Source organism: Pseudomonas sp. RG1 (assembly GCF_025910115.1).
Taxonomy (GTDB): domain Bacteria; phylum Pseudomonadota; class Gammaproteobacteria; order Pseudomonadales; family Pseudomonadaceae; genus Aquipseudomonas; species Aquipseudomonas atacamensis.
Window position 1 is genome coordinate 1 of record NZ_JAPCIK010000017.1, and the last position, 55701, is coordinate 55701.

Here is a 55701-nt window from a genome sequence, read left to right on the forward strand (position 1 = left end):
ACGTTAATCGTCGGCAGCGTCAGATGTGTATAAGAGACAGCCCACGCAGAGCGTGGGAACGATCAGATCAAAAGATCGCAGCCTGCGGCAGCTCATACAAGGGTTGTGATTGGCTGGGAGATCAGCGCAGGCCCAGTTTGGCCGCTGCGCGTTCAGTAATCTCGGTGCGCAGCTTCAACGAAGGCGCCGCACGTAACCGCGCTTCATCGACAACTGCACTCGGTGCCACGTCCGGGCTGCCGGCATTGAACGGCGGTGCCGGGGCATATTCCAGTTGCAACTGCACCAGTTGCGCCGTATCGGCATCGACCAGTTCCGCCGCCAGCACCAAGGCGAAATCGATGCCAGCAGTGATCCCGCCGCCGGTAAACAGATTGCCGTCGCGTACCACCCGATCCTTCACCGCAACCGCGCCCAGGGTCGGCAGCAACTGGTGATACGCCCAATGCGTGGTCGCGCGCTTGCCCTGCAGCAGGCCAGCCGCGCCGAGCACCAGCGAGCCGGTGCACACCGAGGTCACATAACGTGCCTGCGCGGCTTGGCGTTTGATGAAATCCAGCGTCTGCTGATCTTCCATCAGCGGCCCGACGCCACTGCCGCCGGGCACGCAGATCACATCCAGATCCGGACAATCCTCGAAAGTAGTAGTCGGTTTCAGCAGCAGGCCGGTGCTGGACGTCACCGGCATCAGGTCCTTCCAGATCAGGTGCACCTGCACGCCGGGCAACGAGGCGAGCACGTCGTAAGGGCCGGTCAGGTCGAGTTGCTGAACCTGCGGGAATAACAGAAAACCGATCTGCAGCGGCATCGTTCTTGCTCCGTTGAAAGAAGTGGACGACTGCACTGTAGGCGCGTAGGTTCTGGCGCATACGCCAATCACCCCACGAATTACGCCAAATGCCTAAAGCCATTCACGTCCTCGCGTTCGCCAACATGCAGATTCTCGATGTTACCGGGCCGTTGCAGGTGTTCGCCTCGGCCAACGATCTGGCCCGCCAGCGTGGTTTGCCGACGCCCTATGCGCCGAGCGTGATCGCCAGCGGCGGCGGGGCGGTGATGTCGTCGGCGGGCCTAGCGGTGCTGGCCGAACCGTTGCCGCAAACGCCCAGCGACACCTTGATTATCGCCGGCGGCTGGGGCATTTATCCCGCCGCCGAAGACTCGCAACTGGTCGACTGGGTGCGCGAGCACGGCACTCATTGCCGGCGCGTGGCTTCGGTGTGCACCGGGGCCTTTCTGCTCGCCGCCAGCGGCTGGCTCGATGGCCGCCGCGTGGTCACCCACTGGACGCGCTGCGAGCAACTGGCCGCGCAACATCCGAATCTGCACGTGGAAGCCAATCCGATTTTCATCAACGACGGCCCGGTGTGGACCTCGGCCGGGGTCACGGCCGGCATCGATCTGGCGCTGGCCATGGTCGAAGAAGACCTCGGCCGCGACATCGCCCTCGACGTCGCCCGGCACCTGGTCGTCTTCCTGAAACGCCCGGGCGGGCAGTCGCAATTCAGCGTGACGCTGTCGCTGCAACAACAGGGCAACCGCTTCGATGAACTGCACGCCTGGATCGCCGAAAACCTGACCTGCGACCTCGGCGTCCCGACCCTCGCCGAACAGGCCGGCATGAGCGAGCGCAGTTTTATCCGCCACTACCGTGCCGACACCGGCCAGACCCCGGCGCGGGCGATCGAATTGATCCGCGTGGAAACCGCTCGACGACTGCTCAGCGATACCGGCCTGCCGGTGAAACGCATCGCCGCCAATTGCGGGTTTGGCAGCGAAGAGACGTTGCGGCGCAGTTTTCTCCGTGCCATTGGCGTGACACCGCAGGCTTATCGGGAGCGGTTTTCGGTCAGCGTTGCAGCAGATCCAGTATCGCCTTGAGGGTTTCCTGCGGCGCTTCTTCGGGAATGTTGTGGCCGACACCCGCCAGCACGCGCCGCTCATAGAAGCCGCTGAAATGTTCGGCATCTCCATCAATCAGCGAAGGCGGGCCGACGCCATCATCGGCGCCGCACAGCGAAATGCTCGGCACGCTGATCACCGGCTGTGTGGCCAGCGCTTCCTCCATCCACTCCAGGGCTGGATCGCCCGGGGCGTAGCCGAAGCGATGCCGATAGGAATGAATCACCACGTCGACGAAATCAGGATTATCAAAAGCGCCAGCGGTCAGCGGGTAGCGTTCATCCTTTCGCGCCCATGTCGGCGACCACAGCCGCCAAAGCAACTGACACAACTCCCGGCGATTCTGCTTAAGTCCCTCGACGCCACGCGGCGTGTGGAAGTAGTACTGATACCAGAGCCGATGCTCGTCTTCGGGGTCCAACGGCTGGTTCGCATGGGCGATGTCCTGCACGAGGTAGCCGTCGCCGCTGACCAGCCCGCGCACTCGCGCCGGAAACAACGCCGCGACAACACACGCCGCCCGACCGCCCCAGTCATACCCGCAAAGCATGGCCTGTTCGATACCCAGCGCATCCATCAGATCGAGCAAGTCCTGCGCCATCGCAGCTTGCTGGCCGGAGCGCAGGGTTTGCGCACTGTTGAACCGGGTCGGCCCGTAACCGCGCAAGTACGGCACGATGACGCGGTAGCCTCGCGCGGCCAGCGCCGGGGCGACTTCGTCGAAGGCGCGCGGGGAATAGGGGAAGCCGTGGAGCAGAATCACCGGGGCGCCGTTGTTCGGACCGTGCTGTTCGTAGGCAATGGTCAGGGTTGGGGTAAGAACGCTCTCGATCATGACGAACCACTCCGTTTGAATCGTATTCAGACACTCTGTATCTGCGAACGGACTGCGGGTCACCGCTGCGCAGGTTTCACCATGAATATGGGCCTGAGCCAGTTGTCTGGCATGCAGGCCCGTTGTGGAAACATACCTGTCGATCAGAGATCGGTCTGACAAGCGCTGGCGAAAAAGCCTCAGCGCCTACGGCTGCCAGGAACTCTTCTCGCCACTCAGCTTGCGGTCAAGAAAACTCGCCGCACTGATCAACGCCAGATGCGTCAGCGCTTGCGGTGTGTTGCCCAGGTGCCGCCCATGGCTGTCGAACTCTTCGGCGTACAGTCCAAGCGGGTTGGCATATCGCAGCAATTGCTCGAACTCCAGATGGGCTTTTTCCACCTGGCCGGCGCGGGCCAGGCATTCGACGTACCAGAACGAGCACGCGGCGAACGCGCCTTCGGTGCCGCTGAGGCCATCGATGTTGGCGTCTTCGTTGCGATAGCGATAGACCATGCCGTCGCGCACCAGGGTTTTTTCGATCGCTTCCAGAGTCGACAGCCAGCGCGGATCCTTGGCGCTGACTAAACGCACCAGCGGCATCAGCAGCATGGAGCCGTCCAGCGCGGTGCCGCCCTTGTACTGAACGAAATGCCCGCGTTCTTCGTTCCAGAAGTTGTCCCAGATGTCGGTGTAGATCGCTTGCCGGGTGTTATCCCAACGGGCGAACGGCGCCGGCAGCGAACGCTTGGAAGCCAGACGGATCGCCCGGTCCAGCGCCACCCAGCACATCAGCCGCGAGTGCAGGAAATGATGGGTTTCACCGCGCATTTCCCAGATGCCGACATCTTCGCTCTGCCACGTCTCGCAGACCTGATCGACCACCTCGCCAACGTGCCGCCAGCCTTCGTGGGAAATGGCGTCACCGTATTTGTTGACCAGATACACCGCATCCATTAGCTCGCCGAAGATATCCAGCTGGATCTGATCATAAGCGCCGTTGCCAATGCGCACCGGTTGCGCGCCGCCGTGACCGGACAGGTGCGTGAGTTCGGTTTCCGGCAATTCCTGCTGGCCGTCGATGGCATAGAGGATGTTGAGTTTCATCGGTTTGCCACAGCAATCGCTGACCCGTCCGCGCAGCCATTGCATGTAGTGGTTGGCTTCATCGACAAAGCCCAGGCGCATGAACGCGTAAACCGTGAACGAAGCGTCGCGGATCCACGTGTAGCGGTAATCCCAATTGCGCTCGCCTCCAGGCGTTTCAGGCAGGCCGAAAGTGGCAGCCGCGAGGATTGCACCGTGCCGGCGTGAGGTCAGCAGTTTCAGGGCGAGGGCGGAGCGATTGACGATTTCCCGCCAGCGCCCGCGATAGTTGGATTGGCCGATCCAGCCGCGCCAGTATTTGAGGGTGCGCTCCATGCACAATTCGGCGGCGCCTTCGGCAAAGCGTGGGTCGTCGCTGCCACCGAGCATGAATGCGGCGGTTTCATTGTGCTCGAGGGTGAATTGCGCGACGGCCGCTTGCGCGTCGATCTGCAGTGCCTGATCTGAAGCCAGGCGTATCGACGGCTGGCCAGCGGCGTGGAACGTCACATCCTTTGCGTCCATCTCTGCCCGGGTGTCGGCGCGACCATAGTCGTGGCGCACCGCGCAGCGCAGGTTGAACGTCGCCGAGCCGCTGACCACGCGCACCCGGCGCATCAGCAGGGGCAGGGCGTCGACATCGTCACCGATGGGCAGCAGATCGGTGATTTCTACCACCGCGTGTTCGCTCAGCCAACGGGTCTGCAAGACGTTGGTGTCGGGCAGATAAATCTGTTCCCGGCGCGCATCCGGCAAGTCCGGCGCGAGCTGGAAAATCCCTGCTTCAGGGGTGTCGAGCAGCGAGCAGAAAATCGTCGGGCTGTCGAACTCCGGCCAGCAGAAAAAATCCACGCTGCCCTTGTCGTTGACCAGTGCGGCGCTGCGCATGTCGCCGATGATGCCGTGGGCACCGATGGGACTTTGTTGTTCCACTTCAGGCTCAGCCATTGCCGCGAAACTCCGGATAGAGGCTCATCCCGCCATCGATGAACAGGGTGGTGCCGACGATGTAGTCAGACACATCGGAAGCGAGGAAAACCACTGCGTTGGCAACGTCCTCGACATCGCCAATGCGTCCGTAGGGAATCAGCTCAAGAAGTTTGTCGCCGGCCGCGCCTTCAGTGGCTTCTGTGTTGATGGCCGTGCTGATCGCACCGGGCGCGATGCTGTTGATACGGATGCGCTGGTGGCTGACTTCCTGAGCGAGGCTCTGCATCAACTGATCGACGCCGCCCTTGGACGCCGCGTAATTGACATGCCCGGCCCATGGAATGCGCTGGTGCACCGAGCTCATGTGAATGATCTTGCCCGCCGCGCGCGACACGCCTTCGCGTACGCCCTGACGCTGAAAAATCCGCAACGCCTCCCGCGCGCAGAGGAACTGCCCGGTGAGGTTGACGCCGATCACCGTGTTCCAGTCGTCGAGGGTCATGTCCACGGCGGCAGCGTCTTTTTGCAGGCCGGAATTGGCTACCAAAATATCCAGCGAGCCGAAGGCTTCGACGGTCTCGGCGAACAGCCGCTCGACATCTTCTTCTTTTGAAACATCCGCGCCGATGGCGAGGGCCTTACCGCCTTCGGCGTTAATTTGCGCGGCCAGTTCTTCCGCAGGTTCGGCGCTGCTGTTGTAGTTGATCACGACCGCGGCACCGGCCGCAGCGAGTGCTTTGGCGGCGGCATGGCCGATGCCGGAGCTGGCGCCCGTGACCAGCGCCACCTGATGAGCGAGGGAAATCTGCATGATGATTCACGCCTTGGTTCCAGAGACTTAAGTAGCTGACTGATGGCAGACGCTGAGAGTTCATTTGCTGGAAGCGGTGATTGCGCGGGCCCCTTCGCGAGCAAGCTCGCTCCCACAGGGGACTGCATTTCGAATGTGCGAGCGAAGGGCCTTCACAGACCGCTAACAATTGCGCGCTTCCACGGCATTCAAGGCTATGGCAACTTGGCCGCCCTTGATGAGGCTGCAATCGATGGCAAATCCCTACCGCGAATTGTTCACCGCCCCCGGTGCCCGTGCTTTTGTACTGGCCGGGATGCTGGCGCGCATGCCGATTTCGATGACCGGCATCGGCCTGATCACCATGCTTGCGCAGTTGAACGGCGGTTATGCGCTGGCGGGTGCGGTGGCGGCGACGTTTGCCTTGGCCACGGCGTTTTGCGCGCCACAGGTATCGCGGCTGGTGGACCGTTATGGGCAGGGGCGGGTGCTGCCAATCGCTGCGCTGACCGGTGGCGGCGGGTTATTGATGTTGCTGCTGTGCACGCGTTTGCAGGCGCCGGACTGGACGTTGTTCGTCTTCGCCGCGCTGGCCGGGTGCATGCCGAGCATGTCGGCGATGGTGCGGGCGCGCTGGACCGAGATCTATCGTGGCCAGCCGCAATTGCAGACGGCGTATGCGCTGGAGTCGGTGCTCGACGAAGTGTGTTTTATCGTCGGGCCGCCGCTGTCGGTGGGCTTGTCGGTCGCGGTGTTTCCCGAGGCCGGGCCGCTGGCGGCGCTGCTGGCCCTGGCCATCGGCGTGACGGCGTTTGTCGCCCAGCGCAGCACCGAACCACCGGTGCACGCGCAGGAGTCGCAGCATCAGGGCTCGATCATTCGCTCGACTGACGTGCAATGGCTGCTGGCGTTGATGCTGGCGATGGGCGTGATCGTCGGGGTCATCGATGTGGTCAGCGTCGCCTTCGCTCAACATCAGGGCCAGCCGGCAGCGGCGAGTATTGTTTTGTCGGTATACGCGATCGGCTCATGCCTGGCCGGCATCGCCTTCGGTGCGATGCGTTCGAAACTGCCGTTGCCGCGCCTGTTTCTCTACGGCGCCGTGGCGACGGCGGTGACCACGCTGCCGCTGCTTTTGGCGAGTAACATCCTTGGCTTGTCGATCGCGGTATTTATCGCCGGGCTGTTCTTTTCACCGACGTTGATTGTGGCGATGGCGTTGATCGAACGCATCGTGCCGCCGGCCAAACTGACTGAAGGCCTGACCTGGCTGGTGACCGGGCTGAGCATCGGCGTGGCGATCGGCGCCGCCGGTTCCGGCGCGCTGGTGGATGCGTTTGGCGCGCGTAGCGGCTTCTGGCTGGCGATTGCGGCGGGGGCGGTGGTGCTGGTTTCAGCGTTTCAAAGTTTCCGTCACTTGAAATGAAATTCCACTGTGGGAGCGAGCCTGCTCGCGAAGGCGGTGTGTCAGTAAATATCTTCATACCTGATACAACGCATTCGCGAGCAGGCTCGCTCCCACAGTTATTTTGCGGTGTTACCAGCCTCGTCCTGAGTTGACCCAGAAGTTGACTGACAGCGAAGTCGACACCGACTCCACCTGATGGAACCAGCCCTCTGGCAAAAACAGCAGATCCCCGGCCTCCAGCGTCACCCGCAAAAACGTCACCTCCCGCGCTGCCGGGAAACGTTCATAGTCCGGTGCGTCCGGGTTGAAGTCGCAGCCATCCAGGCCTCCCTTGGGCGCGGTCGACCAGGTGCCCAGCGCTTCGCGGTGATGCGGCGCGGCGAGGGTGAATTTTTTCTGGCCCCAAACCTGGGCGAAGAGGTTGTCGGTGTCATCGCGGTGCAACGGCGTCAGCGTGCCCTTGGGGCCGATCCAGATCCGTGGCGGGATGAACAGCGAGGTGTCGAAGTAGGGCGGGTATTGGATCTGTTGCAGCAATTGCGCCGGCAGAATGTTGTTGCCCATGTACGCCGGCGGCTCGCCGTCCGCGCCCTTGACCGCCGGGCTGTCCAGCGAGGCGATGAACTCGGCCATCGAGGTCGAGCGGAAATCACGCTCGGTGGAAAAGGTCTTCTTCACGTAATCGCCGTGGCGGGTGATGCCCTGCAGTTCAGCAAAATGCACCAGCGATTCCTCACGGCTCAGGCTGAACAATGGCCAGTCGTGCAGGGCATTGCTGATCACCAGCGGAATGCCGTTGGGCAGAAAACGGGTTTCGAATTCGTGCCGGCTCAACTCGGCGCGCGCACGGCGTTCGACGCTGGTCTGGCGAGGCAGCGCGGCAGTGAGCTTTTCGCTGAAGCGTGGCGGCGTCGGATAGCGCTTGTTCATGTCGACCTTTTCCACCGTGCCGCCACCCTGGCGAGCGTGGTCGATGATCTGCGGCAACATCGTCGCCAGGCCCATGTTGCCGCCGATCTTCAGGCGCCCGCTGGCGAACAGTTCCTCGACATTGACCACGCCGGCCATGATCCCGAGAAAATCTTTTTCAGCGACTTCGATGGTCACGTCCGGACGCGGGTGGCGCCCGACTGCCGTGCGCTGGCTGGTCTTGATGTCGTACCAGTACGCCTGTTGCCCACTGAAGATGAACTGGAAAACGCCCTCGATGCCGACCGCGCCGGCGTTGGCGAACAACTTGCCCAGAATGCTCTGCAGGTCCACGGTGATTCCTCGCGATTGTTGTTTTTTTCCTGAACAGGCAACGAGCGGCTGGCGGGGGAATTTAGCGACCGGGCGACTAATTTGTCCGGCCAGTGATCCGTCTTTCTTGCAGACACATTTTTCAAGGAAAGCGCGGTGACCAAGCTGACATTGCTGTGCCTGCCCTATTCGGGCGCCAGCGCCATGGTTTACAGCCGCTGGCGGCGTCAACTGCCGACGTGGCTGCAATTGCAACCGGTGGAACTGCCGGGACGTGGCGCGCGGTTCGATGAACCGCTGCAAACCGACATGCGCGCACTGGCGCGGCAACTGGCGCGCGAGCACAAGCCGGGGCTGCAAGGCCCTTATGCGTTGTTCGGGCATAGCCTGGGTGCGTTGCTCGCCTGCGAACTGGCCCATGCCTTTCGCGAGTCGGGTGTGCCGGAGCCGCTGGCGCTGTTCGCCTCCGGCACCGCCGCACCGTCCATGCGCAGCGATTACGACCGCGGCTTTGCCGAACCGCGCAGCGATGCAGAGCTCATCGAACAGTTGCGCACCTTTCAGGGCACCAGCGAAGAAATCCTCGCCAATGAGGAATTGATGAGCCTGACCCTGCCGGTGCTGCGCGCCGATTTCATGATGTGCGGGCGCTTTACGCCTGCCGAGCGGCCCTTGCTCAATTGCCCGGTGCACGTGCTCGGTGGCAAGGAAGACCGCGCCACCACCGAACAACTGATCGGCTGGAGCAAAGAGACCCTGGGCAGTTTCTCGGTGGACATGATGACCGGCGGGCATTTCTTCATTCATGAACATGAAGCGCGGGTCATTCGCACGATCAAGACCCATCTGGAAGTGCATCACCGACGCCTTGCGCAGGCCGTGCAACCGGCGTTCTGAGACGCGCCTCATCTATCATTTTCAGGAGGCCAGTCATGGCTGTTGCTCTGGGGTTTTCCGTGCGGCCGTTGCTGCCGCAGCGCGGACGTTTGCCGCTGTTGGTCGAGGCGGGCGATGCCGACACCGATCTGTTGGCGGTATTCGATGAATTGAAGGCCTTGGTCGACGAGCATCTGCTGCGCGACGGTGGCGTGCTGTTTCGCGGCTTCCGCCTCGATGGCGCCGAGCAGTTCCGCCAGTTCGCCGCGAATTTCGGCCATCCGCTGCTGAACTACGAGTTCGGCTCGACGCCGCGCACCAACGTCACTCAAGGCGTGTACACCTCCACCGAATACCCGGCGCACCAGAGCATTCCGTTGCACAACGAACAGGCCTATTCCCGCGACTGGCCGATGAAGATCTGGTTCTACAGCATGATCGCTGCCAGGTCCGGAGGCGAGACGCCGATTGCCGACAGCCGCGAAGTCTACCGGCGCATCCCCGTGGCGATCCGCGAGCGGTTCGTCAGCAAGGGCCTGATGTACGTGCGCAACTTTGGCAATGGCCTCGATGTCGCTTGGGAAGACGTGTTCAACACCGAAGACCGCGAAGTCGTCGAGGCCTACTGCAAGGCCCACGGCATTGTCTGCGAGTGGAAGGACGACGGTGAGCTGCGCACGCGGCAGACATGTCAGGCGGTGGCGGTGCACCCGGTGACCGGCGACCACGTCTGGTTCAATCAGGCGCACCTGTTTCACATCTCCAACCTGCCAGCGGACGTGCGCGAAAGCCTGCTCGACATTGTTGACGAAGAAGATCTGCCGCGTAATGTCTACTACGGCGACGGCTCGCCGATCGAAGACGAAGTGCTGGCGCAGATTCGTGCGGTGCTCGACGACTGTGCGATCAGTTTCCCCTGGCAGGAGGGCGATGTGCTGATGCTCGACAACATGCTCTCGGCTCACGCGCGCTCACCGTTCGAAGGGCCGCGCAAAGTTATCGTGGCGATGGCCGAGGGGCATTCGCAGGACGTGCGCTGACCTGTTCGCAACCCTTCAACTCAAATGCCGAATCCGGGCCTGTACCGGCTTCGGCATTTGTCTGTCTGGCCTTTGTACCGTCGGGCCGTGATTGCCGCAGGCGCGCTAAATCATTGCGCGGGCCATTCGTTCTTGTTGATACGACCGGGTCTCCAGGTCACGCCGCCGATCAGCAAGGACTCCACGCATGAATGCCGCAGACGCACAGAAACTAGCCCGCCGCTTTATCGAATTGCCCCAGGACAAACGCCGTCTGTTCCTCGCCGGCATGGCCCGCGAGGGCATCGATTTTGCGCAGCTTCCAATGACCGCCTGCGACGGCATCGCCGAGCGTGACGGCCTGTCTTACGCGCAGCAGCGCATGTGGTTTCTCTGGCAACTGGAGCCGACCAGCGCAGCCTATAACTTGCCGATGGCGGTGCGTCTGGATGGCGATCTGCAAGTCGAAGCATTGGAGCAAGCCTTCAGCCGTTTGGCGGCGCGCCACGAATGTTTGCGCACCACCTTCGGCCAGGATGGCGAGCGGGCCTTCCAGCGCGTGGCCGAACCAAAGCCACTGAAGTTACCCGTGACTGACCTGAGCGAATTGCCCCAAGCCCAGCGCTGGCCGCTGGCGCAGCAGCACATGATGGCCGAGGCGACCCAGGCTTTCGATTTGCAGAACGGCCCGCTGCTGAGTCTGCGGCTGTTGCGCCTTGCCGAAGAGCAACACGTGCTGCTGCTGACCCTGCATCACATCATCGCCGACGGCTGGTCGATGAACATTCTGATCGACGAATTCATGCGCACGTATGACGCGCTGGTGGCCGGGCGTGAACCGACGCTGGCGCCGTTGACCGTGCATTACCGCGACTACGCACTGTGGCAGCGCAGCTGGCTGGAGGCCGGTGAGCGCGAGCGGCAACTGGACTACTGGCGCACGCAACTGGGCGACGAACATCCCGTGCTGGAATTGCCCACCGACCGCGCTTATCCGGCGCAAGCCAGCCATCAAGGCGCACGTCTGGAAACGGTGATCGACGCGGCCCTGCGCGAAGAACTGAAAAACCTTGCCCAGCGTCAGGGCGTTACCTTGTTCGTGGTGCTGCTGGCGGCGTTCAAGACCCTGTTGCATCGCTACAGCGGCCAGACCGATATTCGTGTCGGCGGGCTGATCGCCAACCGCACCCGCAGTGAAACCGAAGGGTTGATCGGCTTCTTCGTCAACACCCAGATCCTGCGCAGCGTGGTCACCGCACAAACGCCCTTCACTGAGTTGCTGCAGAACCTGCGCCAGGCTGCACTGGGCGCTCAGGCCCATCAGGATCTGCCGTTCGACGCCTTGATCGAAGCCCTGCAACCGGCGCGCAGCCAAAGCCACAATCCGCTGTTTCAGGTGATGTTCAACCACCAGCCGCTGGTTACCGATTTGCATCAGGCGCAACTCGCTTCAGGCTTGCGCGTGGGCTATCTGAGCGAGGAACAACTGGCCGGCAGCGGCCGGCAACATGCGGCTAGCAGTGACCTGATGCTCGACACCCGCGAGGAGGGCGAACAATTGTTTGCCGCCTTCACGTACGCCACGGATATTTTTGATGCCTCAACCATCGCCGCGCTGGCCGGGCATTGGCGCAACATTCTCCAGTCGGTGTGCCGCGACCCGCAGCATTTGATCGGCGAAGTGGCGATGCTCGCCGACAGCGAACGCCACGGGTTGATCCAGGCCACCGCGCCAGCGCCTCGTTTCACTAGCGTGCAAAGCCTGTTCGAAGCGCAAGTCGCACGGACTGCGCAAGCGCCAGCGGTGCTGTTGGCCACAGCGCCTGCGCCGGCATTCAGCTACGACGAACTCAACGCTCGAAGCAATCGCTTGGCCCATCAGTTGCGCGCGCAGGGTGTCGGCCCGGACGTGCTGGTCGGCGTCGCGCTGGGACGTTCACTGGAACTGGCGGTGGCGCTGCTTGCCGTGCTCAAGGCCGGTGGTGCCTATGTGCCGCTGGATCCACAGACCCCAGCCGAACGCTTGCGCCATGTGCTCGCTGACAGTGGTTTGCAACTGTTGCTCAGTGATCAGCAAAGCCTTGCCAGCCTGCCGCCGCTCGACGGTATCGAGTGCCTGTGTCTGGAGCAATTGCCCGCCAGCGGGCAGAGCGACAATCTGTCGGTCACGGTCGAGGCCGACAACCTCGCGTACGTGATCTACACCTCGGGTTCCACCGGGCGGCCGAAAGGCGTGGCGATCAGTCATGGCGCGCTGAGCGAGTTCATCGCCCGCGCCATCGACTACAGCGATCTGCGCGAAGGCGACCGGGTCCTGCAATTCGCCACCAGCAGCTTCGACGGTTTCGTCGAGCAGTTTTTCCCGCCGCTGTGCCATGGCGCCAGCGTGGTCATGCGCGATGCGCCGTTGTGGGACAGCGCGACGCTGCATCAGGTGATCATCGATCAGGGCATCACTCTGGCCGACCTGCCGGCGGCTTATTGGTATTGGCTGGTGCAGGAATACGCGGCGAAACCGCCGGCCAGTTTCGGCGCACTGCGGCAGATTCACGTTGGCGGCGAAGCCATGGCGGTGGACGGTTTGCGCTTGTGGCAACAGGCCGGGCTCGGCCATGTGCGCCTGCTCAACACCTACGGCCCAACCGAGGCCACGGTGGTCTCGACGATTCATGACTGCACCGCGCTGACCGCGCAGGACGTGTCGTGGCGCGGCATGCCGATCGGCCACGCACTGGCAGCGCGGCGTCTTTACGTGCTCGACGATGATCTGAACCTGCTGCCGCAAGGTGCGGTGGGCGAGTTGTACATCGGTGGGCCGGGGCTGGCGCGCGGTTATCACCGTCAGCCGAGCCTCAGCGCTGAGCGGTTCATCGCCGACCCTTTCGCCGACGGTCAGCGCCTGTACCGCACCGGCGATCGTGCGCGGCTGCGCGGCGATGGCGCGCTGGAATATGTCGGTCGGGTCGATCATCAGGTGAAGATTCGCGGCTTCCGCATCGAACTGGGCGAGATCGAATCGCGCCTGCAGCAATGTCCGCGCGTTCGCGAGGCAGTGGTGCTGGCGGTGCCATTCGCCGGCGGTGCGCAACTGGTCGCCTACGTGGTGACAGAACCTGCGGTGCTTGCCAGCGCGGCAACGCAAACGGCGTTCCGTCAGCAGACCCGCGCGGCGCTGCAAGCCAGCCTGCCGGATTACATGGTGCCGGGGCATCTGCTGTTGCTGGCGGACCTGCCGCTCACGCCGAGCGGCAAGCTCGACCGCAAGGCCTTGCCGACGCCGGATCCGGCGCAGTTGCAGGGCGATTACCGCGCTCCGCAATCGCCGGCCGAGCAGTGTCTGGCGCAGGTCTGGGCCGAGGTGCTGCACGTGCCGCGTGTGGGCCTGGACGATCACTTTTTTGAACTGGGCGGCCATTCGTTGCTGGCCGCGCAGGTGATTGCCCGGGTCAAGGAGCAGATGGGCGTGGTGCTGCCGCTGCGCAGCCTGTTCGAAAAACCGCTGCTGGCGGATCTCGCCGAGGTGCTCGGGCAACTGGCCGAGGCGAGCGGCGACGACGACTGGTCCGACCTGGATCAGTTCATGAATGCTTTGCAAGGAGAAGAAGTATGAGCGGCACGATGGCGGAACGTATTGCAAAAAGGTTCGTCGGCCTGCCGCTGGAACAGCGTCGGCTGTTTCTCGCCAAGCTGCGCGAGGAGGGCAAGGATTTCAGCCTGTTGCCGCTGCCGGTCAGCCGCCACGACTGCGCGCAGATTCCCCTGTCGTTCGCCCAGCAGCGCCTGCTGTTCCTCTGGCAACTGGAACCGCACAGCGCCGCATACAACATGGCCGCTGGCTTGCGTCTGAAAGGCCGGCTGGATGAGTCGGCCCTGAGCCGCTCGTTCGATCATCTGCTGGCGCGCCATGAAGTGTTGCGCACGGTGTTTCACACCGACGGCGATCAAGCGCATCAGCTGATTCTCGAGCAGCAAAGTATTGCGCTGGAACGCTTCGATCTGACCGGCACCGCCGCGCAAGAGCGCGAAGAACTGCTCGCGCAACACGTGCACGACGTCACCGCGCAACCGTTCGATCTGCGCCACGGCCCGCTGTTGCGCGCCAGCCTGTTTGCTTTGGCTGACGATGAGTTCGTGCTGGTGGTGAGCATGCATCACATCGTCTCCGATGGCTGGTCGATGGACGTCATGGTCAAGGAATTCGTCCAGTGCTATCAGGCGTTCAGCCTGCAGCGCGAGCCGCAATTGCCGGCGCTGCCGTTGCAGTACGCCGACTATGCGATCTGGCAGCGGCGCTGGCTGGAGGCCGGCGAGGGTGAACGCCAGCTCGACTACTGGCGTCAGCAATTGGGCGACGAACATCCGCTGCTGGAAGTGGCGCCGGACTTTGCCCGACCGCTGACGCAAAGCTTTGCAGGACAGACCCTGAGCTTTGATTTCGGCACCGACCTTTCGCAGCAGCTCAACGTCTTCGCGCGCAGCCAGGGCACCAGCCTGTTCATGCTGGTGCTGGCGGGGTTCTCGCTGTTCCTTTCGCGTCTGGCTGGCGAGCGCGACATTCGTGTCGGCGTGCCGAATGCCAACCGTGGCCGCGCCGAAGTCGAGGGACTGATCGGTTTCTTCGTCAACACCCAGGTGCTGCGTTGCCAGGTCGATGAGCGCGGCAGTTTCGCCGATTTGCTCGCGCAGGTGCGTGAAGCGGCGTTCGGCGCGCAGGCACATCAGGAGTTGCCGTTCGAGCAACTCGTCGACGAATTGGTCGCCGAACGCACCCTGGGCCACAACCCGCTGTTCCAGGCCAAGTTCAACCAGAACGTCGGCATGCAGAAACAACGCTCGATGGCCTTGCCCGGCCTGACCGTCAGCGAATACCCGCTGGCCAAGGACGGCACGCACTTCGATCTGGCCTTGGATATCACCGACGACGGCGCGCTGATCCACGGCCAGATGACCTACGCCAGCGATCTCTATCGGGCGGAAACGGTCGCCGGTTTTGTGCCGATGTTGCTGGATCTGTTTACCCAGTTGCTCGACTCGCCGCAGGCGCCATTGCACATGGTTGCCACACCACGGCCTGCTGCGCTTGCCAGCCAACGCGAACCGGCGTTGACGGTGTTGCAACATTGGGCGCGTGAAGTGGCGCGGCAGCCGCAGGCGCTGGCCGCTCGGGATCTCAAGCAAACGGTGACTTTCAAGGCGCTGGATCAGGAGGCCAATCGTCTCGCCCATTATTTGCGTGCGCAGGGCGTCAGTGTCGGCGCACCGGTGGCGGTGCTGCTGGAACGTTCGCTGGACTGGCTGACTTGCCTGTTGGCGATTCTCAAGGCTGGCGGGGTGTACATGCCGCTCGACGTCAAGGCGCCAAGCGCGCGCCTGCAACAGATGCTCGGCGCTGCGCAGGCGCGGGCGATGATCGGTGCTGAAGGCGACGCACGGCTCAGCGAAGTGGCGGGTGAGGGCTGTCAGGGTCTGGAGTTTGCACCGGGGCAATGGCAGTCACTGCCGACGTCCGCGCCTGAACTGACGCTGTATGCGCAGTCGCCGGCCTACGTGATTCACACCTCCGGTTCCACCGGGCAACCGAAGGGCGTGCTGGTCAGCCACGGCGCACTGGGCAGTTATGTGCGCGGCGTACTCGAACGTCTGGCGCCGGCGCCGGAGGCGAGCATGGCGCTGGTCTCGACCATCGCCGCCGACCTTGGCTTCACCGTGCTGTTCGGTGCGTTGTGCTCGGGCCGACTGCTGCATGTGCTGCCGGAAGAACTCGGCTTCGACCCGGATCGCTTTGCCGAATACATGGCCCGCCATCGCGTCGGCGTGCTGAAAATCGTCCCCGGACATCTCGCCGCGCTGTTGCAGGCGGCCAAGCCTGCCGACGTGCTGCCGGAACACGCGCTGATCGTCGGCGGCGAAGCCTGTTCGCCGGCGCTGGTCGAGCGCGTGCAGCAACTGAAACCGGGCTGTCGTCTGATCAACCACTATGGCCCGAGCGAAACCACCGTGGGCGTGCTGACCCACGAGGAAGAACTCGCCGCCCAGGCGCGCAGTGTTCCGATCGGCACAGCGCTGGTCGGAGCCCATGTCTATGTGCTCGACGATGTGCTCAACCCGGTAGCTGATCAGGTTGCCGGTGAGTTGTACATCGGCGGCGACAGCGTTGCCCTGGGCTACCTGAATCAGCCGGGGCTCACCGCTGAGCGTTTCCTGCCTGATCCGTTTGGGAACCCCGGCGCGCGGGTGTACCGCAGTGGCGACCGGGTCCGGCGCAATCGCGAGCAGGCGCTGGAATTCATCGGTCGTGCCGACGATCAGGTCAAAGTGCGCGGCTACCGTGTGGAGCCTGCGGAAGTCGCGCGGCTGTTGCTCAGCCTCGATGGCGTCAGCGAAGCCGCCGTGCTCGCGCTGCCACTGGATGACGACCCGGCGCGCCTGCAACTCCTGGCATGGTGCGTGCCGGCGGTGGGCGCGAAGGTGCAGGCGCAGGAACTGCGCGAGCAGTTGCAGGCGCGGCTGCCGGATTACCTGGTGCCGGCGCAGTTGCTGTTGCTGGAAAAGCTGCCGCTGACCGCCAACGGCAAGCTCGACAAGCGTGCCTTGCCAGTGCCCGGCGTGGTCAGCCAGCAGTTCGTCGCGCCGGTCGGTGAGATCGAGGAGAAGCTGGCGGCGATCTGGGTCGACGTGCTCAAGCTTGAAAGGGTCGGCAGCAGCGATAACTTCTTTGAACTGGGCGGCGACTCGATCCTCAGCTTGCAGATCATCGCCCGGGCCAAGCGCCAGGGCATCAAGCTGAGCCCCAAGCAGCTATTCGAAAAACAGACCATCGGCCAATTGGCTGCTGTGGCCAAACTGATCGAAGCCAAACCGGCTGCCATCGCAGCACCAGTGGCACGCGGGCCGTTACCGTTGCTGCCAATCCAGGTGCGTTTCTTCGACACGCCGATTGCCCAGCGCCAGCACTGGAACCAGTCAGTGATGCTGCAACCGACCCTGGCGCTGGACGCCGTGCATTTGCGCAAGGCGCTAGCGACGTTAGTCGATCAGCACGAGGCGCTGGCCCTGAGCTTTGTAAAAGTGGGCGATAGCTGGCAGGCGTTGCCGCAGACTCAGCGCGATGCCGAGCTGCTCTGGATACGCGAGCTGGACGGCCTCGACGCCTTGCCCGCATTGGCCGACGAGGCACAGCGCAGTCTCGATCTGCACCGCGGGCATTTGCTGCGCGCGGTGTTGGTCAACCTGCCGAATGCCGAGCAGCGTTTGTTGCTGGTCATCCATCACTTGGTGGTCGACGGCGTGTCGTGGCGCATTCTGCTCGAAGACTTGCAGCTGGCTTACCAGGCATTGGCGGCGGGGACGGCGCCCATGTTGCCAAGCCAGAGCACTTCGCTGCATGACTGGGCCGGGCAATTGCACCGTTATGCTCAGAGTGAAACGCTGGCGGCCGAAAGCGCTTACTGGCAGCAGACTCTGGCGGCGGATAACTCGGCATGGCCACGAGATTTCGCCGAGGACAGCCAGACCCGCGCCCAGGCCGCCCGCGCCAGTACGCGCCTGAGCCAGACACTGACCGACAAACTGCTGAAAGTCGCCCCGGCGGCTTACCGCACGCAGATCAACGACCTGTTGCTCACGGCTTTGGCGCGGGTGTTGTGTGACTGGAGCGAGCAGCCTTCAGTGTTGATCCAGCTCGAAGGCCATGGCCGCGAAGACCTGTTCGACGACATCGACCTGAGCCGCACGGTCGGCTGGTTCAGCAGCCTGTTCCCGGTGCGCCTGACTCCGCAGGCCAATCCCGCTGCGTCGCTGTGCGCGATCAAGGAGCAACTGCGCGCGGTGCCGGGCAAAGGCATCGGTTATGGCGTGCTGCGTTACCTCACGCGTGCTGCCGAGTTGCAGACGCTGGCGCAACCACGGGTGACCTTCAATTACCTCGGTCAGTTCGACGGCGCGTTCAGCGCCGAGCAAGGCGCGTTGTTCGTGCCAAGCGCTGACAGCACCGGCGCCAATCAGGATGGGCAAGCGCCGCTGGGCAATTGGCTGAGCGTCGACGGACAGGTTCTCGGCGGTGAGCTGGAACTGACCTGGACCTTCGGCAGCGGCATGTACCGCGCCGAGACCATCGAGGCGTTGGCCGAGGCTTATCGCCGCGAACTGCAACGCCTGATCGAACATTGCTGCGCGAGTGGCGCAGGTGGCGTGACACCCTCGGACTTCAACCTCGCCCATCTCACGCAAGCGCAGCTGTCGGCGCTGCCGATGGCGCCGCGTGACATCGTCGATCTGTACCCGCTGTCGCCGATGCAGCAAGGCATTCTGTTCCACAGCCGCAACGAGCCGGACAGCCCGGCCTACACCAATCAGCTGCGCGTCGACGTCGAGCAGCTCGACGCCGAGCGCTTCCGCCAGGCCTGGCAGCAGACCCTCGAAGCCCACGATATTCTGCGTACGGCGTTCGTCTGGCCGCAGGATGCCGTCGCGCCAGTGCAAGTGGTGCGCAGCCGCGTGCAGATGCCGTGGCAGGTGCAGGACTGGCGCGGTCGCGCTGGCCTGGAATCCGCGCTTGATCATCTCGCCACTGAAGATCTGCATAACGGCTTCGATCTGCTCGATGCACCGCTGTTGCGCGTGACGTTGGTGCGCACAGATGAGCACACTCATCACCTGATCTACACCTGCCATCACATCCTCATGGACGGCTGGAGCACTTCGCAGTTGTTCGGCGAAGTGCTGCAACGCTACGCCGGCATCACGCCGAGCGCAGGGCAGGGGCGTTATCGCGATTACATCGAATGGCTCGGCCAGCGCGATCAGCAGGCCAGTCGGCAATTCTGGAGCACGGCGCTGGCGGATCTTGAACAGCCGACGCGACTGGCCAGCGCCATACCGGTCAGGCACGCCGCCAGCGGCTATGCCGATCACCAGCATGTGTTCAGCGAACCGCTGACCGCCGAACTGAACCGCTTCGCCCGCGAGCAGAAAGTCACGCTCAACACGCTGGTGCAAGCGGCGTGGCTGCTGCTGTTGCAGCGTTATACAGGCCAGGATCACGTGGCGTTTGGCGCGACGGTCGCCGGACGGCCAACCGATTTGCCGGGTGTCGAGCAGCAGATCGGTCTGTTCATCAACACCTTGCCGGTGGTGGCAGCGCCGTCGGCCGAGATCGCTGTGAATCAATGGCTGCAACAGGTGCAGGCGCTCAACCTGGCCTTGCGCGAGCACGAACACACGCCGCTGTATGACATTCAGCGCTGGGCCGGTACGGGCGCCGGGGCGTTGTTCGACAGCATTCTGGTGTTCGAAAACTATCCGATGGCTGAAGCACTGGCGCAGGGCCCTGAGACGGGCCTGAAGTTCTCGGCAATCCGCCGGCAGGAGCAGACCAACTATCCGCTGACGCTGGTGGCGGTCACCGGCCGCGAGCTGAGTCTGGGCGTGAGTTTCGATCAGGCCAGCTTCGACGCTCAAGCGATCAGCGCGTTGAGTGCGCAGTTGCAAGGCCTGCTCGAGCAGTTCCTCGCCGACGCCACGCAGCCGCTGGGCGCGCTGCAACTGCTCGCCGAGCCACAACGGCAACAAGCGATCGAGTGGGGCAAGGCGCCGGTTACCACGCCGGATCAACGCACGGTGCTGGCGCACATCGCCGCGCAGGTGCAGCGACAGCCACAGGCGAACGCGGTGCTGTTCGCTGAGCAGTCCATCGCTTACCAAGACCTCGATACCCGGGCCAATCGTCTGGCGCACAAGCTGCAAGGCATGGGCGTCGGGCCGGAAGTGCGCGTCGGCGTGTGCATGCGCCGCACGCCGCAGATGCTGGTCGGCTTGCTGGCGATCCTCAAGGCCGGTGGCGCCTACGTGCCGCTGGACGCGGATTACCCGCAGGAGCGCTTGCTGCACATGCTCGACGACAGCCGCGCGGCGGTGCTGCTCACTGAGCCAGCGGCCTTGGCGATGCTGCCCGAAGCCTTGAGTGCGCAGGTGCTGCTGGTGGACGAGAACGTCGCCAGCGAATGCCCGGATGCTGCGCCACTGGTTAACCTCGCAGCCGAAAATCTGGCGTACGTGATCTATACCTCCGGCTCCACCGGCAAACCGAAAGGCGTAGCGATCAGCCACGGCAATCTATCGGCGCTGATTCAATGGTCGGCTGGGGTCTATCGCGAAGAACAATTGCGCGGCGTGCTGGCCTCGACCTCGATCTGCTTCGATCTCTCGGTGTGGGAAATCTTCGTCACGCTGGCCTGCGGAGGCTGCCTGGTGCTGGCCGACAACGCCCTGGCGCTGGCGGATTTGCCGGCGCGCGATGAGGTAACGCTGATCAATACCGTGCCGTCGGCGATCGCCGCGTTGCAACGGGCCGGGCAGATTCCGTCGTCGGTCGGCACCATCAATCTGGCCGGCGAACCGCTCAAGCAGGGTCTGGTCGACAGCCTCTACGCCAGCACTCAGGTGCAGCAGGTCTACGATCTTTACGGGCCGTCGGAGGACACCACTTATTCGACCTTCACCCTGCGCACGCCAAAGGGCCGGGCGAATATTGGCCGGCCGCTGGACAACACCGTGGCGTACCTGCTCGACAGTCAGTTGCAGGCGCTGCCCGAGGGCGTGGCGGCCGAGCTGTACCTCGCTGGTGCCGGGGTGACGCGCGGCTATCTGCGCCGCGCCGCGCTGACCGCCGAACGCTTTGTGCCGAATCCTTACGCGAGCAACGGCGAGCGCCTGTACCGCACCGGCGATCTGGTGCGCCAGGGCGACGATGGCAACATCGAGTACATCGGTCGCGCCGACCATCAGGTGAAGATTCGCGGCTTCCGCATCGAACTCAGCGAGATCGAAGCACGCCTGCTGGAACTCGACGATATCCGTGAGGCGGTGGTACTGGCGCAGGACGGCGCCGCAGGCAAACACCTGTATGCCTACCTCGTCGCCGCGCCGGACAGCGAGCGGTCGACGCTGGCCGAGCGGGTGCGCAATGCCTTGGCCATTCGCTTGCCGGCGCACATGGTGCCGGGGCATCTGCACCTGATCGACGCGATCCCGCTGACGCCCAACGGCAAGCTCGATCGCAAGACGCTGATGGTGTTGGGCGAGAGCCCGACGCAGGAGCAATACCAGGCACCGCAAAGCGACTTGCAGTGGGAGGTCGCGACGATCTGGCAGGAAGTGCTGGAAGTCGAGCAGGTAGGGCTGGCGGACAACTTCTTCCAACTCGGCGGCCATTCGTTGCTGGCGACATTGGTGGTGACCCGGGTGCAGGAGCGTCTCGGCGACAAGGTGCCGCTCAAGGCGCTGTTCGAGACCGACACGCTCAAGGATTTCTGCGCGCGGATCGAAGCCCTGCGCGTCGAAATGTCGCCCGTTCAGGATGAATTGGCTAAATCACTGGAGGCCCTCAAACGTCTATCCCTCGATGATCTGGAAAAACTGATTTCTTGAGAGGGAAAAACGCGTGCAAGAGTTAATCGAGTCGGTAGGACAACTTTCGGCTAAGCAAAGAAAGGCTCTGGCGGTTCTGCTCAAGCAGAAAGGCGTCAACCTCTTTGACATTGCCCCGGTTTTCAAGCGCACGGCTGAAGAGCCGTTGCTGCTGTCCTACGCTCAGCAGCGCCAGTGGTTCCTCTGGCAGTGGGCACCGCACAGCGCGGCCTACAACATTCCGACGGCCCTGCGCTTGCAAGGGCCGCTGGATGTGCCGGCACTGGAACGCAGCATTGCGGCGCTGATCGAACGCCACGAAACCTTGCGCACGGTGTTCTCTCAAGACAGCGCGCAACCCTTGCAAGTGGTCCTGCCCGCAGGACCTTTTACCCTCGATACTCACAACCTGAGCGCTGATCTGGCGAATGACCCGGAGCACTCGATCGAGGCTTTCGTGCAGACCCAGAGCCAGAAGACTTTCGACCTGCAGCACGGGCCGTTGCTGCGTGCCGCGCTGCTACAGGTCAACCCGGATGAGCATGTGCTGGTGCTGACCCTGCATCACATCGTTTCCGATGGCTGGTCGCTGCAAGTGATGATCGAGGAACTGGTGCAGCTCTATGCCGGTTTCAACCTCGGTCACGACGCCGGTCTGCCGGCCCTGCCGATTCAATACGCCGATTACGCCTTGTGGCAGCGCCAGTGGATGGAGGCCGGTGAGCAGGAGCGCCAACTGGCCTACTGGCAGGAAAAGCTCGGCGGCGAACAACCGGTGCTGGAACTGCCGCTGGATCGCCCGCGCGCGGTCGATCAAAGCTTTGCCGGCGCCAGCCATAACCTGATTCTTGATCCGGCGCTGAGCCATGCCCTCAAGGCCTTTGCCCGGCAGGAAAACGTCACCCTGTTCGTGTTGCTGCTGGCTTCGTTTCAGGCCTTGCTGCATCGCTACAGCGGGCAAAGCGACATCCGTGTCGGCGTGCCGGTGGCCAACCGTGGCCGGGTGGAAATCGAGCGCCTGATCGGCTTCTTCGTCAACACCCAGGTGCTCAAGGCGGACATCGACGCAGAGCTGCCGTTTATCGAACTGCTGCGTCAGGTCAAACAGACGGCGCAGGAGGCGCAGGCGCATCAGGACTTGCCCTTCGAGCAACTGGTCGAAGCGCTGGAGCCGGGCCGCAGCCTCAGCCACAGCCCGCTGTTCCAGGTGATGTTCAACCACCAGGCCGAGCGCCGCGCAAGCGTCGCCACACGCCTCAACGGCCTGAACATCGAACCGCTGGAATGGCAGAGCCAGACCGCGCAATTCGACCTGACCCTCAACACCACCGAACAGGCCCACGGCATCGAAGCGGTGCTCAAGTACGCCACTGACCTGTTCGACGCCGCGACCATCGAGCGCCTGGCGCAACACTGGACCGCGCTGTTGCAAGCGATCGTCGCCGAGCCGAGCCAGCGCATCGGCCAATTGTCGATGATCGACGCCGGCCAGCAGCAACAGCTGTTGGCGCAATGGAATCCGTCGCTGATTGAACAACCTCTGACGCCGTGCATCCAGCAAGCCATCGAGGCTCAGGCCGAGCAGCATGCCGATGCGGTGGCCGTGACCTTCGCAGGACAACGCCTGACCTACGCCGAACTCAATCACCGCGCCAACCAGTGGGCGCATACGCTGCTCGAGCACGGCGTCGGCCCGGATGTGCGCGTCGGCGTGGCGGTGGAGCGTTCGCTGGAGATGATTGTCGCCATTCTCGCGGTGCTGAAAGCCGGCGGCGCCTATGTGCCGCTGGACCCGAGCTACCCGGATGACCGCTTGAGCTACATGATCGACGACAGCGGCATTGACTTGCTGTTGACCCAGGGGCATTTGCTCGGGCAATTGCCGCTGCCGCCGGGGCTGATCTGCCTCGATCTGAATCAGGCGCCGGAGCACGGCATCGCAAGCAACCCGCCATGCCTGACCTCGCCGGACAATCTGGCCTACGTCATCTACACCTCCGGTTCCACCGGCAAACCCAAGGGCGCCTTGCTGCCGCACGGCAACGTGATGCGCCTGTTCAGCGCCACCGAGCACTGGTTCGATTTTGGCCCGCAGGACAGCTGGACGCTGTTCCATTCCTACGCGTTCGACTTTTCGGTGTGGGAGATTTTCGGCGCACTGTTGTACGGCGGCAAACTGGTGGTGGTGCCGCACGATGTCAGCCGTTCGCCGGAGGATTTCTACACGCTGCTGTGCGATGAAAACGTCACGGTGTTGAACCAGACGCCGTCGGCATTCAAGCCGTTGATGCAGGTTGCCTGTGAATCTGCGCGCAGCAATGCCCTGCGTTACGTGGTGTTCGGCGGCGAGGCGCTGGAAGTACAGAATCTGCGTCCGTGGTTCGAGCGTTTTGGCGACCGCACGCCGACGCTGATCAACATGTACGGCATCACCGAAACCACCGTGCACGTGACCTACCGGCCGTTGTCGCTGGCGGATCTGCAGAGCAATCACAGCAGCCCGATCGGCGCGCCGATTGTCGACCTGTCGTGGTACTTGCTCGACAGCTCGCTCAACCTGGTGCCGCAAGGCTGCATCGGTGAGTTGTACATCGCTGGCGCCGGTCTGGCCCGTGGTTATCTGAATCAGGCCGGCATGAGCGCCACCCGCTTCGTGCCCGACCCGTTCAACCGCAAGGCCGGCCAGCGTCTGTACCGTACCGGCGACCTCGCACGGCTGCGCGGCGACGGAGTGATCGAGTACATCGGCCGTATCGACCACCAAGTGAAGATCCGTGGTTTCCGCATCGAGCTCGGTGAAATCGAAGCGCAACTGCTCAAGCATATACAGGTGCGCGAAGCGGTGGTGCTGGCGGTGGACGGCCTCAGCGGCCAGCAACTGGCGACTTGGGTCGTGCCGGTTGAGACATTGAACGCGGACGAGCAGGGCGCGCTTCGCGATTCGATCAAGGCGCACCTGCGCGAAACCCTGCCGGATTATATGGTCCCGGTCAGTTGGGCGTTCCTCGACCGACTGCCGCTGACCGCCAACGGCAAGCTCGATCGCAAACAACTGCCGCAGCCGGACGTTGCGCAGGTGCAAGAGGCCTACGCCGCGCCGCGCAGCGAACTGGAACAGCGTCTGGCGGAGATTTGGCAGGACGTGCTCAAGGTCGAACGGGTCGGGCTTCACGACAATTTCTTCGAGCTGGGCGGCGACTCGATCATCTCGATTCAGGTGGTCAGCCGCGCGCGGCAGGCCGGCATTCGCTTTACGCCCAAGGACATTTTTCAGCATCAGACCGTGCAGCGTCTGGCCACCGTTGCGCAGCAGAGCGACGCGGTGCAGACGGAGCAGGGCGAAGTGCTTGGCGACGCGCCGCTGACGCCGATCCAGCAGTATTTCTTCCACAGTGACATCCCGGCGCGGCATCACTGGAACCAGTCGATCCTGCTGACCCCGGCGAAAACCCTGCAAGCCGGGGCGCTGCAACAGGCCCTGGCGCAGGTGCAAAAGCAGCATGACGCCTTGCGTCTGCGTTATCGCCAAACCGAGCAGGGCTGGCAGCAAAGCCACGGCGCGGCGGATCAGCCACAAGACTTGTTGCGCAGCTTTACGCTGGACGACAGCGCGGCATTGCCAGCGCTGTGCCTGGACCTGCAACGCAGCCTCGACCTGCACAACGGCCCGCTGATCCGCGCGGCGCTGATCGATTTGCCGGACGCCAGTCAGCGTCTGCTGCTGGTGATTCATCACTTGGTGGTCGATGGCGTGTCGTGGCGAATCCTGCTCGAAGACCTGCAAAGCGCCTATCAGCAGATCAGCAGCGGACAGCGCGTGCATCTGCCGGCCAAGACCAGCGCGTTCAAGGACTGGGGCTTGCGCCTGCAAGAGCATGCGCGCAGCGCGGCGCTGGGCAGCGAACTGAGCTACTGGCGCGAACAGTTGCGCGACGCGCCGCTCGGTTTGCCGCTGGATAATCCGCAGGGCCAATTGAACAACCGCTTCGAACGCAGCGTGGACACGCGGCTGGACGCCGAACGCACTCGCCAGCTGCTGCAACAGGCTCCGGCGGTCTACCGCACTCAAGTCAACGACCTGCTGCTGACCGCACTGGCGCGGGTGCTCTGCGAGTGGACCGCTAGCGACAGTGCGCTGGTGCAGCTCGAAGGCCATGGCCGCGAAGACCTCTTCGATGACATCGACCTGAGCCGCACCGTGGGCTGGTTCACCAGCATGTTCCCGGTACGCCTGACACCAAACGCCAGCATAGAAAGCTCGATCAAAGGCATCAAGGAGCAACTGCGCGCGATTCCCAACAAGGGCATCGGCTATGGCTTGCTGCGTTATCTCGGCACCGCCGACGCACAAGCGGCGCTGAGTGAACTGGCGCAACCGCAGGTGACGTTCAACTACCTCGGCCAGTTCGATAACAACTTCGACGAAGACGCCTTGTGGCGGCCGGCCACCGAAGACAAGGGCGCCGGTCAGGACGCAAACGCGCCGATGGCCAATTGGCTGACCATCGATGGCCGGGTTTATCAGGGCCAGTTGAGCCTGACCTGGACCTACAGCAGCGACGTTTTCGAAGAAGCGACCATCGCCGCTCTGGCCCGCGCCTACGAAGTGGCACTGAGCGAATTGATCGACCACTGCCTTAGTCATGCGGGCGGCCTCACGCCGTCCGACGTGCCGCTGGCCGGTTTGTCTCAGGCGCATCTGGACAGCCTGCCGATCGCCGCCCAACGCATCGAGGACATCTATCCGCTGGCGCCGATGCAGCAGGGCATTCTGTTCCACAGCCTGTACGATGCGGACGCCAGCGCCTACGTCTATCAGATGCTACTGGACATCGACGGCCTCGACGTTGCGCGGTTCCAGCAAGCCTGGCAGCGGGTGGTTGATCGCCATGAAGTGCTGCGCGCCGGTTTCATCTGGGGCCGCGACGGCCTCGACGCGCCATTGCAGGTGATCAACCGCCAACTGACCCTGGAAATGCCGGAAATCGATGTGCGCGATGCCGCTGATCTGCCGGCGGTGCTTGAGGCGCGGGCGCAGGCCGACCGCGAGCGCGGCTTCGATCTGCAGAATCCGCCGCTGTTGCGCCTGTGCCTGCTGCGCACTGCTGACGATCGGCATCGGCTGATTTTCACCTGTCACCACATTCTCATGGACGGCTGGAGCAACTCGCGGATGTTCGGCGAAGTGCTGCAGGATTACGCCGGCCAGCCGGTGCCGAGCGCGCAGGGTCGCTATCGCGATTTTCTGGTCTGGCTGCAGGGCCAGGACAAGGCTGGGGCGCAGGAATTCTGGCGCGGGCAACTGGCCGAACTCGACGAGCCGACCCGACTGGCCTCGGCCTGCCACGGACGCACCGTGCCCGGGCCGGGCAAACAGATGCATCGGCTGCATTTCGATGAAGCGTTGACCCAGCGTCTGAACAGCTTCTCCCGTCAGCAACAGGTGACCCTCAACAGCCTGGTGCAGGCCGCGTGGCTGCTGGTGTTGCAGCGCTACACCGGCCAGGCCACGGTGGCGTTTGGCGCTACGATTTCCGGGCGGCCGGTGGATTTGCCGGGCATCGAAGAACAGTTAGGGCTGTTCATCAACACTCTGCCGGTGATCGCCAGCCCGCAGGCCAGCCTCAGCGTCGGTGACTGGGTGCGCAGCGTGCAGGACAAGAACCTGTTGCTGCGCGACTACGAACAGACGCCGTTGCAGGACATTCAGCGTCTGGCCGCATTGAGTGGCGAAGCGTTGTTCGACACTTTGCTGGTGTTCGAGAACTACCCGGTATCCGAAGCGCTGGAGGCCAATCCGGGCGGGCTGCGTTTTTCCGGTCTGGAGCATCGTGAACAGACCAACTACGGCCTGACCCTGATTGCCGGCGCCAGCGAAGTGCTCAACCTCGATTTCAACTACCTCACCGAGCACTTTGCCGAGCGCAACGTGGTTGGTCTGGCGGCGCATTTGCGTGAAGTGCTGGAGCAATTTATCGCAGCGCCGCAAAGGGCACTCGGCGAGATCGGTCTGCTGCCGCTGGCCGAACGGCAGACGCTGGCGCAGTGGAACGACAATCACGCGGCTTATCCGGCCGAGCGGTTGATCTCGCAGAGCTTTGAAGCACGGGTGGCGGCGCATCCGCAGGCACTGGCGTTGAGTCATGCCGGCGTGGCGTTGAATTACGGCGAACTGAACCGGCGGGCAAACCAGTTGGCCCGGCATCTGGTGACGCTGGGTGTCTCCGCCGAAGTGCGCGTCGGCGTGGCGCTGCCGCGTTCGGCGGAACTGGTGATCGCCCTGATGGCGGTGCTCAAGGCCGGCGGCACCTACGTGCCGCTGGACCCGGACTACCCGGCCGACCGCGTGGCCTACATGCTCGACGACAGTCAGGCGAAAGTCCTGCTGACCCAGCAAGCCTTGCTGGCGCAACTGCCGTCCAGCGAAGCCCACGTGGTGCTGGTCGAGGCCGGCGGCGAGGCGTTTGCATCGCAGGCACCGGACAACCTGCCGGCGCGCGCCGACTCGGCCAATCTTGCCTACGTGATCTACACCTCCGGTTCCACCGGCAAACCGAAAGGCGTGGCCATCGCCCATCGCAACGTACAGGCGCTGATTCACTGGTCCGCCGAGGTCTACAGCGAGGACGATCTGCAAGGCGTGCTGGCCTCGACGTCGGTGTGCTTCGACCTGTCGGTGTGGGAGATTTTCGTCACCCTGGCGCGCGGCGGGTCCATGGTCATGGCGCGCAATGCCCTGGAGCTGGCGGACTTGCCCGAGCGTGATCAGGTGCGCCTGATCAACACTGTGCCGTCGGCGATTGCCGCGTTGCAACGCATCGGCCAGATCCCGCCGGGCGTGCGCATCATCAATCTGGCCGGCGAGCCGCTCAAGCAGGCGCTGGTCGACACCTTGTACCGCGAGACTTCGGTCGTCCACGTTTACGACCTGTACGGGCCTTCCGAAGACACCACGTATTCGACCTGGACCCGTCGCGAACTCGGTGGCCAGGCCAATATCGGCCGGCCACTGCGCAACACCACCGCGTACCTGCTCGATGAGCAATTGCAGCAAGCGCCGGTCGGCATCGCAGCGGAGCTGTATCTGGCCGGTGAAGGCATCACCCGTGGCTATCTGTTGCGCCCGGGCCTGACCGCCGAACGTTTCGTGCCCAACCCGTTGGCGAGCAACGGCGAGCGCATGTACCGCACCGGCGACCTGACGCGTTTCATGGAAGACGGCCGTATCGAATACGTCGGCCGCATCGACCATCAGGTCAAGGTGCGTGGCTTCCGTATTGAACTGGGCGAAATCGAAGCGCGTCTGCTGGCCCAGGCCAGCGTACGCGAAGGCGTAGTGCTGGCGGTGGACGGCGTTGGCGGCCAGCAACTGGTGGCTTATGTGGTACCGGCCGAGGCTGATCAAAGCCCCGCGCAACTGGACGTGCTGAGTGCTGAGTTGCAAGCCGCGCTCAAGGCGCATCTGCCGGACTACATGGTGCCGGCGCAGTGGCTGTTCCTCGAACAATTGCCCCTGACACCCAACGGCAAACTTGATCGCAAGGCTTTGCCGGCACCGGATGCCAGCCAGGCACAACGCGATTACGTCGCGCCGTCGACGCCGCTGGAGCAGCAGCTGGCCGAGGTCTGGCAGGACATTCTGAAGATCGAGCAGGTCGGCGTGACCGACAATTTCTTCGCCCTCGGCGGTGATTCGATCATCTCGATTCAACTGGTCAGCCGCGCGCGGCAGCAGGGCATTTGTTTCACGCCCAAAGACCTGTTTCAGCAGCAGACCGTGCAGAAACTGGCCGCAGTGGTTTCGCATGCAGACGCGCAATCCGCCAGCGCTGCCGACTACCCGTTGGCGCAATTGGATCAGGCGCAACTCGATGCCTTGCCGGTGCCGGCGGAACTGATCGAAGACGTCTATCCGCTGTCGCCGATGCAGGAAGGCATGCTCTTCCACACCCTGTCGGATAACGGCAGCAGCCTTTACGTGCAACAGGTCAGCCTGCCGATCAAGGGCCTCGACGTTGAGCGTTTCCGCCGGGCCTGGGAATTCATCATTGTGCGTCAGGCGATCCTGCGCACCAGTTTCCATTGGCAGGACGGCCTGGCCAAACCGCTGCAGGTCGTCCATCGCCAGGCGCCGCTGCAGATGCAAGTGCTCGATTGGCGTGGGCAGGATTGCAGCGAGGCGGCGATTGCCGAGTTCGCCAGCGCTGATCGCGCGCTGGGCTTCGACTTGGCCGAAGCGCGATTGCAGCGGGTGACCCTGCTGCAGCTGGGCGACGAGCAGTACCAGATGATCTGGACCAGCCATCACATTCTGATGGATGGCTGGAGCAGTTCGCGGTTGTTCGGTGAGGTCTTGCAGTACTACTCCACGGGCGAGGTGACTGGCGAAAATGGCCGCTATCGCGACTTCATTGCCTGGTTGCAGGCGCAGGATCAGGATGCCCAGGAGCTGTTCTGGAAGGCGCGTCTGGCGGTGGTCAACGAACCGACCGCGCTGAGTCAGGCGATGCACCCGCGTCATAGTGCCGACGTTACTGGTCACGATGCGCTCTATTCAAATTGGGACAAGGCGCAAACCGCACGCCTGCTGGAGTTCTGCCGCGACCTGCGCATCACCCCCAACACACTGATCCAGGGCGCGTGGCTGCTGCTGTTGCAACGCTACACCGGTCAGCAGACGGTGACCTTCGGCGCCACCGTATCGGGGCGCCCGGAAAGTCTGCCGAACGTCGGCAACATGCTCGGCCTGTTCATCAACACCTTGCCGATCATTCAGACCCCACAGGCCGATCAGCGTCTGGCCGACTGGCTGGGTGAAGTGCAGGCCTACAACCTCGACATTCGCGATTACTCCCAGGCACCGCTGGCCGATGTGCAGCGCTGGTCGAACCTCGGTGGTCAGGCGCTGTTCGACAGCATCGTGGTGTTCGAGAACTTCCCGATCGACGAGCGCTTGCAGGAAGAAACCGACACCGAGCTGACCTTCGGCAAATCCATTGGCCACGGCGTGACCAACGTGCCGATGGACCTTGCGGTGATGCTCGGCGACGAGTTGTCGATCGAGTACCTGTACCTGCGCAGCCACTTCAGCGCCGAGGCGGTAGATGGCATTCGCCTGACCCTGGAAAACACCCTCGCGGCGATGATGGCCGCGCCGTATGAGCGGCTGGGCAACTTGCAGCGTCTGTCCGCCGAACAATGGCAAGCGGCGCAGGCCTGGAGCGCCGAGCCGGCGCACCGCCATGAACCGCGCCTGTTGCCGGAGCTGATCAGTCGTCATGCGCAACAGCAACCGGATGCGATCGCAGTGCAATGCGCCGGCGAAAGCCTGACCTACGCAGAGCTGGAGCGGCAGGCCAATCGACTCGCGCAGTGCCTGATTGCCCATGGCGCCGGGCCGCAAGTGGTGATCGGCGTGGCGTTGCCACGCTCGCTGGAAATGCTGGTGAGTTTCCTCGCCGTGCTCAAGAGCGGTGCGGCGTACGTGCCGCTGGACATCGATTACCCGCCGGAGCGCTTGGCGTACATGATCGAAGATTCGCGCATGGCCCTGCTGCTGACGCAAACCAGCCTGCGCGCGACGTTGCCTGCACCACAAGGCGTGCGGCGTCTGGAAATCGATCAACTCGATCGCAGTCTTTACAGCGATGCCGCCCCGGTCTGCGATGTTCACGAGCAGGGCCTGGCCTATCTGGTTTACACCTCCGGCTCCACCGGACGGCCGAAAGGCGTGGCCGTGACGCAGGGACCGCTGAGCATGCATTGCCAGGCCATCGCCGAGCTGTACGAAATGGACGCGAGCAGTTGCGAGTTGCACTTCATGTCGTTCGCTTTCGACGGCGCTCACGAACGCTGGCTGAGTACCTTGTACAGCGGCGGTCGTCTGGTGATTCGCGACGGTTGTCTGTGGACGCCGGAGCAGACCTATCAGGCCCTGCACGATTACGGCGTGACCATCGCCTGCTTCCCGCCGGCCTATCTCAAACAACTCGCCGAGTACGCCGCCGCCAGTGGCATCGCACCACCGCCAGTGCGCATCTACTGCTTCGGTGGCGATGCGGTGCCGGAGCAGACCTTCGAACAGGTCAAAGCCGCGTTGCGTCCGCAGTTCTTCACCAACGGCTACGGCCCGACCGAAACCGTGGTCACGCCGATGCTCTGGAAAGTCGCCATCAGCCAGCACTGCGAAGCGGCCTATGCACCGATCGGCCGCGCGGTCGGTGCGCGGTCGCTGTACGTGCTCGACGACGATCTGAATCCCCTGCCGCCGGGCTTTGCCGGTGAGCTGTACATCGGCGGTTACGGTGTCGCTCGCGGTTATTACGGGCGCCCCGACCTGACCGGCGAACGCTTCGTGCCCAACCCGTTTGCGCCCGGCGAGCGCCTGTACCGCAGCGGCGATCTGGTGCGCCGCCGCGCGGACGGCGTGGTCGATTACGTCGGGCGCATCGACCATCAGGTCAAGGTGCGTGGCTTCCGCATCGAGCTGGGCGAAGTCGAGGCCAGCCTGCGTCAGTTGCCGGCGGTCAGCGATGCGCTGGTGATTGCCCGCGACAATGCCTCCGGCAAGCAACTGATCGGTTATGTGGTCACCGCCACGGGTGATGATATCGGCGATGAACTCAAGGCCGGGCTGCGTGCTTCGCTGCCGGAATACATGGTGCCGGCGCAGATCGTCTGCCTCAGCGCGTTCCCGGTTACGCCCAACGGCAAACTCGATCGCAAGGCCCTGCCGGAGCCGGAGTTCAAAAGCGACGAATATGTTGCCCCGCGCACCGAGCAGGAACGCCTGCTGGCGGAAATCTGGGCGCAGGTGTTGCAGGTCGAGCAGGTGGGTATCAGCGATAACTTCTTTGAACTGGGCGGCGATTCGATCCTCAGCCTGCAAGTGATCTCGCGGGTGAGAAACCACCCGACGCTGCAGATGGAGCTGAAGCTGCGTGATCTGATGCGTTATCAGACCATCGCCGGCATTCTCGAGCAGCAAGTGGCGAAGGAGGGCGCCGGGCAAGCGCTGCCGGACCTGACTCAGGTTGCCGCAGAGGGCGCGTTCAATTTGCTGCCGATCCAGGAGTGGTTCTTCGCCGAAGGCATGGCCGAGGCGCATCACTACAACCAGTCGTTGCTGCTCAGCGCACGTCAACCGCTGGATCTTGATGCACTGGAACAGGCACTGGGCTTGATCGAACAACATCACGATTCGCTGCGCCTGCGTTTTTCCAACGACGGCGGGCGCTGGTTGCAGCGCTATAGCAGCAGCGCGTCCGACGAGGCTGTGCTGTGGCGCCGCGAAGCGCAAAGCAGCGAAGAGGTCGAAGCCTTGGCCAACCTCGCGCAGCGCAGCCTCAAACTCGATGACGGGCCGGTCTGGCGGGTCATGCATGTGGCGTTGCCGGATGGTCAGGCGCGGTTGCTGGTGGTGATTCATCACCTGGTGGTCGACACCGTGTCGTGGCGGATTCTGCTCGACGATCTGAAAGTCGCTTATGAGGCGTGCGTGCAGGGGCTGGCGCCGCAACTGCCGATTCGCACCAGCAGTTATCGTTCGTTTGCCGAGGCATTGCAGGCGCAGGCGCCGGTGATTGCCGAGCAGGAATTGAGCTATTGGCTGGAGCAACTGGATCAGCCCGGCGTTGATCTGCCGTGCGACAACCCGCGCGGCAAGAATCTTGTGCGGCAACAGGCGCAGGCACGGCTCAAACTGTCCCGCGAGCACACCGAACAACTGCTCAAACAGGCCCCGGCGGTGTACGGCACGCAGATCAACGACTTGCTGCTGTCAGCGCTCAGCCGCGCGCTGTGCCGCTGGAGTCAGCAACCGTCGGCGCTGATTCTGCTTGAAGGGCACGGTCGCGAAGACCTCTTCGAATCGATCGACCTGAGCCGCAGCCTCGGCTGGTTCACCAGCATGTTCCCGGTGCGTTTGCGTCCGGACGGCGACGACATCGGCCAGTCGATCATCGATGTGCAGGCGCAACTGGCGGGCGTACCGCAGAAGGGCATCGGCTACGGCGTGTTGCGTCATCTGGCCGGGTCGGAAATCTCCGCGCAACTGGCTGCATTGCCGCAGGCACGGGTGACGTTCAACTACCTCGGGCAGTTCGACCAGAGCTTCGATGAACAGGCGTTGCTGGTGCCGGCACTGGAAGAGACCGGCGACAACTACAGCCTCAAGGCAAACCTGGGCAACTGGCTGGAAATCGTCGGCCAGGTCTATGACGGCCAACTGGCCTTGCGCTGCATCTACAGCAGTCAGCGTTACCGCGCCGGCACCATGGATGCGCTGATGAGCGATTACCAGCGCGAGCTTGAAGCGTTGATCGAACATTGCATGGCGCGGGTGGGTTGATCACCCGGCCTTTTGCGCGGGCGCTGCCCAGGCGCGCCCGTCCTATTGCGGATACAAGGATTTTCAACGATGTCGTTACACCCTGATCTGGAAGCTTTTCTCGACCTCGCTCAAGACAGCCAGGACGCCGGCCTGCCGGCCATGCACCAACTGACCCCGAGCGAGGCCCGCGCCACCTTCGAACAGACCACCGCGCAACTGCGCTGGCCGGCGCCGCAGGATCTTGAAGTCACCAAGATCGAAACACAGGCCCGTGACGGTGCGGCGCTGGCGTTACGTTTGTATCGGCCCAACGGTATTGAATCGCCGCTGCCGGTGCTGGTGTATTTCCACGGTGGCGGATTTGTCGTTGGCAGTCTGGATTCCCACGACGGTGTCTGCCGCGAGTTTTGCCAGCGCACGCCGTGTGCGGTGCTTTCGGTCGGTTATCGACTGGCGCCGGAGCATCGCTTTCCGACGGCGCTAGAGGATGGCGAGGACGCTTTGGCCTGGCTGGCCGAACAGGCTGCGAGCCTCGGCCTGGATGGTTCGCGCGTTGCGTTTGGCGGTGATAGCGCGGGTGCCACGTTGGCGACGGTGCTGGCGATTCAGGCTGTGCGGCAGCCGCACACGGTGGCTATCGCGCCGAAGGCGCAGTTGTTGTGTTATCCGGTGACGGATGCTTCGCGGGTGCATGATTCGCGGCTGTTGTTTGGTGAGGGGTACCTGCTCGAGAACGACACGCTGGAGTGGTTTTATCAGCACTATGCGCGAGGGCCGGAGGATTATCTGGATTGGCGCTTTTCGCCGTTGCTGGCGGAGGATCTGCGCGGGGTTGCGCCGGCTATTGTGCTGCTTGCCGGGTTTGATCCGTTGCTGGATGAAGGGCAGGCTTATGTCGATAGGCTGCGTGGGCAGGGGGTTGAGGTCGAGGTCGAGGTATGTGCCGGGTTGACTCATGATTTGTTGCGGTTGGGGGCGGTGGTGCCTGGGGTTCTGGAGGTTTATTTGCGGGTGGGTGGGGCGCTTGCGCGGGCTCTGGTTTAGTGTGCATATCCGTTTCCGCGGGTGTTGCTGATTACGGTTCCGCCCTTACGGCGGGTCACCTTTTTCAAACGCCGGAGTGCCGGCCCAGCAAAAAGGTAACCCAAAAGGCTTGCTCCTACGTTCGGCCCTCGCAGGCTCGGGTTCCTTCGCTGCGGGACTGATCCGGGCGCAGCGGCTCCGGTTTGCTTCGCTGCACCTCCTTCCGCTGTGTCTGGCTGCGCCAGACGGTCGCTGCGCTCCCACCCCCGGATCAATCCCTCCACTCAGCCTTCCGACGTCGCCGGTGGATCAAGATCAAAAGCACTCGAGCTAACGCTCATTGTTGAGTGGTGAAAAGCGTGTGGTCTGCTTTGGATCTGTGTTGGATTCGCCCCTCATCGGAACGCCGCCCGCCCAGCCCTCTCCCGAGGGAGAGGGAGCCGATTTGCGGGCTTTTCAGAATCTGCATTCGACTCGATATCGCAAGTCGGCGTATTTCGCCTGAACACCTCGGTCAGTCCCCTCTCCCTCCGGGAGAGGGCTAGGGTGAGGGGCTTTTGCTCTGGCTCTTGATCTTTTGCCCCTTCGGCAGGCTGCGCCCGGATCGGTCCCGTAACGAAGGTACTCCGAGCTTTAGCGAGCGGGCCGTACGCCGGGGCAAAGCCTTTTGGGTTACCTTTTCGCCGGGCCGGCACTCCGGCGTTTGGAAAAGGTGACTCGCTGTAAGAGCGAAACCGCCGGTGGCAGCCCCGCAGCAACGGATATGCCCCCAATCCCAAAAACCAAAAAGCCCCGCCAAAGCGGGGCTTCTAAACAACATCAGACCAATCAGAAATCAGCCTTCACCGACATCACAAAATTGCGCGGATCCCCGTAGAAGTTACCGAACCCCTCGGTACCAATGGTCGCGTAATAACGCTTGTCGAACAGGTTATTGCCGTTCAACGCCACCGACCAGGTGTCATCGATCCGATAACCGATGCGACCGTTCCAGACCGCATAACCCGCGCCATCGACATTGTCCCCGCCCAGGGGCGAAACGCGGTAGGTACCTGTCTGCGCATTGACACCCGCACCAATGGTCACACGATCCAGCGGCCCGCTCAGGGCGTAATCACCCCAGACGCGCAACAGGTGACGCGGCACGTAGGAGTTGTAGACCGCGCCATCCTGAGTGGCGTCGGCATCTTCCAGCACTTTGGTCTGGGTGTAGGTATAACCGGCCAGCAATTGCAGGCGGTCGATCACTTCACCGCTGACTTCAGCTTCAAAGCCCTGGGCGCGGACCTTGCCTGAGTTGATCTGGCAGGAGCTGTCTTCGCAGCGCAGGTCATCCTGGGCCGCGTCTTTCTGGATGGTGCGGAACAGGTTGAACGTGGTGTTCAAGCGACCGTCGTACCATTCACCCTTGATCCCCAATTCGTAGCTCTGGCCAATCAGCGGCTTGAGCGTGCTGCCGTCGATGGTTTTGTACGAGCCTTGCGGGGTGAAGATGTCGGTGTAGCTGGCATAGGCGGTCAGGTTGTCGTTGAGGTCGTAGAGCAGGCCGGCGAACGGCGTGACCTGGCCGGTTTCGGTGGACTGGGTGTTGACCTCGGTGCCTTCGCCGCGGAAGTACTGCACCGAATCGGTATCGGATTTGTACCAGCTGACCCGGCTGCCGAGTACCAGGGTCATCGGGTCGGCGAGTTTCAGGCGGGCGATCGAGTAAGCGCCGTATTGCTTGATGTGCATGTCCACCGGGCCGCCACGGGAGGCGTTGGCCAGGTAGTAGCTTTCATCCGGCTGCGGGATGTTGTGGTTCGGGTTGAACACGTTCTGGCGCTGTGGCAATGCCGCCACCGCATAGAAGTCGTCCTTGTGCGAACGGCTGGCGTTGGCGCCGACGATCAGTTCGTGCTGCTGGCCGAAGGCGTCGAATTTGCCGTCGACGTAAGCATCGAAACCGTAGTCGCGCTGATCGTAGTCATAGGTACTGCCGAGCATCAGCGTATTGGTGGCTGTGGCGCCCAACGGCACTGTGCCGCTCGGGAAGGAATATTCCATGTCCTGGGTGTTGCGCGAGTAGACACCGGCGACTTTCAGCGACCAGTCATCGTTGAACTGGTGTTTGACGTCGGCGAAGTAGGTGGCGCGTTTGCTGCGCTGGTTGTTCCACGAGGTGTTCAGGCAGGTGGAGCGTTTCAGGTGCAGGTCGGAGCCGTCGGCGTAGCGCGGCAGGCCGCCCCAGCACGGGGTGGCGTCGACGTCTTCATAGGCCATGCCCAGACCGAGGGTGGTGTCGGGGCTGAGGTCGAAGTCCAGGGCGCCGTAGTAGATCTGGTCGCGGCGTTCAGCCACATCGTAGAAATACTGACGGGTCTGCTGGGTCACCACGGCGCGGCCACGCACGGTGCCGGCGTCGTTCAGCGGGCCGCCGGTGTCGACCTGGCCGCGATAGTTGTCCCAGGTCCCGGCCGACAGCGACAGCTGTGTGTGCGGGGTGTCCTGGCCGCGCTTGCGCACGAAGTTGACGCCGCCGGCGGTGCCGCCCGCGCCCTTCATCATGCCGGCCGCACCGCGGAGGATTTCCACGCGGTCATAGATGGCCATGTCGCTGTTGAAGCTGTCCGCCTGCACGTAGCTGCTGCCGATGTCCAGCGGCACGCCGTCGTACTGGTACTGGCCGGTCATGCGGAAACCGCGCGAGTAGAAATATTTGCCGCCCATTGGCGAGTCGTAGACGGTGATGCCCGGGGTCTTCTCCATCACCTGTTCGATGGTGTTGAGGTTCTGGTCGTCGAGCATCTTGCGGGTCATCACCGTGACCGACTGCGGCGTTTCCTTGAGCGAGTGCACGCCCTTGCCGATGGTCACGCCGCCAGTGGTGTAGGAGTTGCTGCCTTCGGTGGTGGCGCCGAGGCGGTTGGCGTTGACGTTGGTCGGCGCCAGTTCCATCGCGCTGCCGCCGGTGGCCGGGCCGAGCACGGTGACGGTGTTGCCGTCACGCTGATAGCGGATGCCGGTGCCGCTGAGCATGGCCTTGAGCGACTCGTCATCCTGATAGCGGCCGTTGAGGGCGCTGGAGCGCAGGCCTTGCAGGCTTTCCGGGCTGTAGACGATTTGCAGGCTGGTCTGCTGACCGAGGGTTTGCAGGGCCTGGGCCAGCGGTTGGGCCGGGATGTTCAGGGTCCATTCCTGGGCCTGGACATACGGTGCTGTCGCGAGGGTCAGTGCCAGACCCAGGCCGCTACCGGCCAGGCGTGTGCGGGTCGCGCCGTGCATCAGCAGGGCTCGAGTCAGAGGGCGAAGCATGAAACGGGATGCGGACATGAGGTTAAGACCTTGGCAGGTATAGTTGTTAATGGTTCTTATTCATCTCATTAAGACGAGGAAGCCGCGGCAAACCGGAAAAGTTTTTTCTCCGGCCCGGTCGCGGCTGCCTCGATCAAGCGGTTTGCAGTTCGCTTCTGACCTTGCCGGCCTCCATGCGCACCAGTTGATCGGCGACGTCGAAGTAACGGTCGTCGTGGGAAATCACGATGATGGTCTTGCCCAGACGCTTGAGGTCGGGCAGCAGCTCGGTATAGAAGATCCGCCGGAAGGTCGGGTCCTGATCCGCCGCCCATTCATCGAACACCAGCACCGGGCGCTCTTCGAGCCAGGCGTTGACCAGTGCCAGGCGTTTGCGCTGGCCGGTGGACAGGTCGGTGGTGCTGAACGCGCCGTCGCGCACGCTGACCTTGTGCGCGATCTCCAGACGTTCGAGGTAGCGGGTGGCATCCTGCGGCACTTCACGATCGCCCTGGATCAAGTCATCGAACAGGTAGTAGTCGGCGAAGATCGTCGTGAAGTTCTGCCGGTAATCGTCGCGGTTGACCGCAGTGATCGGCTTGTCGTTAACGCGAATTTCGCCCTCGGTCGGCGCGTACAGGCCCAGGAGCAATTTGATCAGCGTGGTTTTACCGCAGCCGTTCTCACCGACGATAAACACAATGTCGCCCTGTTCGATGCGCAGGTTCACCGGGCCGAGGCGGAACGGTTCGCTGCCTTCGACGGGCGGGAAGGCGTAGCGCACGTTGCACAGTTCCAGGCTGTTGACGGCGGCTGGCTTGCTGCCCTGATCCTGCAGCAACAGGTGCGGCTCCGGTGAGGAGAACTGTTCGCTGAGTTCGGCAATGCGGCGGAAGGCAATCTGCGCGCGGCTGATGATCGGCAGGGTGCTGATCAAGTGTTCCAGCGGCCCCTTCATGTACAGCAGCACCAGAACGAAACCGCTCATCACCGCTTTGTCGGCACTCGGCCACAGCGATTGCAGGGCCAGGGCCATGCCGATGACCACGAAGAACAGCATCGAGCCAAACGACTTGGCGATGACGAAGGTGTTGATCGATCTGATCTGGGTGTCGCAGATTTTCTCGGCGGTTTTCTGAATGCCGGCGACGAACATGCGCTGACGGCGCGGGCGGTGAATGCGCAGTTCCTTGGCGCCTTCGGCGATCGCGTTGTAATGCTTTTGCAGTTCGTCTTCGGAGTCGCGGGCGGCGTAGAAGCCGCGCATGCCTTTGGCCCGGGCGATGGCCTGGATGGTGGTGCCGATGGCGATGGCCACCAGCATCATCAGAAACATCGGCCACGACAGCATGGCCAGGTAGCCGAGGCAGCCAAGGGTCACGGTCATCGAAATCGCCAGCGGCGCGAAGGCGAAGGCGAAGTCGCTGATGGTGTCGACGTCGTGGGTCAGCACCGGAATCAGGCGATGGCTGCGATAGCGTTCGATCTGATCGATCGGCGCCGACAGGACTTTCTCCCCCAGCTCTTTGCGCAGTTTGGCGATGATGTGCTGGCCGACGTAGTTGGTGCCGATGTCCGACAGGATCGTGGTCAGCAGGGCCAGGGCACAGAGGCCGGCGAAGATCATCACCACGGTGCGGGTCAGGCCGTCATCGGAATGCAGGGCGTTGTTGATGGTCGCCAGCAGCACGGTGACGCTCAGGCCGCCGAGCATGCCGAGCACGATGGACGCCGAAACGATCAGGCGGAAGGGCTTGAGCAGGGCGAACAATTCGTTGATCGCCCCACGCGTAGGCTTGGTCATGGAGGATTCCTGCTTCGATGCGGAGGGAGTGCCGGTACTTAAGGAAAACGAATGGTCGCGGAGTTTCTTTAACCGAGCGCAGGCGTGGCTGCGCTCGTCGAGGGCAGTGTCAGAGGTCGCGTACTACGCGAAAGCCCAGCCAGTCGCCCTTGCTGGTCGGCCAGCTGCTGTTGCGGTTGCCCGAGCGCGAGAAGATCGGCGCTTCGCCCCAGTCGTTGCCGCGCATGACCTGGCGTTCGCAGTTTTCCTGGGTCCATGGGCGACCGTCGGCGGGTACGCCGGAGTAGTCCGGGTGGTAGCAATCGGCGGTCCATTCGTAGACGTTGCCGTGGGCGTCGAACACGCCAAACGCATTGGCCGGGAAGGTGCCGGCCGGCGAGGTGAAGTTGTAGCCATCGGCCGCGCCGTAAGTGTTGGCGTGCCTGGAAATCTGGTAATCCTTGCCCTCATCGAACGGGAACGGGAAAGGCCCGGTGCTGCCGCCACGGGCGGCGTATTCGCGGATCGATTCGCTTTGCAGGCGATAGGCGTGGCCGGTCTTTTTCGACAGCCAGTCGATGTAGCCCTGGGCTTCGGCGACGTTCATGCACACGGCCGGGTCGCGGGGCGTCTGTTTGAATTCCGGCTTGCCGGCGGTGCAACGGCGCCCCGGGCGATCATCGAAGTCGTAGGGCTTGTTGCCGGTCTCGCGCACATAGGCGTCCCATTCGCCCACCAGCACCTGCGAGCGGCTGATAGCGAATGGTTTGCTGAACGTCACGGTGTGCAGCGGGCCTTCGTCGGGTTGGCGGCCGACTTCATCATCCGGCGTGCCCATGGTGTAGCTGCCGGTCGGCAGCACGACCATTTCCGGGCAGTCCTTGCAGTCCTTGAACACTTTGCCCGCAGCAGGCGCGGTCGCCGCCAGCGCGCTGCCGGGCAACAGCGCAGCGCAGAGGGCGCTTAGCGCCAGTGCGGGCAGGGCTTTGGAGAGGAGTGACGCGTGAGGCTTTTTCATGGGTCGTCTCTTTAAAAGGAAAACGGCAGTCGAGGGTCAGGCACGCAGCTTTTTGCCGAGGATGTCCATGAAGCGATCCACTTCGGCTTCGCTGTTGAGCAAGCCCGGGGCGGTGCGAATCACCGGCCCGACGTCGCGACTGACCGCGTCGCAGATCACCCGGTTTTGCATCAGCCAGGCCGCCACTTCATCGCTGTCCTGGCCCCTGATCCGGAAGAAGGTGAAACCGGCGGAGAACTGCGAGTCGAGCGGGGTCACCAACTCGATGTTGCGGTGCTCCTGCAAGCGTTGCTTGAGGTAACTGTTGAGCTGATGAATGCGCGTCTGCACCTCGGCTTTGCCCAGTTGCAGGTGCAACTTGAAGGCTTCGTCCAGCGCCCAGCGATGCTCGAAGGCGTGGTAGCCGCCCGGGGTCATGATGGTCGAGAAAGCCGTGGCCTCGGAGAAGGTCGGCACGCTGGGGCTGACGTATTTCAGTTCTTCGGTACGGCTGCAGACGATGCCGGTGCCGCGCGGGCCGAACATCCACTTGTGCGTGCCGGCGATGAAAAAGTCGCAGTTCATCTGCGGGAAACTCAGGTCGTCGACGCCAAAACCGTGCACGCCATCAACCACGTAGATCAGCCGATCCTTGTCCTCGCGCTGACGGTTGTGCTCATCGACCAGCCGCGAGATCTCGCTGATCGGCAGCTTCACGCCGCTGCCCGAATGCACCCAGGTCATGCCCAGCACACGGGTCTCGGGGCGGATATTGCGATTGATCGTGTCGAGCACCTGATCCAGAGAAATGCTCTGCGGGGTTTCGAACAGCTTGAGTTTGCGCACGCGCGTGCCGTCACGCCGGCTGCGGAAATCGAGGATGTTGCGCGTCGAATAATGCTCGTGAACCGTGGTGAGAATTTCCTGATCCGCGCGCACCTGCACGCTGCCGTAGATCATCGCCAGGCCTTCGGTGGTGCTGCCGGTCAGGGCGATCTGCGCCGGTTTGGCTTGCAGATACTGGCCGGCCCAGTGGCGCACGTTTTCTTCGCGTTTCTCGGTGACGCCCAGATCCCAATCCATCGCCAGACCCGGATTCAGATCCAGCGCTGCGCGATGGCGTTCGATCGCTTCGCGCACCGGTTTCGGATGTGAGGTGACGAGGAAATTGGCGAAGTGAATCGCCTGAGGATCCTGATCGAACATTTGACGCAACTGCGCCCATTTGTCCCGCGAGGCATTCGGCACGGCAGCGACGGCCGCCGGTGCAGTCAGGCTGGCGCCCAGGGGCAGGGCGGCGGCGAGCAGGCCGGCCTGTTTCAGAAAAGTGCGACGATCGGTCATGGTCGCGCCACCTCCTGGCGTGACGCCAGCGCCGGTTTCGCGGCTTTTTGCACCTGATCCCAGACGCGCATGAAGTTGCCGCCCCAGAGCTTGGCGATGTCCGCTTCGGAGTAGCCGCGCTGCAGCAGTTCGGCGGTGACGTTGCGGATTTCGCCGACGTTTTCCCAGCCCTTGATGCCGCCGCCATCGTTGAAGTCAGAAGCAATGCCGACGTGGTCGATACCGATCTTGCGCACCGTGTAATCGATGGCGTCGCCGAAGTCCTTGAGGGTGGCTTTCGGTTCTTCTTCGAGGATCGCGTAGAGGCCGCTGGCGTACTGGCCGAGCTTCTGCTCCGACCAAGCGGTGATGATCGGATCGCCCGGCATCAGCGCCATGGCCAGATTAGGCAGTGGCGGCAGATCGAAGCGCGCACGCAGCGCATTGAGTTTGTCCTGTGTGCCTTCGGTCAACGGTTTCAGGTACTGCGAGAAGGCGACGACCTGCACCACGCCGCCACTGTTCTTGATCAATTGCAGCTCTTTGTCGCTGAGGTTGCGCGGGATATCCACCGCCGCCCGGGGCGCCGAGTGCGAGGCCACCAGCGGTGTGCGGCTCAGTTCGGCGACTTGCTCGAGTGCCTTGGTGGACATCTGCGAAACATCGATGATCACGCCCAGATCGTTCAAGCGCTGCACCGCTTGTTTACCGATGTCCGACAGACCATCGAGGGCGTCGGGCGAGTCATTGAAAAACGGCAGCGGCCGCGACGAGTCGGCCCAGCTGTTGTTGCCGATGTAACTGAAGCCGAACATGCGCATGCCGCGCCCGGCCCACAGGTCGAGCTTGCTCAGATCGTTGCCCAGCGGGTAGGCGTTGAGCATGCTGATGAAAATCGCAAATTTGCCTTCGCCGTGCAGGCGGCGGAAATCATCCGGTGTGTAGGCGATGCCGGCCTGATTGGGAAAGTCGCGGACAATCCCGGAAATGATCTTGTAGCGCACTTCCTGCTGGTTGCGCGCCTCTTCGACAAAACCCTCGGTCGGACGGTGCGGGGCGTTCGGGCCGTTCCACATTTCCGGCCAGCCGAACACCGTCAACGCCGCGCCAGACAAGCGCCCACGATTGGCCTTGACCAGGTCGAACTGGCCCGAGCCATCCTTGTCGGCTTCGTGATCGTGGCTGCCGAAACTCAGCGGCACGGTGATGTGGCTGTCGAACGACAGCAGGCGATCCTGCAACTCGGTCGCCTGTTTCATCACCTTCACCGGGTAGCCGGGGTTGTTCAGGTAATCCCAGGCCAGAAATCCTGCGCCGGCACTGATCGCCAGGGCCAGCGGCAGGCCGATGAATAGAGCCTTTTTCCAACGCGGTTTTGTCATTGCCATCTCATTCAGGTTCGCCGTCGAGGTGCAGGCGCAGGGGCCTTTGCTATCTGGGAAGAACGAGTGGCTGCACGGCTAATTTAGGTGTGCGTTACAAATGCCCGGCAGCGGCGCGGGTGATGTTTGCCGGCAGCGTAAATTTCCGCGCCGAGCAAACGTTCTAGCTTGGATAAAGCCTGCTTCATGGCTGACACAGGTAGGGCAATGACGATCTCTCGACGCTGGTTCATGGCGGGCATGGCACTCACGGGCGCCGCGCTGCCTGCCGCTTTTTATGCACATCGTGAACTGACTCGCGAGGAGTTTCCGATCACCCCGGGCGAGGCCACGGTCGATCTGGCGGACACCGCCGGGCAACAGCTGGCGGACAATTTGCGTGGGGTCTGGGACATTCGCTTTACCGGTGCGGCGGCAGGGCTTGATGGTCTGCCGGCGCAAGGCCTGGAGCTGTTTCTAGACATTGCCCATCGTGGGCGCGGCTTGCGTGGTTATCTCGACACCGGCGCGAATCTGCGTGCCGAAGGGCCTGTGCGTTATCAAGTCATTGGCGATCTGGCACCGGGCAACGGCGCCGAGATGTATTGGCGCCTGCTGCGCACCGATGCGCCACTTGCGCCGCCGGTGTATGAATTCAAAGTCAAACTGGATGAAGTCTGGGCGGCGTTCGGCAATGCCGGCAGCGCCACGTTCACCGGGCAAGTGCTGCGTCTGGACCGGCCGTTGGCGTTGCCCGAGCAGGACAATCAGTTCATCGCTATCAAGCGGCGTTTTCCCGAGGCCCGTGAACGCACCGGGCTTAATCCGCAACTGTTGGCCTGGCTGGTGGCGCCCGAGCATCGGTTGTTCCACCAGCTCTGGCACGCCACCCGCGACAAGTGGCACAAGCTCTCGGAGAAAAAACGCGAGGCCTTGCGCGGCATCGGCTGGCAGCCCGGGCCACGTGACAAGGAGCGCGACGCCCGTGGGCCGAGCAAGGATCGCAATGGCTCGGGCGTGGACTTTTTCTTTATGCATCGGCACATGCTAGGCATCGCCCGTTCGATGCAGGATTTGCCTTCCTGGCCGGCGTTCCCGCAGCCGCAGCCTGAGCTGGAACGTGACCGCCAGGGCTTCGCCCGCTATTTCGACAATCACGACGGCAATTCGCTGCCGCCGACCTGGCTGGCCGAGGGCGATGACGAGTACACCAAATGGGTCAGCGACATCAAAGCGGCGGAGACCTTCCAGAGCAATTTCCTGGTTTGGGAATCCCAGTACCGTGACCCGCGATACTTATCGAAATTGACCCTTGGCCAGTTCGGTTCGGAAGTCGAACTGGGCCTGCACGACTGGCTGCACATGCGCTGGGCCTCGGTGGCGCGTGATCCGTCCAACGACATTCCGGTGCCGATGGCGCGCGATCAGGCGGACTTCGCCGCGCGCTGGTATGCGCCGGAAAACGACTTCCTCGGCGATCCGTTTTCCTCCCATGTGAACCCGGTGTTCTGGCGCTTTCATGGCTGGATCGATGATCGCCTGGAAGACTGGTTCCGCGCCCATGAACGTTTTCATCCGGGCGAAGTGAGCCGTCTGGAAGTCAACGGCGTGCCATGGTTTGCACCGGGGCGTTGGGTGGAAGTCGCCGACCCCTGGCTCGGCCCCGACACCCACGGCTGCAGCACCGTGCCCGGCCTGCAAGTCGGACGCTCAGTGGAGATGGACCCGGAAACCATGAAGCTGGCGCTGCGTATCACTTTTGGCGACGAAGACAACATGACCGAACTGTTCCGCAAAGTGCCACAGCGCCCCTGGTATGCGCGGCATCTGAAGGTCAAGGGCCGACAGCTCTAGATTGGTTCAACACACACATATTCAGAATAGTTCGCAATCCCCTTGTGGGAGCGAGCCTGCTCGCGAATGCGGTGTGTCATTCAGATGCATCAGTGCCTGACAGGACCCCTTCGCGAGCAGGCTCGCTCCCACAAATGAAATTCGGTCTGGACAGAAATTTTCGGCACGACCAAGGCTCCCTGTGGGAGCGATCCTGCTCGCGAAGGCGTCAGTTCAGTCGACGCGTTGCCCTCAGATCACCTCCCAGCCACCCCCCAACGCTTTGTACAAGGCAATGCTCGCCTGCAATCGCGACAGGCGCAGTTGTACGTTGAGGTCTTGCGCCGCATACAGCGTGCGCTGGGTTTGCAGGACGGTGAGCAGGTCTTCGGCGCCGGCCTGGTAGCGGCTCTGGGCGATGTCGAAGGCGGTTTGTGCCTGGTTCAGTTCTTCGCTTTGCCATTGCCGTTGTTCGTCGAGGCCACGAATGCTGCTGAGGGCTTTTTCGACGTCGGCGAAGCCGTTGATGATTGCCCCGCGATAGGTCTGCAGCAATTCGTCCTGCCGCGCCTTGGCCTTGTCGCGTTCGGCGCTGAGGCGGCCGTTGTTGAAGATCGGCGCGGTCAGCCCCGAGGACAGGTTGTAGAACGTCGTGCGCAGCAAATCGGCGGCCAGATCGGCGCCGCTGCCGAGGCTGGCGGTCAGGGTGATTTTCGGCAGCATCGCGGCACGGGCGACGGTGACATCAGCCTGGGCTGCCGCGAGCTTGGCCTCGGCGCTGGCAATGTCCGGACGCCGACTGAGCAAGTCGCTCGGCACGCCGCTGGCGATGTCCGGCCAGTGCAATTGGGCGAAGGATTGCGTGGGCAACGGCAACGCTTGCACCGGTTGGCCGAGCAGGGCGGCGAGGCTGATCAGTGCTTCGCGGGCCTGGTGTTGCACCAGCGGCAGACGACGCTGTTGTTCGGCCACCAGGCTTTTCTGCTGGGCCAGTTCCAGCGCGGTGGCGCTGCCGGCGTCGAAACGGGTCTGCACCAGCTGCAGCACATTCTGCGCATTTTTCAGATTGAGTTCGGCAATGCGCGCCTGCTCACGCAAGGCCAGGGCCTGGGTGTAACTGTTGGCGACGCCGCTGAGCAAGGTCAGCTCGACGGTGGCGCGGTCGAACTCGCTGGCCTGCACGCCGAACACCGCACTGTCGCGGGCGGCACGCTTGCCGCCCCAGAAATCGACTTCGTAACTGGCGCTGAGCTCGGCATCGTAATAGTCCAGCGAACGATTCTCCGGGCTGACATCCAGTTGGCTGTAGCCCTTGCCGTGAATCAGTTTCTGCCGGTTGGCATTCAGCCCGGCCTTGAGCTCGGGCAGCAGCGGGGCGCCGGCGATGGTTGCGCTGGCCTCGGCCTGTCTGACTCGCGCCACGGCGGCGGCGAGGTCATAGCTGCCCAGCCGCGCCTGTTCCACCAGCCGCTCCAGCTCGGGGCTGCCGAATTGCGTCCACCATTGCCGATTGCTCTGCAGCGCGCCGGGGGTGTCGGCGGACTGCCACGCGCTCGGTGGCTGCACGCCGCTGTCCAGGCGCGGCGCCGGGCTGCTGCAGGCCGCCAGCAACAGGCTGGCGGCGAGGAAGGTCAGTCGCACTTTCATAGGTCGATCATTCACTGGTAAGGGCCGTGACCGGGTCAAGCCGGGCAGCTTTGCGGGCCGGCATAAAGCCGAAGATGACGCCGGTGACCAGCGCACAGGCGAACGCACCGATCACCGCCAGCGCTTGAAAGGCAATCGCCACGCCGCTGAGCAACAACACGCCGCCGACCAGCAGCGCCAGGCCGATTCCGGCGATTCCGCCGACCACCGAGAGCATCAGCGCTTCAGTGAGAAACTGACGGAGGATGTCGCGCTGACGGGCGCCGGTGGCCATGCGAATACCGATCTCGCGGGTGCGTTCGCGTACGGTCATGAGCATGATGTTCATCACGCCGATACCGCCGACCAGCAGGGAAATCGCCGCAATTGCCCCCAGCATCAGCGACAGCGTGCCTTGCGTGCGCGCTTCGGCCTGGATCATCGCGGCATTGTTGGTCAGCTCGAAATCCTTCTTGCCGTGGTGCCGACGCAACATCGCCTGCTCGATGGCCTGTTCGGCGTCCTTGACCTTGCGCGCGTCCTTGGCGGCAATCACCACGTATTGCGGATTGCGGCTGCCGAACAGTCGCGTGCTCGCCGCCGAATAGGGCACGGCAATGCGGTTGTCGCTATCAGAGTCGCCGGAGCTGGCGCCTTTTTCGGCGAGCACGCCGAGGATCTGGAACGGCACGTTTTCGATGAGGATGTATTGACCGATGGGGTCGGCGACATCCTTGAGCAATTTGTCGCGGACCTTGGTGCCGATCACCGCGACGGCGGCGGCCCTGTCCTCGTCGGCCTGGGTGAAGTAACTGCCCTGGATCACCGGCCAGTTGAAAATCTGCGGAAAGTTGGTGTCATTGCCGCCGACGTAACTGCTGTGGTCGGCATTGCCAAAGCGCACCCCGGCGGTCGAGCCGTTGACCGGCATGATCCGTTCCACCTGGGGCAGGGCGGACAGTTCGGCAACGTCGTCGAGGGTGATGATGCCCTCCGGCGTGCGGGGGTTCGGCGCCGAGCCGCTGAGGTAAATGATGTTCGAGCCGAACGCACCCATTTGCGCCATGACCTGACGCTTGCTGCCTTCGCCGACGGCGAGCATGACCACCACCGAGGCCACGCCAATGACGATGCCCAGCAGGGTCAGCGCCGTGCGAAAGCGGTTGATCCACATCACCCGCCACGCCGCTTGTACAGCGTCGAGCAGTTCACCTTTCCAGGCGCCGGTCTGGCTGCTGCCGTTGCTCAGGCGCTGGCGCAGGTCGACCGCTTGCAACGCCCCGGGATTGGCCACAGGCGGCGCGCACGCGTGCTCGGCGCTGTCACTGATGATCAGGCCGTCACGGATTTCGATGATGCGTTTGGCCCGTTGCGCCACTTCGCGGTCGTGGGTGATGAGGATCACCACATGGCCTTGATCGGCGAGTTCGTCGAGCAGGGTCATGACCTCGGCGCCGCTGTGGCTGTCGAGGGCGCCAGTCGGCTCGTCGGCGAGGATGATATGGCCGCCGTTCATCAGCGCACGGGCGATCGACACCCGCTGTTGCTGGCCGCCGGAAAGCTGATGCGGGCGATTGCCGGTGCGAGTGCCGAGGCCAAGACGTTCCAGTAGTGCGTGAGCTCGGGCATGCCGCTCGGCGGCCGGGGTGCCGGCATAGATCGCTGGCATCTCGACGTTTTCCTGGGCCGAGCCGGAGGGAATCAGGTGGTAGCCCTGAAAGACAAACCCGAAGGCTTCGCGGCGCAGCCAGGCCAGTTCATCGCTGTCCAGCTGCGCGACATTTTCCCCGGCGAACAGATACTCGCCGCTGGTGGGACGGTCGAGGCAACCGAGGATATTCATCAGCGTCGATTTGCCCGAACCGGAGGCGCCGACGATGGCAACGAACTCGCCGGCGTGGATCGACAGATCGATCCCGCGCAGCACTTCCACCCGCGGGCTGTCATCACCGCCATAGGCTTTGCGGATCTGCCGCAGGTCGATCAGGGGCGTGTGCATTCAGCCTCCATGACCAGTGGCCGGCGCGCTGAGAACATGCTCGCCCTCGGCCAGACCTTCCAGCACTTGGGTGCGCAGGCGATCGCTGATGCCGGTGCGTACTTCGCGCGCCTGAATATCACCGTTGGCAGCGACGATCTGCGCTCGCTGCCACTGCGGACGCGAGCCCGGTTGCAGGGCGGCAGTCGGCACGGTCAGGGTGTCTTGCGCCTGTTCGGCGACGAAGAACACCTGCGCGGTCATGTCGGTCATCAGGCTGTGATCGGCGTTGTCGACGTCGAGCAGCACGGTGTACAGCACCACCCGTTCGCTGCCACTGCGACCACTGGTTGGACTGCCGCCTTGATTCTGTTCAAGCGGACGCGGCGGCACCGGCAGGATCTGCCGCACGGTGCTGCTCCAGCGCCGAGTGCCGCCGCTGAGGGTGGTGAAGTAGGCGGTCATGCCGGGTTTGACGTGGCCGATGTCGGCCTCTGAAACCTCGGCCCACACGGTCATCGGCGACAGTCGGGCGATGCGCAGGATCAGCGGGGTCTGTTGTTGCGCGTTGAGGGTCTGGCCTTCGCGCGCACCGACGGCGACCACGGTGCCGCTCATCGGCGCGTAGATGCGCGTGTAACCGAGTTCCGCCTCGTCACTGCGCAGGCTGGCCTGGGCCTGACGGATCTGCGCCTGGAACATGTCGATGCGCGCCTGGGTTGCGCGAACCTCGGCGCGCGCGGTCTGCACGTCTTCCTCGCGGGTGGCGCCACCGGCGGCGAGTTTCTTCTGGCGCTGGTATTTCTGCTGCGCCAGATCGTGCTGGGCACGTTGCTCCTGCAGCTGCGCCTTGAGGTTCTCGATGGAAAAGCGCCCGGCATCGAGCTTGGCTTTCTGTGTCGACGGGTCGATTTCCAGCAGCAACTGGCCTTCCTTGACCGTATCGCCGGCCTCGACGTGAATCTTCTGAATCTGCCCCGAAGCCTGTGCGCCGACATCCACATAGCGGCGCGGCTGCAAGGTGCCGAGCGCTGTCACGCTGTTTTCGATATCGCCGCGGCTGACCTGCACAGTGGCAACGGCGTCGCGACCGGGTGGCAAGACTTGCCAGGCAGCGACGGCGATCACGGGAATCAGACAGAGGGCGGCAAACAGCGCGCGACGGGCGGGGCGGGGACGATTCATGCAGGGATCCGGCCAGTGGTTGCGGCCCGTCGCAAGGCACGACAGACACAGGGGCTGTCCTGTAAACGAGGCATGGGCGACGGAATTTAGCCGCAGACACATCGAGTTACCGCAGCCGGGCCACGACTATTTGTCCGGGATATGGAATCAACTCTTTAAATCTATATGAGAATTACTATAAATTACGCACCTCAAGTTGCCACTATCTTGCTACTGCGTGATTTGCAGGTCTGATCAGTGCGCTCAAGGACAGAAACGGCATCGATGCGGTCGGGAGTCATGTTGGAAAACTACTATCGTGAGCTGGTGTGTTTCCTCAACGCCAGACTGGGCAACCGTCAGGTCGCCGAGGATGTGGTGCATGACGCCTATGTACGGGTGCTGGAGCGCTCCAGCGAGGTGCCGATCGAACAACCCCGGGCCTTCCTTTATCGCACCGCGTTGAACCTGGTTATCGACGATCACCGCCGCAACGCGCTGCGCCAGGTCGAATCGCTGGACGTGCTGGATAACGAAGAGCGCTATTTCACTCCCTCGCCTCACGGCACCCTTGATCACGGACAGCGCCTGGAAATGCTTCAGCGCGCACTGGCCGAGCTGCCGCCGCTGTGCCGCGACAGTTTTCTGCTGCGCAAGATCGAAGGAATGTCCCATCCGGAAATCGCCCAGACCCTCGGCATCTCCCGGGCGCTGGTGGAAAAACACATCGTCAACGCCATGAAACATTGCCGCTTGCGCATCCAGCAATGGGATCGCCAGTGAGCCGCGCCGGTTAAATTTCCTTTCATCGTCCTCGTTCCTACTCAACAGACGACCTGCTGACCTGATTCAGGCCGGTCAGGCCACCCAGGCTTTATTTCCCCGCGTTGAGGGGTTCATCCAGAGGACACTGGAAATGACACAGGCAATTGCATCGCCCATCGTTCACGACCTGATCGGCGTCGGTTTCGGCCCTTCGAACCTGGCACTGGCCATCGCTCTGCAGGAGCGCGGCCGGATCCAGGGCGAACTGGATGTGCTGTTCCTCGACAAGCAGGCCACTTACAGCTGGCACGGCAACACCTTGTCGACGCAGAGCGAGTTGCAGATTTCCTTCCTCAAGGACCTGGTGACCCTGCGCAATCCGACCAGCCCTTACTCGTTCGTCAACTACCTCAAGCACCACGGGCGTCTGGTCGATTTCATCAACCTCGGCACTTTTTATCCATGCCGCATGGAGTACAACGACTACCTGCGCTGGGTGGCCGGGCAGTTCACCGAGCAGAGCCGTTATGGCGAAGAAGTGCAGTTCATCGAACCGGTTTTGCACAACCAACAGGTCGAGGCATTGCGGGTGATTTCCCGGGGCAGCGACGGCCAGCAATTCGTGCGTACCACACGTTCGGTGGTGGTCAGCGCTGGCGGCACACCGCGCATTCCAGAGGCGTTCAAGGCGCTGAAGGGCGATCATCGGGTGTTCCACCATTCGCAGTATCTGTCGCAAATGGCCAGACAGCCGTGCGTGAACAATCAACCGATGAGCATCGCCATCATCGGAGGCGGGCAGAGCGCGGCGGAAGCCTTCATCGATCTGAACGATTCATTCCCGTCGGTGCAGGTCGACATGATCCTGCGTGGTTCGGCGTTGAAGCCTGCGGATGACAGCCCGTTCGTCAACGAGGTGTTCTCGCCGGAATTCACTGATCTGGTGTTCCAGCAGAACAGCGTCGAGCGCGAGCGTCTGGTCAACGAGTACCACAACACCAACTATTCGGTGGTCGACATCGACCTGATCGAACGCATCTACGGCATCTTCTACCGGCAGAAGGTTTCCGGGATTGCCCGCCATGCGTTCCGCACCCTGACCACCGTCGAGAGCGCCACTGCGACGGCAAATGGCATCGAACTGGCGGTGCGCAACAATGCCACCGGCGAAGTCACGGTGCGAATCTATGACGCCGTGGTGCTGGCCACCGGTTACGAGCGGCAGATGCACCGCAAGTTGCTCGCGCCGCTGGAGGAATACCTCGGTGAGTTCGAGGTCGATCGCAACTACAAACTGATCACCGACGAGCGCTGCAAGGCCGGCATTTATATGCAGGGCTTCTGCCAGGCCAGCCATGGCCTGAGCGATACGCTGCTGTCGGTGCTGCCGATTCGCGCCGATGAAATCGCTGGCTCGTTGTACGAGCATGGCAAACAGCGCGGGCACAGTCGCTCGGTGGCGGAGCTGTTGTTGGCGACTGCCAGCTGAATCTGCATTGCCTGACATATCGCCTTCGCGAGCAGGCTCGCTCCCACAATGGTTCTGTGAGCGCAGGCCAGAATGTGGGAGCGAGCCTGCTCGCGATGGGGCCATGGAAAGCCCCACAGATCCTGAATCTGAACCCTTCCTGAACACCCCCCACATTCCCCGAAAACACCTCTTCCCGCCGTTTCGCTGCGGGCGTAAGCTGCGCGCGTTTTCATCAATTGCGGAGACCCACAGTGGGTACTTGTTCGAGTGACAGTTGTCGGCCGGTCTCGATCACCGGCAGATTCTCGGCAAGATAACGCGCAGCCTTTCCCTGCCGTTGTCTCGCCGTAACAGCGAGCAGCGGCATCCCGTGCACGGCCGGTTTTGGGTCGTGTCTCGACGTCCTTCTCATCGACGCTGAACCAGGTGTGATGGCGACCTCAGTCGTCATCGCGGCCTATCGACAGGCCTGTCATACCCGACCGGCGTGCCACGCCTTGCCGTGCCGGTTTTCCCGGTGCCAGGGCGCGGCGGTACCTGCCCGACGGTTTCCCGGCTGACCACAGGGGACACAGCCATGAAACTCACGCTCAAGGAATTTTTCGCAGGCTTTCTGCGCAGCCGCCATATCGCCCGGCACTTCCGTCGTCTGGCGCTGCTGGATTCGATCAATGACACCACGGTCAGCCGTGAAGTGCCGCCGACGCTGGCCAACACGCTGGTCGCTGCCGCCCATGAAGACAGCGCTGCGTTGCTGTCATCGCTGGGCACGCACGGCGAGGGGCTCACCGAGGTCGAGGCCGATGCACTGCGCGCGCAACACGGCCTCAACGAAGTCGAACACGAGCAGCCGCTGCCGTGGTGGACCCATCTGTGGCACTGCTACAAAAACCCGTTCAACCTGCTGCTGACTCTGCTCGCGGTGATCTCCTGGCTGACCGAAGACCTCAAGGCGGCCGTGGTGATTTTTTCCATGGTGGTGCTGTCGACGCTGCTGCGCTTCTGGCAGGAGAGCAAATCCAATCAGGCCGCCGATGCGCTCAAAGCCATGGTCAGCAACACCGCCACGGTGCTGCGCCGGGATGGGCCACGGCGGGAGCTGCCGATCAAGCAACTGGTGCCCGGCGATCTCGTCGTGCTCTCGGCCGGCGACATGATTCCCGCCGATTGCCGCGTGCTCAGCGCCAAGGACCTGTTCGTCAGCCAGGCAGCAATGACCGGTGAGTCGATGCCGGTGGAGAAATTCACCCGGCAGACCGATCGCGACACGCGTAACCCGCTCGAGCTGGACAACATTCTGTTCATGGGCACCAACGTCGTCTCCGGCAGCGCGATTGCACTGATTCTCACCACCGGCAACAGCACCTACTTCGGTGCGCTGGCGCAACGGGTCGGCGCGACGGACCGCGCGGTGACCTCGTTCCAGCAGGGGGTCAACAAGGTCAGCTGGCTGCTGATCCGCTTCATGTTCGTCATGGCGCCGCTGGTGCTGTTCATCAACGGTTTCACCAAGGGCGACTGGAGCGAAGCGCTGCTCTTCGCGCTGTCGATTGCGGTTGGCCTGACCCCGGAAATGTTGCCGATGATCGTCACTTCGACCCTGGCCAAAGGCGCCGTGTTTCTGTCGCGCAAAAAGGTCATCGTCAAACGCCTCGACGCGATCCAGAACTTCGGCGCCATGGACGTGCTGTGCACCGACAAGACCGGCACCCTGACTCAGGACAAGATCTTTCTGGCGCGTAATGTCGACGTCTGGGGTGAGGATTCTGACGCTGTGCTGGAACTGGCCTACCTCAACAGCTACTACCAGACCGGCCTGAAAAACCTGCTGGATGTCGCCGTGCTCGAACACGTGGAAGTCCATCGCGAACTCAAGGTCGGCAGCGTGTTTCGCAAGGTCGATGAGATCCCGTTCGACTTCAATCGCCGGCGCATGTCGGTGGTGGTGGAGAGCCGCGGTCAGCCCCATCAATTGATCTGCAAAGGCGCGGTGGAAGAAGTGCTGGCGGTGTGCAGCCGGGTGCGTCACGGCGAAGTTGATGAGGCATTGAGCGATGAATTGCTGGCGCGGATTCGCCAGGTCACCGGCGCTTTCAACGCCGAAGGTCTGCGCGTGGTGGCGGTCGCGGCTCGCTCAATGCCAGCAGGTCGTGAAATTTACAGCCTGGCCGATGAGCAGGAACTGACGCTGATCGGTTACGTGGCGTTCCTCGATCCGCCGAAGGAAAGCACCGCGCCAGCGCTCAAGGCTTTGGCCGAGCATGGCGTGGCGGTCAAGGTGCTGACCGGTGACAACGAACTGGTGACGGCGAAAATCTGCCGCGAGGTCGGCCTCGCCCAACAGGGTTTGCTGCTGGGCAATGACATTGAGCGCATGAGCGATGCTGAGCTGGCTATGGCGGTCGAGACGACCAACGTCTTCGCCAGACTCACGCCATCGCACAAAGAGCGCATCGTCGGCATTCTCAAGGGCAACGGCCATGTGGTCGGATTCATGGGCGACGGTATCAACGACGCGCCGGCGCTGCGCAGCGCCGACATCGGCATTTCCGTGGACAGCGCGGTGGACATCGCCAAGGAAGCGGCGGACATCATTCTCTTGGAAAAAAGCCTGATGGTGCTGGAGGAGGGCGTGCTCGAAGGGCGGCGCACCTTCGCCAACATGCTCAAGTACATCAAGATGACTGCCAGCTCCAACTTCGGCAATGTGTTCTCGGTGCTGGTTGCCAGCGCGTTCATCCCGTTCCTGCCGATGCTGCCGATGCACCTGCTGGTGCAGAACCTGCTCTACGATATTTCGCAGATCGCCATTCCGTTCGATAACGTCGACAACGAGATGCTGAAACAGCCGCAGCGCTGGCAGCCGGCTGACGTCGGGCGCTTCATGCTGTTTTTCGGCCCGATCAGTTCGATCTTCGATATCACGACGTTCGCCTTGATGTGGTACGTGTTCGACGCCAACACGCCGGATCACCAAACGCTGTTCCAGTCCGGCTGGTTCGTGGTCGGTCTGCTGACCCAGACGCTGATCGTGCACATGATCCGCACGCCGAAGATCCCGTTCCTGCAAAGCCGCGCCGCCATGCCGCTGCTGGTGATGACCGGGGTCATCATGGCGGTCGGCATCTTCCTGCCGATGGGGCCGCTGGCGCATTACTTCAAATTGCAGGCGCTGCCGTCGCTGTATTTCGTGTTTCTGCCGGTGATTCTGCTGGCGTACATGGCGCTGACCCAAGCCGTTAAAGGCTTCTATATCCGCCGGTTCGGCTGGCAATAACCGCCATGGAATGCTTTCCCCTG

General features: G+C 63.0%; 25 protein-coding genes. 12 read left to right on the forward strand and 13 right to left on the reverse strand.

The annotated features are described in order from the left end of the window. Window positions 1-121: 121 nt before the first annotated feature. Window positions 122-808: an isonitrile hydratase gene (inhA, locus tag OK411_RS10390; RefSeq protein WP_264364827.1), complete on the reverse strand. Its 687-nt coding sequence runs from the start codon at window positions 806-808 to the stop codon at window positions 122-124. 89 nt (window positions 809-897) lie between these two features. Here inhA and OK411_RS10395 point away from each other — a divergent pair, with 89 nt between their 5' ends. Then, on the forward strand, window positions 898-1881 hold the full coding sequence (locus tag OK411_RS10395) for a GlxA family transcriptional regulator (RefSeq protein ID WP_264364828.1): 984 nt from the start codon (window positions 898-900) through the stop codon (window positions 1879-1881). Here OK411_RS10395 and OK411_RS10400 read toward each other — a convergent pair. From OK411_RS10400 to OK411_RS10410, 3 genes are all read right to left on the reverse strand, one after another. Further along, window positions 1850-2737, reverse strand: a complete 888-nt coding sequence (locus OK411_RS10400; RefSeq protein ID WP_264364829.1) for an alpha/beta fold hydrolase — start codon at window positions 2735-2737, stop codon at window positions 1850-1852. The two genes, OK411_RS10395 and OK411_RS10400, sit on opposite strands and share 32 nt — an antisense overlap. A 186-nt stretch (window positions 2738-2923) precedes the next feature. Continuing rightward, window positions 2924-4750, reverse strand: a complete 1827-nt coding sequence (locus OK411_RS10405) for a glycoside hydrolase family 15 protein (protein ID WP_264364830.1) — start codon at window positions 4748-4750, stop codon at window positions 2924-2926. Continuing rightward, complete coding sequence (locus OK411_RS10410) at window positions 4743-5543, reverse strand: glucose 1-dehydrogenase (protein WP_024012348.1); 801 nt, start codon at window positions 5541-5543, stop codon at window positions 4743-4745. The genes OK411_RS10405 and OK411_RS10410 overlap by 8 nt, the downstream gene beginning before the upstream one ends. A 232-nt stretch (window positions 5544-5775) precedes the next feature. Between OK411_RS10410 and OK411_RS10415 the strand changes: the two genes are divergently transcribed. Continuing rightward, entirely contained in the window at window positions 5776-6948 is a 1173-nt protein-coding gene (locus OK411_RS10415; RefSeq protein WP_264364831.1) for an MFS transporter, read from the forward strand. Between the two features lie 111 nt (window positions 6949-7059). On the opposite strand, the gene OK411_RS10420 is transcribed toward OK411_RS10415, so the two are convergent. Next, window positions 7060-8193: a cupin-like domain-containing protein gene (locus OK411_RS10420; protein WP_264364832.1), complete on the reverse strand. Its 1134-nt coding sequence runs from the start codon at window positions 8191-8193 to the stop codon at window positions 7060-7062. 135 nt (window positions 8194-8328) lie between these two features. Here OK411_RS10420 and OK411_RS10425 point away from each other — a divergent pair, with 135 nt between their 5' ends. From OK411_RS10425 to OK411_RS10450, 6 genes are all read left to right on the forward strand, one after another. Next, window positions 8329-9069, forward strand: coding sequence for a thioesterase II family protein (locus tag OK411_RS10425; protein ID WP_264364833.1), 741 nt, complete (start codon window positions 8329-8331; stop codon window positions 9067-9069). Between the two features lie 35 nt (window positions 9070-9104). Next, window positions 9105-10088, forward strand: a complete 984-nt coding sequence (locus OK411_RS10430) for a TauD/TfdA family dioxygenase (RefSeq protein WP_016773893.1) — start codon at window positions 9105-9107, stop codon at window positions 10086-10088. A gap of 187 nt (window positions 10089-10275) precedes the next feature. After that, complete coding sequence (locus tag OK411_RS10435) at window positions 10276-13677, forward strand: amino acid adenylation domain-containing protein (protein WP_264364834.1); 3402 nt, start codon at window positions 10276-10278, stop codon at window positions 13675-13677. Continuing rightward, window positions 13674-21494: a non-ribosomal peptide synthetase gene (locus OK411_RS10440; protein WP_264364835.1), complete on the forward strand. Its 7821-nt coding sequence runs from the start codon at window positions 13674-13676 to the stop codon at window positions 21492-21494. The genes OK411_RS10435 and OK411_RS10440 overlap by 4 nt, the downstream gene beginning before the upstream one ends. 13 nt (window positions 21495-21507) lie before the next feature. Further along, window positions 21508-33822, forward strand: coding sequence for a non-ribosomal peptide synthase/polyketide synthase (locus tag OK411_RS10445; RefSeq protein WP_264364836.1), 12315 nt, complete (start codon window positions 21508-21510; stop codon window positions 33820-33822). Window positions 33823-33891: 69 nt separating this feature from the next. Then, window positions 33892-34848 (forward strand): alpha/beta hydrolase, encoded by a 957-nt coding sequence (locus OK411_RS10450; RefSeq protein WP_264364837.1) that lies wholly within the window; start codon window positions 33892-33894, stop codon window positions 34846-34848. Between the two features lie 807 nt (window positions 34849-35655). On the opposite strand, the gene OK411_RS10455 is transcribed toward OK411_RS10450, so the two are convergent. From OK411_RS10455 to pvdM, 5 genes are all read right to left on the reverse strand, one after another. Next, the gene (locus OK411_RS10455) at window positions 35656-38139 is read right to left on the reverse strand and encodes a TonB-dependent siderophore receptor (protein WP_177434113.1); all 2484 of its coding nucleotides are present in this window, start codon (window positions 38137-38139) and stop codon (window positions 35656-35658) included. Window positions 38140-38254: 115 nt separating this feature from the next. Next, the gene (locus OK411_RS10460; RefSeq protein ID WP_264364838.1) at window positions 38255-39904 is read right to left on the reverse strand and encodes a cyclic peptide export ABC transporter; all 1650 of its coding nucleotides are present in this window, start codon (window positions 39902-39904) and stop codon (window positions 38255-38257) included. A gap of 109 nt (window positions 39905-40013) precedes the next feature. Further along, complete coding sequence (locus OK411_RS10465; RefSeq protein ID WP_076567034.1) at window positions 40014-40901, reverse strand: formylglycine-generating enzyme family protein; 888 nt, start codon at window positions 40899-40901, stop codon at window positions 40014-40016. A gap of 36 nt (window positions 40902-40937) precedes the next feature. Continuing rightward, a complete protein-coding gene (locus OK411_RS10470; RefSeq protein WP_076567036.1) occupies window positions 40938-42224 on the reverse strand; it encodes an aminotransferase class V-fold PLP-dependent enzyme in 1287 nt (428 codons plus the stop codon). Continuing rightward, window positions 42221-43585 (reverse strand): pyoverdine-tailoring dipeptidase-like protein PvdM, encoded by a 1365-nt coding sequence (gene pvdM, locus OK411_RS10475; protein ID WP_264364839.1) that lies wholly within the window; start codon window positions 43583-43585, stop codon window positions 42221-42223. The genes OK411_RS10470 and pvdM overlap by 4 nt, the downstream gene beginning before the upstream one ends. A 207-nt stretch (window positions 43586-43792) precedes the next feature. On the opposite strand from pvdM, the gene OK411_RS10480 reads away from it, so the two are divergent. Continuing rightward, window positions 43793-45418, forward strand: coding sequence for a PvdJ/PvdD/PvdP-like protein (locus OK411_RS10480; protein ID WP_122602446.1), 1626 nt, complete (start codon window positions 43793-43795; stop codon window positions 45416-45418). A 231-nt stretch (window positions 45419-45649) separates the two neighbouring features. Here OK411_RS10480 and OK411_RS10485 read toward each other — a convergent pair whose 3' ends face one another. From OK411_RS10485 to OK411_RS10495, 3 genes are read right to left on the reverse strand one after another with little or no spacing between them, the layout of a single operon-like run. Continuing rightward, window positions 45650-47044: an efflux transporter outer membrane subunit gene (locus OK411_RS10485; protein WP_264364840.1), complete on the reverse strand. Its 1395-nt coding sequence runs from the start codon at window positions 47042-47044 to the stop codon at window positions 45650-45652. 7 nt (window positions 47045-47051) lie between these two features. Continuing rightward, window positions 47052-49022, reverse strand: coding sequence for a MacB family efflux pump subunit (locus OK411_RS10490; RefSeq protein WP_264364841.1), 1971 nt, complete (start codon window positions 49020-49022; stop codon window positions 47052-47054). Continuing rightward, the gene (locus tag OK411_RS10495) at window positions 49023-50186 is read right to left on the reverse strand and encodes an efflux RND transporter periplasmic adaptor subunit (RefSeq protein WP_264364842.1); all 1164 of its coding nucleotides are present in this window, start codon (window positions 50184-50186) and stop codon (window positions 49023-49025) included. Between the two features lie 279 nt (window positions 50187-50465). On the opposite strand from OK411_RS10495, the gene OK411_RS10500 reads away from it, so the two are divergent. The 3 genes from OK411_RS10500 to mgtA all read left to right on the forward strand — a co-directional run bounded on the left by OK411_RS10500 (window position 50466) and on the right by mgtA (window position 55678). Continuing rightward, a complete protein-coding gene (locus OK411_RS10500) occupies window positions 50466-50948 on the forward strand; it encodes a sigma-70 family RNA polymerase sigma factor (RefSeq protein WP_264364843.1) in 483 nt (160 codons plus the stop codon). Window positions 50949-51081: 133 nt separating this feature from the next. Then, complete coding sequence (locus OK411_RS10505) at window positions 51082-52419, forward strand: lysine N(6)-hydroxylase/L-ornithine N(5)-oxygenase family protein (RefSeq protein WP_041478512.1); 1338 nt, start codon at window positions 51082-51084, stop codon at window positions 52417-52419. Window positions 52420-52978: 559 nt separating this feature from the next. After that, window positions 52979-55678 carry a magnesium-translocating P-type ATPase gene (gene mgtA / locus OK411_RS10510; protein ID WP_264364844.1) on the forward strand — a complete coding sequence of 900 codons (2700 nt, stop codon included), beginning with the start codon at window positions 52979-52981 and terminating at the stop codon, window positions 55676-55678. The last annotated feature ends 23 nt before the right edge of the window (window positions 55679-55701 follow it).

What these genes read in the sequence shown, in the direction of transcription:
- inhA (WP_264364827.1), bottom strand. Translation starts at nt 808, where the DNA reads ATGCCGCTGCAGATCGGTTTTCTGTTATTCCCGCAGGTTCAGCAACTC.
- OK411_RS10395 (WP_264364828.1), top strand. Translation starts at nt 898, where the DNA reads ATGCCTAAAGCCATTCACGTCCTCGCGTTCGCCAACATGCAGATTCTC.
- OK411_RS10400 (WP_264364829.1), bottom strand. Translation starts at nt 2,737, where the DNA reads ATGATCGAGAGCGTTCTTACCCCAACCCTGACCATTGCCTACGAACAG.
- OK411_RS10405 (WP_264364830.1), bottom strand. Translation starts at nt 4,750, where the DNA reads ATGGCTGAGCCTGAAGTGGAACAACAAAGTCCCATCGGTGCCCACGGC.
- OK411_RS10410 (WP_024012348.1), bottom strand. Translation starts at nt 5,543, where the DNA reads ATGCAGATTTCCCTCGCTCATCAGGTGGCGCTGGTCACGGGCGCCAGC.
- OK411_RS10415 (WP_264364831.1), top strand. Translation starts at nt 5,776, where the DNA reads ATGGCAAATCCCTACCGCGAATTGTTCACCGCCCCCGGTGCCCGTGCT.
- OK411_RS10430 (WP_016773893.1), top strand. Translation starts at nt 9,105, where the DNA reads ATGGCTGTTGCTCTGGGGTTTTCCGTGCGGCCGTTGCTGCCGCAGCGC.
- OK411_RS10435 (WP_264364834.1), top strand. Translation starts at nt 10,276, where the DNA reads ATGAATGCCGCAGACGCACAGAAACTAGCCCGCCGCTTTATCGAATTG.
- OK411_RS10440 (WP_264364835.1), top strand. Translation starts at nt 13,674, where the DNA reads ATGAGCGGCACGATGGCGGAACGTATTGCAAAAAGGTTCGTCGGCCTG.
- OK411_RS10450 (WP_264364837.1), top strand. Translation starts at nt 33,892, where the DNA reads ATGTCGTTACACCCTGATCTGGAAGCTTTTCTCGACCTCGCTCAAGAC.
- OK411_RS10455 (WP_177434113.1), bottom strand. Translation starts at nt 38,139, where the DNA reads ATGTCCGCATCCCGTTTCATGCTTCGCCCTCTGACTCGAGCCCTGCTG.
- OK411_RS10460 (WP_264364838.1), bottom strand. Translation starts at nt 39,904, where the DNA reads ATGACCAAGCCTACGCGTGGGGCGATCAACGAATTGTTCGCCCTGCTC.
- OK411_RS10465 (WP_076567034.1), bottom strand. Translation starts at nt 40,901, where the DNA reads ATGAAAAAGCCTCACGCGTCACTCCTCTCCAAAGCCCTGCCCGCACTG.
- OK411_RS10470 (WP_076567036.1), bottom strand. Translation starts at nt 42,224, where the DNA reads ATGACCGATCGTCGCACTTTTCTGAAACAGGCCGGCCTGCTCGCCGCC.
- pvdM (WP_264364839.1), bottom strand. Translation starts at nt 43,585, where the DNA reads ATGACAAAACCGCGTTGGAAAAAGGCTCTATTCATCGGCCTGCCGCTG.
- OK411_RS10480 (WP_122602446.1), top strand. Translation starts at nt 43,793, where the DNA reads ATGACGATCTCTCGACGCTGGTTCATGGCGGGCATGGCACTCACGGGC.
- OK411_RS10485 (WP_264364840.1), bottom strand. Translation starts at nt 47,044, where the DNA reads ATGAAAGTGCGACTGACCTTCCTCGCCGCCAGCCTGTTGCTGGCGGCC.
- OK411_RS10490 (WP_264364841.1), bottom strand. Translation starts at nt 49,022, where the DNA reads ATGCACACGCCCCTGATCGACCTGCGGCAGATCCGCAAAGCCTATGGC.
- OK411_RS10495 (WP_264364842.1), bottom strand. Translation starts at nt 50,186, where the DNA reads ATGAATCGTCCCCGCCCCGCCCGTCGCGCGCTGTTTGCCGCCCTCTGT.
- OK411_RS10500 (WP_264364843.1), top strand. Translation starts at nt 50,466, where the DNA reads ATGTTGGAAAACTACTATCGTGAGCTGGTGTGTTTCCTCAACGCCAGA.
- OK411_RS10505 (WP_041478512.1), top strand. Translation starts at nt 51,082, where the DNA reads ATGACACAGGCAATTGCATCGCCCATCGTTCACGACCTGATCGGCGTC.
- mgtA (WP_264364844.1), top strand. Translation starts at nt 52,979, where the DNA reads ATGAAACTCACGCTCAAGGAATTTTTCGCAGGCTTTCTGCGCAGCCGC.